At 44.2% G+C, this 57,395-nt stretch carries 60 protein-coding genes, 1 tRNA gene and 1 pseudogene (1 of these 62 running past the window's edge); 53 read left to right on the top strand and 9 right to left on the bottom strand.

What is annotated here, in order from left to right:
* Nucleotides 1–230, top strand: the 3' end of a protein-coding gene (locus Q4Q57_RS04850; protein WP_311890023.1) for a glycosyltransferase family 2 protein. 778 nt of this gene lie to the left of the window's left edge; the window shows 230 of its 1,008 coding nt (coding positions 779–1,008); its start codon lies off the left edge, out of view; its stop codon occupies nt 228–230.
* 13 nt (nt 231–243) lie between these two features.
* Here the strand turns inward: Q4Q57_RS04850 and Q4Q57_RS04845 are convergent, their stop codons facing one another.
* From Q4Q57_RS04845 to Q4Q57_RS04830, 4 genes are all read right to left on the bottom strand, one after another.
* The gene (locus Q4Q57_RS04845; RefSeq protein WP_263196067.1) at nt 244–498 is read right to left on the bottom strand and encodes a hypothetical protein; all 255 of its coding nucleotides are present in this window, start codon (nt 496–498) and stop codon (nt 244–246) included.
* Nucleotides 498–1,790 carry a 6-hydroxymethylpterin diphosphokinase MptE-like protein gene (locus Q4Q57_RS04840; protein ID WP_311890022.1) on the bottom strand — a complete coding sequence of 431 codons (1,293 nt, stop codon included), beginning with the start codon at nt 1,788–1,790 and terminating at the stop codon, nt 498–500. Before Q4Q57_RS04840 ends, Q4Q57_RS04845 begins: the two co-directional genes overlap by 1 nt.
* 51 nt (nt 1,791–1,841) lie before the next feature.
* Nucleotides 1,842–1,917, bottom strand: a tRNA-Arg gene (locus tag Q4Q57_RS04835).
* 55 nt (nt 1,918–1,972) lie between these two features.
* A complete protein-coding gene (locus tag Q4Q57_RS04830) occupies nt 1,973–3,139 on the bottom strand; it encodes a flagellar assembly protein FlgT (RefSeq protein ID WP_311890021.1) in 1,167 nt (388 codons plus the stop codon).
* Nucleotides 3,140–3,418: 279 nt separating this feature from the next.
* Here Q4Q57_RS04830 and Q4Q57_RS04825 point away from each other — a divergent pair, with 279 nt between their 5' ends.
* Entirely contained in the window at nt 3,419–4,051 is a 633-nt protein-coding gene (locus tag Q4Q57_RS04825) for a FlgO family outer membrane protein (protein ID WP_311890020.1), read from the top strand.
* Complete coding sequence (locus Q4Q57_RS04820) at nt 4,048–4,497, top strand: LPP20 family lipoprotein (RefSeq protein ID WP_106651095.1); 450 nt, start codon at nt 4,048–4,050, stop codon at nt 4,495–4,497. The genes Q4Q57_RS04825 and Q4Q57_RS04820 overlap by 4 nt, the downstream gene beginning before the upstream one ends.
* 135 nt (nt 4,498–4,632) lie before the next feature.
* Here Q4Q57_RS04820 and Q4Q57_RS04815 read toward each other — a convergent pair whose 3' ends face one another.
* From Q4Q57_RS04815 to flgA, 3 genes are all read right to left on the bottom strand, one after another.
* Nucleotides 4,633–5,058, bottom strand: coding sequence for a flagella synthesis protein FlgN (locus Q4Q57_RS04815; RefSeq protein WP_006082434.1), 426 nt, complete (start codon nt 5,056–5,058; stop codon nt 4,633–4,635).
* Between the two features lie 2 nt (nt 5,059–5,060).
* Nucleotides 5,061–5,384 (bottom strand): flagellar biosynthesis anti-sigma factor FlgM, encoded by a 324-nt coding sequence (gene flgM / locus Q4Q57_RS04810; RefSeq protein ID WP_107948432.1) that lies wholly within the window; start codon nt 5,382–5,384, stop codon nt 5,061–5,063.
* Nucleotides 5,385–5,459: 75 nt separating this feature from the next.
* Nucleotides 5,460–6,167: a flagellar basal body P-ring formation chaperone FlgA gene (gene flgA, locus Q4Q57_RS04805; RefSeq protein WP_311890019.1), complete on the bottom strand. Its 708-nt coding sequence runs from the start codon at nt 6,165–6,167 to the stop codon at nt 5,460–5,462.
* Between the two features lie 205 nt (nt 6,168–6,372).
* Here flgA and Q4Q57_RS04800 point away from each other — a divergent pair, with 205 nt between their 5' ends.
* The 50 genes from Q4Q57_RS04800 (at nt 6,373) to Q4Q57_RS04555 (ending at nt 55,702) form a co-directional block, all read left to right on the top strand.
* Entirely contained in the window at nt 6,373–7,293 is a 921-nt protein-coding gene (locus Q4Q57_RS04800; RefSeq protein WP_311890018.1) for a chemotaxis protein CheV, read from the top strand.
* 99 nt (nt 7,294–7,392) lie between these two features.
* Entirely contained in the window at nt 7,393–8,232 is an 840-nt protein-coding gene (locus tag Q4Q57_RS04795; RefSeq protein ID WP_006082430.1) for a CheR family methyltransferase, read from the top strand.
* 143 nt (nt 8,233–8,375) lie between these two features.
* Entirely contained in the window at nt 8,376–8,780 is a 405-nt protein-coding gene (gene flgB / locus Q4Q57_RS04790; RefSeq protein ID WP_006082429.1) for a flagellar basal body rod protein FlgB, read from the top strand.
* A 2-nt stretch (nt 8,781–8,782) separates the two neighbouring features.
* Complete coding sequence (gene flgC, locus Q4Q57_RS04785) at nt 8,783–9,199, top strand: flagellar basal body rod protein FlgC (protein WP_006085646.1); 417 nt, start codon at nt 8,783–8,785, stop codon at nt 9,197–9,199.
* A 24-nt stretch (nt 9,200–9,223) separates the two neighbouring features.
* The gene (gene flgD, locus Q4Q57_RS04780) at nt 9,224–9,994 is read left to right on the top strand and encodes a flagellar hook assembly protein FlgD (RefSeq protein WP_220590745.1); all 771 of its coding nucleotides are present in this window, start codon (nt 9,224–9,226) and stop codon (nt 9,992–9,994) included.
* 81 nt (nt 9,995–10,075) lie between these two features.
* Nucleotides 10,076–11,437, top strand: coding sequence for a flagellar hook protein FlgE (gene flgE, locus Q4Q57_RS04775; RefSeq protein ID WP_311890017.1), 1,362 nt, complete (start codon nt 10,076–10,078; stop codon nt 11,435–11,437).
* Nucleotides 11,438–11,609: 172 nt separating this feature from the next.
* Nucleotides 11,610–12,353 (top strand): flagellar basal-body rod protein FlgF, encoded by a 744-nt coding sequence (flgF, locus tag Q4Q57_RS04770; RefSeq protein WP_126491503.1) that lies wholly within the window; start codon nt 11,610–11,612, stop codon nt 12,351–12,353.
* Between the two features lie 10 nt (nt 12,354–12,363).
* Nucleotides 12,364–13,152, top strand: coding sequence for a flagellar basal-body rod protein FlgG (gene flgG / locus Q4Q57_RS04765; protein ID WP_006085642.1), 789 nt, complete (start codon nt 12,364–12,366; stop codon nt 13,150–13,152).
* A gap of 11 nt (nt 13,153–13,163) precedes the next feature.
* The gene (flgH, locus tag Q4Q57_RS04760; RefSeq protein ID WP_011847314.1) at nt 13,164–13,838 is read left to right on the top strand and encodes a flagellar basal body L-ring protein FlgH; all 675 of its coding nucleotides are present in this window, start codon (nt 13,164–13,166) and stop codon (nt 13,836–13,838) included.
* 11 nt (nt 13,839–13,849) lie between these two features.
* Entirely contained in the window at nt 13,850–14,941 is a 1,092-nt protein-coding gene (locus tag Q4Q57_RS04755) for a flagellar basal body P-ring protein FlgI (protein ID WP_006082420.1), read from the top strand.
* Nucleotides 14,942–14,958: 17 nt separating this feature from the next.
* Nucleotides 14,959–16,101, top strand: a complete 1,143-nt coding sequence (gene flgJ / locus Q4Q57_RS04750) for a flagellar assembly peptidoglycan hydrolase FlgJ (RefSeq protein WP_259579477.1) — start codon at nt 14,959–14,961, stop codon at nt 16,099–16,101.
* A gap of 40 nt (nt 16,102–16,141) precedes the next feature.
* On the top strand, nt 16,142–18,067 hold the full coding sequence (gene flgK / locus Q4Q57_RS04745) for a flagellar hook-associated protein FlgK (RefSeq protein WP_311890012.1): 1,926 nt from the start codon (nt 16,142–16,144) through the stop codon (nt 18,065–18,067).
* Between the two features lie 11 nt (nt 18,068–18,078).
* Nucleotides 18,079–19,290 (top strand): flagellar hook-associated protein FlgL, encoded by a 1,212-nt coding sequence (gene flgL / locus Q4Q57_RS04740; RefSeq protein WP_311890011.1) that lies wholly within the window; start codon nt 18,079–18,081, stop codon nt 19,288–19,290.
* Between the two features lie 94 nt (nt 19,291–19,384).
* Complete coding sequence (locus tag Q4Q57_RS04735) at nt 19,385–20,206, top strand: flagellin (protein WP_311890010.1); 822 nt, start codon at nt 19,385–19,387, stop codon at nt 20,204–20,206.
* A gap of 253 nt (nt 20,207–20,459) precedes the next feature.
* Nucleotides 20,460–21,278 carry a flagellin gene (locus tag Q4Q57_RS04730; protein WP_311890008.1) on the top strand — a complete coding sequence of 273 codons (819 nt, stop codon included), beginning with the start codon at nt 20,460–20,462 and terminating at the stop codon, nt 21,276–21,278.
* A gap of 144 nt (nt 21,279–21,422) precedes the next feature.
* Entirely contained in the window at nt 21,423–21,809 is a 387-nt protein-coding gene (locus Q4Q57_RS04725; RefSeq protein ID WP_311890007.1) for a flagellar protein FlaG, read from the top strand.
* Nucleotides 21,810–21,852: 43 nt separating this feature from the next.
* Nucleotides 21,853–23,223: a flagellar filament capping protein FliD gene (gene fliD / locus Q4Q57_RS04720; protein WP_311890006.1), complete on the top strand. Its 1,371-nt coding sequence runs from the start codon at nt 21,853–21,855 to the stop codon at nt 23,221–23,223.
* A gap of 28 nt (nt 23,224–23,251) precedes the next feature.
* On the top strand, nt 23,252–23,572 hold the full coding sequence (locus Q4Q57_RS04715; protein WP_311890005.1) for a flagella biosynthesis chaperone for FliD, FliT: 321 nt from the start codon (nt 23,252–23,254) through the stop codon (nt 23,570–23,572).
* A 6-nt stretch (nt 23,573–23,578) separates the two neighbouring features.
* Nucleotides 23,579–23,989 (top strand): flagellar export chaperone FliS, encoded by a 411-nt coding sequence (fliS, locus tag Q4Q57_RS04710; protein WP_006082411.1) that lies wholly within the window; start codon nt 23,579–23,581, stop codon nt 23,987–23,989.
* A 286-nt stretch (nt 23,990–24,275) separates the two neighbouring features.
* Nucleotides 24,276–25,709, top strand: coding sequence for a sigma-54 dependent transcriptional regulator (locus Q4Q57_RS04705; RefSeq protein ID WP_011847309.1), 1,434 nt, complete (start codon nt 24,276–24,278; stop codon nt 25,707–25,709).
* A 109-nt stretch (nt 25,710–25,818) separates the two neighbouring features.
* Nucleotides 25,819–26,901 (top strand): PAS domain-containing sensor histidine kinase, encoded by a 1,083-nt coding sequence (locus Q4Q57_RS04700; RefSeq protein WP_311890003.1) that lies wholly within the window; start codon nt 25,819–25,821, stop codon nt 26,899–26,901.
* Nucleotides 26,894–28,237: a sigma-54 dependent transcriptional regulator gene (locus tag Q4Q57_RS04695; RefSeq protein ID WP_311890002.1), complete on the top strand. Its 1,344-nt coding sequence runs from the start codon at nt 26,894–26,896 to the stop codon at nt 28,235–28,237. Before Q4Q57_RS04700 ends, Q4Q57_RS04695 begins: the two co-directional genes overlap by 8 nt.
* Before the next feature lie 230 nt (nt 28,238–28,467).
* Nucleotides 28,468–28,803, top strand: coding sequence for a flagellar hook-basal body complex protein FliE (fliE, locus tag Q4Q57_RS04690; protein WP_006082407.1), 336 nt, complete (start codon nt 28,468–28,470; stop codon nt 28,801–28,803).
* A 45-nt stretch (nt 28,804–28,848) separates the two neighbouring features.
* Nucleotides 28,849–30,531: a flagellar basal-body MS-ring/collar protein FliF gene (gene fliF, locus Q4Q57_RS04685; protein WP_311890096.1), complete on the top strand. Its 1,683-nt coding sequence runs from the start codon at nt 28,849–28,851 to the stop codon at nt 30,529–30,531.
* Entirely contained in the window at nt 30,524–31,576 is a 1,053-nt protein-coding gene (fliG, locus tag Q4Q57_RS04680) for a flagellar motor switch protein FliG (protein ID WP_028761189.1), read from the top strand. Before fliF ends, fliG begins: the two co-directional genes overlap by 8 nt.
* Nucleotides 31,563–32,579 (top strand): flagellar assembly protein FliH, encoded by a 1,017-nt coding sequence (gene fliH / locus Q4Q57_RS04675; RefSeq protein ID WP_311890001.1) that lies wholly within the window; start codon nt 31,563–31,565, stop codon nt 32,577–32,579. Before fliG ends, fliH begins: the two co-directional genes overlap by 14 nt.
* Nucleotides 32,548–33,885 carry a flagellar protein export ATPase FliI gene (gene fliI, locus Q4Q57_RS04670; RefSeq protein WP_220590729.1) on the top strand — a complete coding sequence of 446 codons (1,338 nt, stop codon included), beginning with the start codon at nt 32,548–32,550 and terminating at the stop codon, nt 33,883–33,885. Before fliH ends, fliI begins: the two co-directional genes overlap by 32 nt.
* 29 nt (nt 33,886–33,914) lie before the next feature.
* On the top strand, nt 33,915–34,361 hold the full coding sequence (gene fliJ / locus Q4Q57_RS04665) for a flagellar export protein FliJ (RefSeq protein WP_006082402.1): 447 nt from the start codon (nt 33,915–33,917) through the stop codon (nt 34,359–34,361).
* 261 nt (nt 34,362–34,622) lie between these two features.
* Nucleotides 34,623–36,812, top strand: a complete 2,190-nt coding sequence (locus tag Q4Q57_RS04660; RefSeq protein WP_311890000.1) for a flagellar hook-length control protein FliK — start codon at nt 34,623–34,625, stop codon at nt 36,810–36,812.
* 88 nt (nt 36,813–36,900) lie between these two features.
* A complete protein-coding gene (fliL, locus tag Q4Q57_RS04655; protein ID WP_063884841.1) occupies nt 36,901–37,428 on the top strand; it encodes a flagellar basal body-associated protein FliL in 528 nt (175 codons plus the stop codon).
* A 48-nt stretch (nt 37,429–37,476) separates the two neighbouring features.
* Nucleotides 37,477–38,508, top strand: coding sequence for a flagellar motor switch protein FliM (gene fliM, locus Q4Q57_RS04650; RefSeq protein WP_063884842.1), 1,032 nt, complete (start codon nt 37,477–37,479; stop codon nt 38,506–38,508).
* A gap of 11 nt (nt 38,509–38,519) precedes the next feature.
* Nucleotides 38,520–38,900, top strand: a complete 381-nt coding sequence (gene fliN, locus Q4Q57_RS04645) for a flagellar motor switch protein FliN (RefSeq protein WP_028761182.1) — start codon at nt 38,520–38,522, stop codon at nt 38,898–38,900.
* A 29-nt stretch (nt 38,901–38,929) separates the two neighbouring features.
* Nucleotides 38,930–39,358, top strand: a complete 429-nt coding sequence (gene fliO / locus Q4Q57_RS04640; RefSeq protein WP_063884843.1) for a flagellar biosynthetic protein FliO — start codon at nt 38,930–38,932, stop codon at nt 39,356–39,358.
* On the top strand, nt 39,355–40,101 hold the full coding sequence (gene fliP / locus Q4Q57_RS04635; protein ID WP_063884844.1) for a flagellar type III secretion system pore protein FliP: 747 nt from the start codon (nt 39,355–39,357) through the stop codon (nt 40,099–40,101). The genes fliO and fliP overlap by 4 nt, the downstream gene beginning before the upstream one ends.
* An 18-nt stretch (nt 40,102–40,119) precedes the next feature.
* The gene (gene fliQ / locus Q4Q57_RS04630; RefSeq protein WP_006082394.1) at nt 40,120–40,389 is read left to right on the top strand and encodes a flagellar biosynthesis protein FliQ; all 270 of its coding nucleotides are present in this window, start codon (nt 40,120–40,122) and stop codon (nt 40,387–40,389) included.
* Nucleotides 40,390–40,393: 4 nt separating this feature from the next.
* The gene (fliR, locus tag Q4Q57_RS04625) at nt 40,394–41,191 is read left to right on the top strand and encodes a flagellar biosynthetic protein FliR (protein WP_220590726.1); all 798 of its coding nucleotides are present in this window, start codon (nt 40,394–40,396) and stop codon (nt 41,189–41,191) included.
* Nucleotides 41,192–41,209: 18 nt separating this feature from the next.
* Nucleotides 41,210–42,340 carry a flagellar biosynthesis protein FlhB gene (gene flhB / locus Q4Q57_RS04620; RefSeq protein WP_311889999.1) on the top strand — a complete coding sequence of 377 codons (1,131 nt, stop codon included), beginning with the start codon at nt 41,210–41,212 and terminating at the stop codon, nt 42,338–42,340.
* 184 nt (nt 42,341–42,524) lie between these two features.
* Nucleotides 42,525–44,624, top strand: a complete 2,100-nt coding sequence (gene flhA, locus Q4Q57_RS04615; RefSeq protein WP_311889998.1) for a flagellar biosynthesis protein FlhA — start codon at nt 42,525–42,527, stop codon at nt 44,622–44,624.
* Nucleotides 44,625–44,635: 11 nt separating this feature from the next.
* A complete protein-coding gene (gene flhF, locus Q4Q57_RS04610) occupies nt 44,636–46,018 on the top strand; it encodes a flagellar biosynthesis protein FlhF (RefSeq protein ID WP_220590723.1) in 1,383 nt (460 codons plus the stop codon).
* Between the two features lie 4 nt (nt 46,019–46,022).
* Nucleotides 46,023–46,904: a MinD/ParA family protein gene (locus tag Q4Q57_RS04605; protein WP_006082389.1), complete on the top strand. Its 882-nt coding sequence runs from the start codon at nt 46,023–46,025 to the stop codon at nt 46,902–46,904.
* Nucleotides 46,897–47,610: an RNA polymerase sigma factor FliA gene (locus Q4Q57_RS04600; RefSeq protein WP_028761175.1), complete on the top strand. Its 714-nt coding sequence runs from the start codon at nt 46,897–46,899 to the stop codon at nt 47,608–47,610. The genes Q4Q57_RS04605 and Q4Q57_RS04600 overlap by 8 nt, the downstream gene beginning before the upstream one ends.
* 47 nt (nt 47,611–47,657) lie before the next feature.
* A complete protein-coding gene (cheY, locus tag Q4Q57_RS04595) occupies nt 47,658–48,041 on the top strand; it encodes a chemotaxis response regulator CheY (protein ID WP_007649667.1) in 384 nt (127 codons plus the stop codon).
* Nucleotides 48,042–48,054: 13 nt separating this feature from the next.
* Complete coding sequence (locus Q4Q57_RS04590; protein WP_106651064.1) at nt 48,055–48,792, top strand: protein phosphatase CheZ; 738 nt, start codon at nt 48,055–48,057, stop codon at nt 48,790–48,792.
* 15 nt (nt 48,793–48,807) lie between these two features.
* Nucleotides 48,808–51,039 (top strand): chemotaxis protein CheA, encoded by a 2,232-nt coding sequence (locus Q4Q57_RS04585; protein WP_311889991.1) that lies wholly within the window; start codon nt 48,808–48,810, stop codon nt 51,037–51,039.
* 20 nt (nt 51,040–51,059) lie between these two features.
* A complete protein-coding gene (locus Q4Q57_RS04580; protein WP_311889989.1) occupies nt 51,060–52,187 on the top strand; it encodes a chemotaxis response regulator protein-glutamate methylesterase in 1,128 nt (375 codons plus the stop codon).
* 13 nt (nt 52,188–52,200) lie between these two features.
* The gene (locus tag Q4Q57_RS04575; protein WP_311889988.1) at nt 52,201–52,722 is read left to right on the top strand and encodes a membrane anchored protein in chemotaxis locus; all 522 of its coding nucleotides are present in this window, start codon (nt 52,201–52,203) and stop codon (nt 52,720–52,722) included.
* 68 nt (nt 52,723–52,790) lie between these two features.
* Nucleotides 52,791–53,582, top strand: a complete 792-nt coding sequence (locus Q4Q57_RS04570) for a ParA family protein (protein ID WP_106651060.1) — start codon at nt 52,791–52,793, stop codon at nt 53,580–53,582.
* On the top strand, nt 53,566–54,573 hold the full coding sequence (locus Q4Q57_RS04565) for a chemotaxis protein CheW (RefSeq protein WP_311889987.1): 1,008 nt from the start codon (nt 53,566–53,568) through the stop codon (nt 54,571–54,573). The genes Q4Q57_RS04570 and Q4Q57_RS04565 overlap by 17 nt, the downstream gene beginning before the upstream one ends.
* A 7-nt stretch (nt 54,574–54,580) precedes the next feature.
* Nucleotides 54,581–55,075: a chemotaxis protein CheW gene (locus tag Q4Q57_RS04560; RefSeq protein WP_006082380.1), complete on the top strand. Its 495-nt coding sequence runs from the start codon at nt 54,581–54,583 to the stop codon at nt 55,073–55,075.
* 228 nt (nt 55,076–55,303) lie between these two features.
* Nucleotides 55,304–55,702 (top strand): DUF2802 domain-containing protein, encoded by a 399-nt coding sequence (locus Q4Q57_RS04555; protein ID WP_006082379.1) that lies wholly within the window; start codon nt 55,304–55,306, stop codon nt 55,700–55,702.
* Between the two features lie 79 nt (nt 55,703–55,781).
* On the opposite strand, the gene Q4Q57_RS04550 is transcribed toward Q4Q57_RS04555, so the two are convergent.
* Nucleotides 55,782–56,090 (bottom strand): EscU/YscU/HrcU family type III secretion system export apparatus switch protein, encoded by a 309-nt coding sequence (locus Q4Q57_RS04550; protein ID WP_106651058.1) that lies wholly within the window; start codon nt 56,088–56,090, stop codon nt 55,782–55,784.
* Between the two features lie 42 nt (nt 56,091–56,132).
* A pseudogene (locus Q4Q57_RS04545) lies at nt 56,133–57,395 on the bottom strand (flagellar hook-length control protein FliK); the annotation flags it as partial.

Here is a 57,395-nt window from a genome sequence, read left to right as displayed (position 1 = left end):
GCTGGAGAAGTTTGTTACACATTCGAGGGGCAAATGGGTTAAACTTTAAATTGTTGGGGGAAAATAAAAATAGTGTTTTAAAACTTTGCGGTAAAGTTATTTTTTGTTATATGTTTTTTTTGTGCTTAATTCCTTCAGTTATCTGCAAAGTTTTTGCAGGAGCGATTGAGTGGATTAGGCGAAAGAGGTATCAATTAATTAGGTTGATTAATCCAAAGTTAGATATATAAAAATAAAGTGATTTTAGTTGTTTAGAATATAAGCTAATTCATACTCTAAATAATCTGCAAGTCCAAGCCAGTCTTGTCGTTCTTGAGCGGCTAACATTAATGGTATTATGTTAGAAATGGCTGATGTATCCTTTAATTTTTTCAGTTCTGACTCAAGTAAATCTATGCAATTTCTTAATCTTTTAGAGGCTTCGGCCTCTTTTCCCAAACGGAATTGTTGCGCTGTATTAATTAGTTGAACGTCTAAGGCTTGATTATTATGCAGCATTATTTGCAATCCTTGAATTGAGTTCCTTTGATTTTCGCACCAGATAGGTTTGATTGATAAAACTTTATACGAGGTTTAGTTGCTATATAATGTTCCAAGTTTCTAAGGTAGGCTCTAAAGTTAAGATCAGTTGCAACTCGCTCGCCTCTACCATTGATTATCCAGTGTTTTGCATTCCCCGCCTTAGGCCCAATTTCACCATCCTTCCAAAATGCATGGGTTTTATTATTTGGATAGCTAAAATCACATCCGAATAATGTAATTTCCCAGATATTTAAGTGTACTGCAAGATCTATGGCTGGATGAATCACGCTGCCATTAGTAAATAAACGTAATTTTGGATATGTTTTATGAAGCTGATCGTAAATTTTCCCTTTTGAATACGCATTAAAACGAGGACCAGGCCAAGAACTAATTACTTTCGCGGGTATTCTAGGGAAATAGACTAGCGTTACTGTTTCAGGAATACTTTCTGGTAGATGCTCTTGTGTAATATTATGCTCGATACTAACGAGAATATCAGGAATAATACCTTGTCCCATTAATGCTTTGAACGATGTATCTACTGCTATCAGCAATGGCCTATCATTGCTAGGCCGCTCACGCTGTGATTTTAGATAACCGTAATGTTCCTCGAGTGTAGGGCCAGATCCTATGACAAAAGCTGTGTGCTGCTTGTGTATTAATTTTAACATTGCGGCATCAGGATCTAATTTGAGAAAAGAGAGATTCTCTGAGAATCTTGCTTTAATTACAGGGTCATCTAATTTATGTTTGCTATTCACAAATTCTATATTATTTTCGTAAACCAGCAAATCACGTAAACTGGCATTTTCATTTGAGACTAAACTTAAGTCTGGGGTGATGGCAATATAGACCGGATCAAGGCGATTTTGTTTTTGGGGCTCGAGTAGTTGAACTTTGGGATGACTAAGCCATTCTGATTGATCTGTATAGGTGATCAATAATGAGAATAGTGATGTATTAAGCAAGCAGACTTTAATCGTATTAATCGAGTTTTTTTCAATTAATAGTGTCGGAACATCTCCCATACCCACACCATAAACTGTCACACTATTTACATCTTTTGGAAGGGTATTGATGTACAGCTTGGCTTCTGCAATACGATCGTGTCGGCTGCTTAATTGAATACCATTAACACTGATTGTTTGATTACTTCCAATAACTAAGTGAGCTTTAAGGTGATCAAATGGACTTGATTTTATTGCAGCTGCTACGATAGGCCAACGCTTGACGATAATATTGAGATTAGACGCAAATAGCTCAGTCATTCCGTTTCTCCGGAAGATTTCTGGGAGTTTGATATCACCAAGGTCACTATCTGGTCTCTCCACAGGGACTCGAACCCCGATCGGCCGCTTAGGAGGCGGCTGCTCTATCCTGTTGAGCTATAGAGAGACGACAGTGATTATACTGGTTTTATCTCTGATTAAAAGGCTTATGATTTAGTTGCTTAAATCTTAAGCGCTATGTCGTTTATCTGCACATTGTAGGCCGCATTTTGGTCTACAAGTACTGCTGTTGAGCTTTCTTCACTCACTTGTTCAATTTTTACCGTGGCTCGACTTTTGGTTGCGACTGCGCGCATTTCATTGAGTCTATCCGGTAGGTTTTGCTGTAATACGACTTGGAATTTATCCCCAACACGAATGCCATGTTTACGGCCGAGATTTAAAATGATCCTGTCCGCTTGGCGGCTTACGACTTGGCCGAGTAAGGGTCTGCAATTGAGTGTGCTGTCTAAATCATGGGTAGCCTGTTGCATTAACTTAGTAATATTTTTGCCATAGGATGATCGCCAGAATCTGTCCGTATTCGGGGCAATAATGGCTTGTTCTTCAAATTCCCATGGCGCCGATGTGCTGTAGCTTTTACTCCAAACTTCTTCGCCACTGATCCCATGATAGAGGCTAAGTTTGAACTGGAATTGCCTGAGTGGAGCTTCATCCCAAAATCCTAGGAAGGTTGCCTGCACTGGCTCCATTGAGATATCCATAATTTGTGGTTGGAGGATATATTGGCTGTCGGTAATTTCACTGAGCCAGCTTGGGAGTCGATAACCGCGAATATCCACTAGGTCTTGTTTAATATCGAGCAGTTCTTTAGCGTGAGTGTGGCTAAAGCCTGTGGCGGAGTAATCGTCTATAACACTACCAAGTTTTTCTGAAATAACTTCTTCAAAACCTGAAAGCTGCCCATATCTGAGCTGAGTACGATCTTTGATTTGTGCTTGAGGGATTAGAATCGCGGCCTTTAATTGTCCATTTGGACACTGCTGCGTAGGATCATCATTTAGATCGAGTCGTAGGGACACATAAATTTTGTTTCCCTGGATTCGTTCGCTAACGAGTTGGATGCTGATAGCTTGGGCGTTGCGATTTATCGCAAAATTATTTTGTGTAAGGTTTCCGTTAGAGGTTTGTTGTTCACTGGATATTTGAATGCCTGTGCTTAATGTAGCATAGCTAACGGCTTGATTAATCGCTTCTTCCCTTGCTTGAGCCGTATTACCATTGATAATAGTCGCTTCACCACTGGCTTCTATCCATTCGGCCCGAGTAGGCAAAGACAGCAGTGCAAGGCTCAAAATGATGAGCGAAGCTGAACGTGGTATGTGCATCAATACAATCCTTATCGCTAAGCTATTGGCGAGCTTGCTAATCGAGCCAGTTTCCTGACACTTAATCTAATATACCGGCAAAGCAAATTTCATGCCTGAGTAACGAGAGTTTTCGATAAAGTTTCCATTGGCGCAGTCGATATACAGCGTATGAGCATAATATTGTCGGGCTGGAGCAATTTTGGTCTGAAGATTGCTGGCTTTTGTTACTCACAAAAATGAAACGCATAGAGTGTGAGTTATTTAATTGCCAGTACACCCACAAATGAGGTAAATCCAATGCTAAAGCGTGTAATTATTCCCTTAACATTGATTATGTTAGGTGGATGCGTGGCTAAATCGGTTACACCGCCCAAGCCGAGTTTAGTGGATGGCAATGGGTTGCCGCCAACGGCAGTGATCAACCATTTAGCACAGCGAATTGTGACAGAGCTCGTTAAGCAAAATGATGCTTTGCGTTCAGATCAGCCTATTGTGGTCACAACCCCTGTATTAGTGGGTGACATGAATGGCACAAATGCGTTGGCGCAGCAGTTACAGCAAGGATTAATGACGTCGCTCCATAGCTTTCAGTTTAATGTGGTTGATTTAAATTTAGCAGATGGCTTGAGAGTGACGGCTAATGGGGATTTTATTTTGACGCGAGATTGGCAACAATTGTCGAAAAATCTTCCCGTTGAGCATCTTGTCGTTTCGACTATGAGCCCAGTTACCAATGGTATGGCGATCAATACTCGGATTGTGAATATAAGTAACAATCGCGTGGTATCGGCCTCTCAAACGTTTGTGACTCAAAAAGAGTTGGCAAACTACATGCAGCCATCGGAGCAAATTGTGTCACAAAATGGCGTCTTATATCGTCAGACGAGTTCAGGCATGAATGAAGTGCGTGTTTTAGGAGATGGAAAATGAAACGCTACCTGTTATTTATTGCGGCGCTAATGCTAACTGGCTGCGCGGCTAAAGATAGATATGTGCAATGGGAAGATGTGCCGCCGCCGAGTTTTCCTAAGTTAACGGCCATAGGATATGCGCCTTTAGCGACTCAACCGGCTAAAGAGCAATCACAAAGAGTGTTGATGGCCATGCAAGCATCAAAAATTGTGGCCTACCGTGAATTAGCGGAACAAGTATATGGGCAGAAAATAACGGCAAACAGCAGTGTCAGTGATTGGATGTTGACGGACGATAATGTTAAAGCGTCGGTTTCTGGGGTGATCCGTGGGGCGCGGGTTGTAAAGAGTTATCCGGCTGGCGATCATTATGTCACTGAGTTAGAACTGGATTTTTCACGGGTATGGGCACTGTATCAACAACAGAGTCGTCCACAGCGAGTGAAAGAAGTCACGTATTTCTAGTCATTTCTACATGACTCTATTGAGCCGCTAACTATACGAGTAGTATGCGGCTTTTCTTTTTCTGCAAAGTATCAAAGTTTAATCTTTAATCAAAGTTTAGAGGCTGGAAATACAGAGTGGGAATTGATGCGCCTGTTAGGCTTTTAAATCATTACCTAAACTTGAGATAGTTGAGGTCTTGCCTTTATCGTTATACGTAAGGCTGGAGGCGTTTCTACTGGCTTGTAAAGCTTGAGCGAAGCGATTGAGACTGGCTAAATTCATCTCAATTAAACTGGCATTTTGATCGTTCAGTTCTTTGCATTCAGTTAATGCGTCTTTGACAACGGCCATTTTATGCACGAGTTCACTTTGCTGAGTGAGTTGAGACTTATCAGTGTGGTTTGCCAGAATATCGTCATTAGTCTTGAGTTCTTTCAGACATTGTGATTTTTCGTTAGCAAGAGAAAGCAGTAAATCGGCGTTTTGGTCAACCAAAGCGCCTTTTTCCTTGAGTATTATTTGCTTAAGAACAGCCAAATGGGCGTGTTGTAGATCTACCAGTTTAGCTATTTCAGTCATAGTTACTCTTTATTCAAGTCATTAAGTTCGGCTTCAAAACTTGCAATATTGGCAGCCAACTTTTCGGGGTCAATTTTGTAGCGGCCTTCGGCGATAGCTTGTTTAATTTCGGCCACTTTCTTTTGATCAACTTCAGGAAGGCTCGCCATTTTAGTCTGAGCTCCTTGCAGTTGTTGCGCTTGCGCTGTAATCACCACTGAGTCGCTTCTTTGTGGTGTTGTCGATTTTGTGGCAACTTGAGCAGATTGATCGCTGCTAGTTTTAGTTGCACCTGAACGAACTTGTGCGGTCGTTGCAGTGTTGAGTTTGCTAATATCAATTGCCATTTTCGGCTCCAGCGTCGTGTGTACGGGATTTCTTAACTGGGGTATCGGCAGCTTATAAAAAAGCTTTAGATTATTTTACATTCTTACTTCAACTTCGCCAATGCCCGTGACTATAGCATCTAGTTCTTTGTTTGAACTGCTATTTTTGACTCTGATCCGATCGCCTTTATTGCCATCTTGTAGGGCTTCGCCTACTGTTTTGAGTTCGAATGAGCTAGAACGAACATAGATAGATACCGAGTCGTTTTTACACACAAAGCATAAGTTGTTGCTTAATATGGGATTATCCTTTGAGACGCGTCGTTTGACTCGCACACCAGCTAATTTACTAGGGTCATTAAATTCAGCGCCCCGCAAACTATTTTGCTCAATGTAACGGATTTCAACTTGGCTAGGGGAGATGAGTTCGCCAGGCGCTAAGGTTTCAGTTGTGACCACAACGGGGAATAAAATATCCACTCTCACCGAGATATAAATTTGCCAAGGGTAAGCGAGCTCTTGCGTATCGCAGCTGACTTTTAGGGTGTTATTACGACTAATTTCCCTGTCACTCGCCAATTCAACCTTAATCGGCGACGAGCATTGTGACGGCAGCATTCTTGCGTCAACTAATTGCGGCGAAATATCGACTTTGGCATTAGTTGGCACAGATATTTTTTCTGAAATAAGCGCTTTAGCTAATTCTGAGATGGCCGATACGGTGGGAACCATAGGCTCTGCACTCGCAAAAGCGGGCATGAAGAGGGTGAAAACACTAAAAAAACAGACTAAATTTACTTTCATAATGAAGAGACTAGCTTGTAACGCCAGAATGCACCTATACTTTTATCAAGTTCGAAGCTGACCACTGTAATAATAATTTGCACCACTGTCAGAAGATTGACTCAGTTTCGACTATGTTTATCGATAGATAAGACGTAAGCAATTAATATGCCTATACTCAAACGAGTCATAGGGCCGTACATAAACAGAACAACAAGGCAGAGTTATGTCGAGTATTCTTGATTCAGTCAACAAACGAACCCAGCTCGTTGGTCAAAACCGTTTAGAATTGCTGCTTTTTAAGTTAAACGGTCGTCAACGGTTTGGGATTAACGTGTTTAAGGTGAAAGAAGTACTGCAGTGCCCACCACTGACCACTTTGCCTAAACTTAATCCTTTTGTAAAAGGTGTCGCGCATATTCGCGGTACGACTATTTCAGTTATTGATTTGAGTGCGGCAACAGGCGGTAGACCTTTAGCGAGTACTGAAAACTGCTTCATCATTATTTCTGAATATAACCGCAGCGTTCAAGGCTTCTTAGTCAGTTCGGTTGAGCGGATTATCAACATGAATTGGGAAGCGATTATGCCTCCTCCTCAAGGTGCGGGTCGTTATTCTTATCTGACGGCTGTAACTGAGATTGAAGGTGAATTGGTTGAAATTCTCGACGTTGAAAAAATCTTAGATGAGATTTCACCGGTTAAAACTGCCATCAGTGAAGAAGCCAATGAAAAGCTGACCCTCGACAGAACCCAGCATTATCATATTATGGTTATCGATGATTCTGCCGTGGCGCGTAAGCAGATTATTCGTTCACTCGAGTCATTGAACTTACAAATTGATACCGCAAAAGATGGCCGAGAAGCATTAGATAAGCTCAAAGAAATCGCCAAAGAAATGGACAATGTTGCCGATGAAATCCCTCTTATTATCTCAGACATTGAGATGCCTGAGATGGATGGTTATACCCTGACCGCGGAGATCCGAGATGATCCTAAGCTCAAGCATATTAAAGTGGTACTGCATACGTCGTTAAGTGGAGTATTCAATCAGGCAATGGTTCAAAAAGTGGGGGCCAATGACTTTATCGCTAAGTTTAATCCCGACGAACTGGCTGCTGCAGTGAATAAGCACTTAAGTTTGTAAGTTCAGTAGTTAGTACCTATATATGCTTTACGCTATAATCTCGACTTTGTAACATGATGGTTTCGCACTGATTTTGGTGCTTGCAATAGGATTTAGGATGTGAATGTGCCAAATAAATCACTCGCTGAGGCTGAATATAATCAATTTAGGTTGTTCTTAGAGCAACACAGCGGCATCGTACTGGGTGAAAATAAGCAATATCTGGTGCGCAGTCGTCTTGCTCCTTTAATGGGGAAATATAACCTGCCATCCTTATCCGATGTGGTTAAGCATTCGATGAAGCCAACGGAACGTGCGCTTCGGGCAGAAGTGATTGATGCTATGACGACCAATGAAACCCTGTGGTTCCGTGATCGTTATCCATTTGAGTTATTGCATAACGTTTTGTTACCTGAGTATAGTCGTTTAGGTCGTCCACTTAAGATTTGGTCGGCCGCGTGTTCGTCCGGGCAAGAACCCTATTCACTGGCGATGACGATTCTTGAGTATCAACAGAAGAAGCCTGGTGCGCTTGCGGGCAGTGCGTCAATTCAAGCTACGGATTTATCGCCTTCCATGTTGGAACGTTGCAAAAATGCTGAGTACGATAGCTTGGCATTAGCGCGCGGTTTATCCGAAGAGCGTAAGCGTCAGTTTTTTGATGCTTTACCTTCAGGCAATATGAAGTTAAAGGATAATGTTAAGCGTTTGGTGAACTTTAGGGCACATAACCTGCTTGAGAGTTATAGCTTACTTGGTAAGTTCGACATTATTTTTTGCCGCAATGTGCTGATTTATTTTGCGCCTGAGGCAAAGGCAAAAATTTTGCGGCAATTTGCTGCCGCTCTTAATCCCAAAGGGATCTTATTTCTTGGTGCTTCTGAATCTATAGCTGGTTTAACGGATGAGTTTGACATGGTCCGTTGTAATCCTGGGATTTATTACCAGAAAAAGACTTAAGTTTGCTTCTTTAAAGAAAATTACCGACATTTGTCGGTAATTTTTTACCCATCACTTGCTCATCCCCATTGTTATTCTCATTATTCCACTATGTTGGCACATGAATTGCTTTATTTCCGTGAGTAACACGAGGAGGCAATTTTATGGCGATCAATTTTGATAATGCACTGGGTGTGCATCAGTACACTCTCGGTATTAGAGCGCAGCGAGCTGAAGTCATTTCGAGCAATATCGCTAACGCCGATACGCCACATTATAAAGCCCGTGATGTTGATTTTTCTGCGGCAATGCAGGCCGCCCGTGGCCAACAACAGCAGCGTAATAGTCTTGAAATGCAAGAGTCAGACAAGCATTTTGGTCTTGCTGAGTTGACGGGTCAATTTGTTAAGTTCCGTGTGCCAAATCAACCCGATACCGGTGATGGCAATACCGTTGATATCCAACAGGAACAATCGGCATTCATGCAAAATGCCCTTGAATATCAAATGTCATTAGGCTTTTTAGACAGTAAGTTTAGTGGCATGAAGAAAGCGCTGAGAGGGGATTAATCATGAGTTTATTTAGCATATTTGATGTTGCTGGCTCTGGAATGTCGGCTCAATCGGTCAGGTTGAACACCACGGCGAGTAACATAGCTAACGCTGATTCCGTCTCGAGTAGCGTAGATAAGACCTATCGTTCCCGTCATCCTATTTTTGAAGCTGAAATGGCCAAAGCCCAAAGTCAGCAACAAGCCTCTCAAGGTGTTGCGGTAAAAGGCATTGTTGAAAGTGATAAACCACTACTAAAAGAATACTCGCCCGATCATCCAATGGCGGATGCGGACGGCTTTATTTATAAACCGAATGTTAATGTCATGGAAGAAATGGCAGATATGATTTCTGCTTCGCGCTCATATCAAATGAATGTACAGGTCGCTGAAGCAGCTAAGTCTATGCTGCAACAAACACTTGGGATGGGTAAATAACATGTGTTACTTAGGAGGTAAGCTGTGAGCCTCATTAATCAAATTAACCAAGCATCGACGCAGACGGCTCAAAATAAGAGTCAATCAAATGCTGTGACGACCAATTCATCAACCAGTTCAACGGGTAATCCGTTTCTTGATGGCATACGACTGCCAAAAGATTCGATAGTACCGGAAGCGAAAAGCCAACAGTTAACTCAAGATGACTTTTTCTCGTTATTAAGCCAACAGTTATCGATGCAGGACCCTTTTAAGCCCGTCGACAACGACCAAATGATTGCGCAGATGGCATCATTTTCGACAGTTGATGGTATCAGTAAGTTAAATGATGAAATAGTTAACTTAAACAGTGTTATGACGTCGAGCCAAGCACTGCAGGCATCGGGACTCGTTGGTCGCAAGGTGTTGATCCCAACTGATACTGGCAATATTTCAGCTGAAAGCCCAACGATGAAAGGTGTGGTCAGTACCCCTAATAAAATTCCAGAGATTACTGTGCGTGTTGAAGATGAGAAGGGCCAAGTTGTGACCACCTTTAAAGTCGATGGCAGTGACGGTGGTAACGTCGATGTGAACTGGGATGGTTTAGATAAAGATGGAAAACCTGTGACCGCAGGCAACTATACGATTAAGGCGAGTGGGTTAGTGGATGGAAAATCCCAAGAACTGCCTGTTTCAACTTATGCCCATGTGACCAGTGTCTCTCTTGGTACGGCCAGTACTGGCGCCATTCTCAACTTGAGAGGCGGTATGGGGATCAAGCTAACCGATGTGTTAGCTGTGTCTGAAACTTAAATTTATACAAGATAATTTTTTAGAATCCGAATTGGGCGTTAGTTGTCCGCAATTGAATAGAGTCAAAAGTAGAGGTGAATTATGTCGTTTAACATTGCATTGAGTGGCATTTCTGCCGCACAGAAAGATTTAAACACCACGGCGAACAACATTGCGAATGCGAATACCATTGGCTTTAAAGAGTCTCGTGCTGAATTTGCGGATGTTTACGCTAATTCTATCTTTTCAAATTCTAAAACTGCTGTCGGTGGTGGTGTTGCAACGAGTCAAGTCGCCCAGCAATTCCATCAAGGCAGCTTACAGTTGACAAGTAATTCACTCGATATGGCAATTAAAGGTGGTGGTTTTTTTGTCACTGCTTCTGAAATAGGCAGTCTTGACCATTCATTTACTCGAGCTGGGGCATTTAAAGTCGATTCAAATAACTACATGGTGGATTCTGCTGGTAATTTTTTGCAGACATTCCCTGTGGATAAAGATGGTAATTCGACATCGGTAAGTTTGACTACAGCGAAACCAGTGCAGATCCCTGATACTGCAGGTAGCCCAGTAAAAACTGAAAATGTCAGTTTACAAATGAATCTAAATGCTAAGGAAAGTACCCTTGACCCTGCTGCATTCGATCCTCTAGACCCTAAGACATACAATAACGTTACCTCAATGACTATGTATGACTCACTCGGTGAGCCACATATCATGACAACCTATTTTGTTAAGCCTAATGATGCCTCTTATAATGGAGAGAGCAATTGGGTGGCTTATTACGCTATTGATGGTAAACAAGTCGATCTAGCTGGTGCTGCTGGTACTTATCAAACGGATACTACGGGCGATGGTAACCCTGACTCAACCGGTACAGCGCAAACAACCGGCGGTTGGAAGGGCTCTGTACTTAAGTTCAATTCTGTTGGTGTCTATACCGGTAGTGATCCAGCGGTCGTTAAGACTGAGACTTTAGGTGTGGGTGGTGCAGGCGTTTTAGGTGCTGGAGCGGATGGAACTCAAGACTTAACAATTAAGTTTAATGCGCCAACGCAATATGCTGCTCCTTTTGCAGCAACAGAGTTAACACAAGACGGTACGACGGTTGGTCGTTTAACTAACGTTGAAATTGGTGCTGATGGTTTAATTACTGCAAGTTACTCGAACGGTTCAACTGTGCCTTTAGCACGAGTTGCCTTGGTTCGATTTGCTAACGAACAAGGTTTAACACAAGTAGGTAATACGTCGTGGAAAGCCAGTTTGAATTCTGGTCCAGCTCTTGCTGGTGAGGCAAACAGTGGTACTTTTGGTAGCATAAGTTCATCGGCGTTAGAGCAATCGAATATCGATTTGACCACTGAACTGGTCGATTTGATTTCGGCGCAGCGTAACTTCCAAGCGAACTCTCGTACCCTTGAAGTGAACAACACACTGCAACAAACCGTATTACAAATCCGCTAATCATTACATTGTTTGACTAAGTGTTGCCGCCAGTGGCAACACTTAGCCTTTATCCTGCTATCAATTCACTTCATTTCCTTATTCTTCAATTCTATCAGTAAATTAAACGTCAACTTTATTGGCACGATGCTTGCTTTGCTATTGTCATGTAGAAAATTTGACGGAGCAGTCTGTGGACAAATTCCTTTATGTCGCCATGAGTGGCGCCAAGCAAAATATGAATGAGCTGGCGCTCCGTGCGAACAACTTAGCCAATGCTAATACCGACGGTTTTAAATCCGATATGGCACAAGCTCGCTCAATGCAAGCCTTCGGTGAAGGGTTGCCTTCCAGGGTATTTGCGATGACAGAATCTCCGTCAGCTAATTTTCGCTCTGGTCCCATAAAAACCACTGGACGAGATCTCGATGTTGCCATTAAAGGCGACGGCTGGTTTGCCGTGCAGGCAAAAGATGGCAGTGAAGCCTATACCCGCTCAGGCAGTTTAAGTTTCGACTCTACGGGTTTACTACACAATGACAGGGGAAATCCTGTTATGGGAGATGCGGGCCCCATAGTGTTGCCGCTCCCTATTGAGAAGGTTTCAATTTCTCAGGATGGCATTATTTCTGTTCGACCTCAGGGCGCTACCGCTGAAGTGGTGGAAGAAGTTGGTCGCTTGAAACTCGTTAATCCCGGTAATGCGCAGATGATGCGTGGTGAAGATGGATTATTTCGACAAATGTCAGGAGAACCAGCACCAGCTGATCCTTTCGTCGCAGTTGAAAGTGGCGCAGTGGAAGGCAGTAACGTTAACCCTGTCGATGAAATGGTGTCTTTGATTGACCTTCAGCGTCAGTTTGAATTGCAAGTCAAGATGATGAAAACCGCGGAAGAGAATGATCGCGCTTCATCTTCATTAATGCGTATTAGTTAGGAGATAGATTATGCATCCGGCGTTATGGATTAGTAAAACTGGCTTAGACGCACAGCAAACTGACATTGCGGTGATCTCGAACAACGTGGCGAACGCCAGCACTGTGGGCTACAAGAAAAGTCGCGCAGTATTTGAAGATTTGCTTTACCAAACAGTTAACCAAGCGGGCGGTGTCAGCGCTTCTAACACTAAGTTACCTAATGGGTTAAACATAGGTGCGGGTACCAAAGTCGTCGCCACGCAGAAAATGTTTACCCAAGGCAACATGCTGACTACGGATAACTCATTGGATCTGATGATTGAAGGCCCCGGCTTTTTTGAAATCCAGCTACCCGATGGTACTGCGGCCTATACCCGAAACGGTCAGTTTACCTTAGACGATACGGGCCAGATTGTGACACCCGGTTCTGGCTACTTGCTGCAACCCGCGATCACTATTCCTGACAATGCGACCAGTATTACCGTTTCCGCGGAGGGTGAAGTTTCAGTGAAAACCCCAGGTACAGCAGAGAACCAAGTTGTGGGTCAGTTGACTATGACGGATTTTATTAATCCATCGGGTCTAGATCCCATGGGGCAAAACCTATACACGGAAACCGGTGCGAGTGGCACGCCAATTCAAGGTACCGCTTCGTTAGATGGCATGGGAGCGATTCGCCAAGGCGCCTTAGAAACCTCTAACGTTAACGTGACCGAAGAACTGGTGAACCTTATCGAAAGTCAGCGCATTTACGAGATGAACTCTAAAGTGATTTCAGCGGTAGATCAGATGCTGTCTTACGTGACTCAAAATTTATAGAGGCAAACATCATGGCTAGATATCTTGTGTTGGCCGTCGCGTTATTGCTTGCAGCTTGTAGCTCGACGCAAAAGAAACCCCTTGCGGATGATCCCTTTTATGCGCCGGTATACCCAGAGGCACCGCCGACAAAAATTGCCGCGACTGGTTCTATTTATCAAGACAGTCAAGCATCTAGCTTGTATTCGGATATACGTGCTCACAAAGTTGGCGACATTATCACTATCGTTTTGAAAGAGTCGACTCAAGCTAAGAAGAGTGCAGGCAATCAGATCAAAAAAGGTTCTGACATGAGCTTAGATCCTATCTTCGCCGGTGGCAGTAATATCTCCGTTGGCGGTGTGCCACTTGATTTACGTTATAAAGATAGCATGAACACTAAACGTGAATCGGATGCGGATCAGAGCAATAGTTTAGATGGCAGCATCTCGGCAAACGTGATGCAAGTGCTGAACAACGGCAGCTTAGTGATCCGCGGCGAAAAATGGATCTCAATCAACAACGGTGATGAGTTTATTCGCGTCACAGGTCTGGTTCGCTCGCAGGACATTAAACCCGATAACACTATCGATTCAACGCGAATGGCCAATGCCCGTATTCAATACAGTGGCACTGGCACTTTCGCAGATGCTCAAAAAGTGGGCTGGTTAAGCCAGTTCTTTATGAGCGACTGGTGGCCCTTCTAAGGAGTCGTATCATGAAATATAAACTGGTGTTAGCCGTTGCCGTGCTAGTGTTTTCTCTACCTAGTCAGGCTGAACGAATTAAAGATATTGCCAATGTGCAGGGCGTACGCAGTAACCAGTTGATCGGTTATGGCTTAGTGGTTGGTTTGCCGGGAACGGGTGAAAAAACCAGTTATACCGAACAGACCTTTATGACTATGCTGAAAAATTTCGGTATTAATCTTCCTGACAACGTCAAACCAAAGATTAAAAACGTCGCTGTGGTTGCCGTACACGCCGATATGCCAGCCTTTATAAAACCGGGTCAAGATCTTGACGTCACCGTATCTAGCTTAGGCGAAGCCAAAAGTTTACGCGGCGGCACCTTATTGCAAACCTTTTTGAAAGGCGTTGACGGTAATGTGTATGCCATAGCCCAAGGAAGCTTAGTGGTGAGTGGTTTTAGTGCCGATGGTTTAGATGGTTCAAAGGTGATCCAAAATACTCCAACTGTTGGCCGTATACCCAATGGCGCGATTGTCGAGCGCAGTGTGGCGACCCCATTTTCAACCGGCGATTATTTGACGTTTAACTTACGTCGTTCTGATTTTTCTACCGCACAACGGATGGCCGATGCGATTAATGAGCTATTAGGCCCTGATATGGCGCGTCCTTTAGACGCAACATCTGTGCAGGTCAGTGCTCCGCGTGATGTATCACAACGGGTGTCTTTTTTAGCAACGCTTGAAAACCTCGATGTTATCCCCGCAGAAGAATCTGCCAAAGTGATCGTTAACTCACGCACTGGAACCATAGTGGTTGGGCAAAACGTGCGCTTACTCCCAGCGGCGATTACCCATGGCGGCATGACCGTCACGATTGCTGAGGCAACCCAGGTTTCACAGCCAAACGCCTTGGCCAATGGTCAAACAACCGTCACGAGCAATAGTACGATTACAGCGACAGAAAGTGACCGCCGTATGTTTATGTTTAATCCTGGCACTACGCTGGATGAGCTGGTTAGAGCGGTTAACTTGGTCGGTGCAGCCCCCTCAGATGTGTTAGCAATACTTGAAGCGTTAAAAGTGGCAGGAGCTTTGCATGGTGAACTTATCATCATCTAATTTCTGTCGGGAAAATCATGGAAAAGCTTTCAAGTTCATCACATTTTCTTGACCTGGGCGGCTTAGATTCACTCCGCGCCCAGGCTCAGAAGGATGAGAAGGGCGCCTTGAAAAAGGTCGCCCAACAATTTGAAGGTATTTTCGTGCAAATGCTGATGAAAAGTATGCGCGATGCCAATGCGGTTTTTCAGTCTGATAGTCCTCTCAATAGCCAATACACTAAGTTTTACGAGCAGATGCGCGATCAGCAGTTATCGGTCGATTTATCTGACAAAGGGGTATTGGGCCTTGCCGATATGATGGTGCAGCAACTCTCCCCAGAAACCAGTCATTTCACGCCAGCATCGGTATTACGCGACGATGGCGGTATGAAAATGCTCCATGATGCTAAAGCCCTTAACGTGCCAATGCAGAGTGCAGTGGCGCCAGCGGTTGAACCCACAGTTGTTAACCATGGTGTTCCCGCTGCCATTGCTCGACCAGCATTTGAGCCCGATAGAGCCATGGATGCAAACTCATCAATGGACATTGATACGCCTAATCGTTTACTGGCAATTGATACACCTAAGCCAAGCTGGAGCGAACAGTCACTTTCTGTCGTCGACCCCGTGATTAGCGGCCAAGTTTTGCCGACGGCAGCTTTTAGGGAAACCCAGAAGATAGTCCGTTTCGGTAGTCGCGAAGAGTTTTTGGCGACCTTATACCCACACGCTGAAAAAGCCGCCAAAGCATTAGGTACTCAACCAGAAGTATTGTTGGCGCAATCGGCACTTGAAACTGGCTGGGGACAAAAAATTGTTCGCGGCAATAACGGCGCGCCAAGTCATAACCTATTCAATATTAAAGCTGATCGCCGTTGGCAGGGTGATAAAGCGAACGTCAGTACCTTAGAATTCGAACACGGTGTGGCTGTGCAGCAAAAAGCCGACTTCCGTGTTTACAGTGACTTTGAGCATAGCTTCAACGATTTTGTGTCCTTCATTGCAGAAGGCGATCGTTATCAAGATGCGAAGAAAGTGGCGGCTTCGCCAACTCAGTTTATTCGAGCTTTGCAGGATGCAGGTTATGCCACAGATCCTAGATATGCTGAAAAAGTCATTAAAGTGATGCAGTCCATCAGTGAAGAGCTGAAATCAATTCTGCCAGGAGAAGACAAATGATGAACCTTACAACCCTGTTTGTTCATAGGAGTGTCAACTAATGGCCGTTGATCTGCTGAATATTGCGCGAACTGGGGTGCTTGCCTCCCAGTCGCAACTGGGTGTCACCAGTAATAACATTGCTAACGCCAATACCGCGGGTTATCACAGACAAGTGGCAACTCAGTCGACTCTAGAATCACAGCGTTTAGGCAATAGCTTTTATGGCACTGGAACTTACGTTAATGACGTTAAGCGTATCTACAATGACTATGCCGCAAGAGAGTTGCGCATTGGCCAAACAACGCTCAGTGCCGCCGAAGCCAGCTACGGTAAATTGAGTGAACTCGATCAGCTATTTTCACAAATAGGCAAAGTTGCGCCACAAAGCTTAAATGACCTGTTTGCAGGTATGAATAGCGTGGCGGACTTACCCGCAGATTTGGGCATCCGCAGCTCAACCCTAACGAATGCGCAGCAAGTCGCCAGTAGCCTGAATCAGATGCAGTCTTATTTGAATGGTCAGCTCGATCAAACCAATGACCAGATAACCGGCATGACTAAGCGTATTAATGAGATCAGTACAGAACTTGCCAACTTAAACCTAGAGCTGATGAAGTCACCGAATCAAGATGCGCAGTTACTCGATAAGCAAGATGCACTCGTTCAAGAATTAAGCCAGTACGCCCAAGTGAATGTCATCCCGCAAGAAAATGGCGCAAAGAGTATCATGCTCGGTGGCTCTGTGATGCTGGTTTCCGGTGAGATTGCCATGAGTATGGGAACTCAAGCGGGTAACCCATTTCCTAAAGAGTTACAGCTTAACTCAAGTATTGGCTCGCAAAGCGTTACAGTTGACCCAAGTAAACTTGGCGGTCAGCTAGGAGCCATGTTTGATTATCGTGACCAGACGTTAATTCCCGCAGGTCATGAGCTTGACCAATTAGCGTTGGGCGTGGCGGATAACTTCAACAAAATGCAAGCGCAAGGCATTGACCTCAATGGGCAAGTCGGTGCCAATATCTTTAAAGATATCAACGATCCTATGATGTCCTTGGGTCGTGTAGCAGGTTTTTCTGATAATGCGGGTAATGCAACGTTAGGCGTTACCATAGATGACACCAGTTTATTAACTGGCGGTGCCTATGAACTGTCATTTACTGCGCCTGCAACTTATGAGCTGAGAGATTCGAAAACGGGGGCAATTACGCCACTGACGTTAACTGGCTCGACTTTATCGGGTGGTGCTGGATTTTCAATTGACATAAAAGCAGGCGCTATGGCGTCTGGCGATCGTTTTGCCATTCGCCCGACAGCGGGCGCCTCAAATGGCATTGAAGTGGTCATGAAAGACCCTAAAGGCATTGCCGCCGCATCCCCAAAGATTACCGCTGATGCCGCTAACTCGGGTAATACTCAAGTTAAGTTGACTCAAATTGGCAATCGCAATGCCGCAAATTTCCCTGTAACGGGCAGTGAGTTGACGATAAAGCTCGATACCACAGTTGTGCCTCCAACCTATGAAGCATTCGACGCCGCGGGAACATCCCTTGGGGCTGCAGCCCCTTATACGCCTCCGAGTATTAGCGCTTTTGGTTTTACCTTTGAAGTTGACAGCAAAGCGGCTGCAGGCAATGACAGATTTACCTTCGATTTATCCTTCGCAGCGGGGGATAACTCTAATGCTGTCGCTATGGCTAAGTTGAGCGAAAGTAATGTGATGAATGGGGGAAAGTCGACCCTAGCTGATGTGTTCGAGAACACTAAGCTCGAGGTAGGCAGTAAAACGAAAGCGGCTGAAGTGCGTGTTGGTTCGGCAGAGGCGGTGTATCAACAAGCTTATGCGCGAGTAGAGAGTGAGTCGGGCGTGAACTTAGATGAAGAAGCTGCAAATTTAATGCGTTTTCAGCAAGCCTATCAAGCCTCTGCGCGGATCATGACGACCGCACAGCAGATTTTTGACACTTTATTATCCTCAGTGCGTTAGGAGATTTAACTATGCGATTATCATCCGCGCAGATTTTTAATCAAAGCATTACCAGTGTGCTGCAAAAGCAAACAGCGACCAGCAAAATTCTTGACCAATTGAGTAGTGGTAAGAAAGTCAATACAGCGGGTGACGATCCGGTGGCGTCACAGGGTATCGATAATCTGAATCAAAAAAATGCACTCGTCGATCAGTTCATTAAGAACATTGATTATGCAACGAATCGTCTTGCTGTAACTGAAAGTAAACTCGGTAGTGCTGAAGATTTAACCGGCTCGATGCGTGAGCAAGTTATGCGCGCGATAAACGGCACACTATCTGAAACTGAGCGGCAAATGATTGCCGATGAGATGAAAGGCAGCTTGGAAGAGTTGCTTTCTATTGCGAATAGTAAGGATGAATCTGGCAATTATATGTTCTCCGGTTTCAGTACCGATAAAGAACCTTTTGCTTTTGATAACTCGACGCCGCCTAAAATTGTGTATAGCGGTGATTCTGGCGTCAGAAATAGTTTAGTGCAAACGGGTGTGGCCATGGGGACAAACATCCCTGGCGATAGCGCGTTTATGAAAGCCCCCAATGGACTTGGTGATTATAGCGTCAATTATTTGGCCAGCCAGCAGGGTGAGTTTAGCGTTAAAACGGCGAAAATTGCTGATGCAGCAACTTATGTGGCTGATACATATACGTTTAACTTCACTGATAATGGTGCCGGTGGTACTAATTTACAAGTGCTCGATTCTGCTAATAATCCTGTCGCAAACGTCGCTAATTTTGATGCGACCAATCCCGTTAGCTTTAATGGTATAGACGTTAAAATTGATGGAAAACCCAGCGCTGGCGATAGTTTCACCATGGAGCCGCAGGCCGAAGTCAGTATTTTCGATACGATCAGCAGTGCGATTGCATTAATTGAAGATCCTAATTCTGCCAACACTCCCCAAGGGCGAGCGCAGTTGGCACAGATATTGAATAACGTTGATAGTGGCGTCAATCAAATTAGTTCTGCCAGAAGTGTGGCGGGGAATAATCTGAAAGTTGTCGAAAGTTACACAGAGACTCATACCGAGGAGAAAGTGGTGAACACTTCAGCACTATCACTCTTGGAAGATCTCGATTATGCATCAGCGATTACGGAATTTGAAAAGCAGCAGCTTGCATTGAACGCAGTCTCTAACGTGTTTAGTAAGGTGGGTTCTGTTTCCCTGTTCGACTTTATTTAACAGAAAGCAAGTACCTATCCATCTGTAAGATAAATTGTTAAAAATTTAGCCAAGCTCCAAGCCTTGGCGGTATAACTAGGAAGAGGAACTCAACATGGCTATTACAGTTAATACCAACGTGACTTCGATGAAGGCACAAAAGAATTTAAATACTTCTAGTAGCGGTTTAGCGACCTCGATGGAACGTCTATCAAGTGGTTTGCGCATTAACAGCGCTAAAGACGACGCTGCGGGTCTAGCTATTTCTAACCGCTTGAACAGCCAAGTACGCGGTCTAGAAGTGGGGATGCGAAATGCAAATGATGCGATTTCAATTGCTCAAATCGCCGAAGGTGCGATGCAAGAACAAACGAACATGTTACAACGTATGCGTGATTTGACGATTCAGTCTGAAAATGGTGCAAACAGTTCAGCGGACTTAACAGCGTTGAAAGCTGAGATGGATCAGCTGGCGACAGAAATTGATGAAATTGGTAAAGCGACTGCTTTTGGTACCACGAAACTGTTAACAGGTTCTTTTTCAGCAGGCAAAACATTCCAAGTAGGCTCTCAAGATGGTGAAGATATTAAAGTTACTGTAAAAGCGAGTAATAAAACTTCATTGTCTGTAGCAAGTTTAACGAACGCAACATCTGCTAATCGAGCCTCATCCTTGGCTAAAATTGATGCCGCAATTAAAACTATTGATGCGCAACGTGCAGATTTGGGTGCTGTTCAAAACCGTTTAGCGCATAACATTAGTAATAGCGCAAATACTCAGGCAAACGTTGCTGACGCTAAGAGTCGTATCGTGGATGTTGATTTTGCGAAGGAAACCTCACAAATGACTAAGAATCAAGTATTACAACAAACGGGTTCTGCAATGCTTGCCCAAGCTAACCAGTTACCTCAAGTTGCACTATCTCTCCTTGGTTAATGCCATTGATGTGCAATGGTATTGAAGTGCTTTTGCCTACTTGTTCTAGAATCTTCTAGGAAAGTAGGCAAAGTTTTTATTAAAGATAGTTATCTATTTGAAAAAAATGATTATTTTTAAAAAGTTATTATTTTTTAAAAATAATCCTAAAGATAAAAAAGGTGCTGCCGTTAAATATACTGTAACCACTAAGACCCGCCTGGCTTAAGTAGACAGGCAAGTTCACAAGCCAGGTATAAAGAGGAAACGAATCATGGCCATTACAGTAAACACAAACGTCACATCATTAAAAGCTCAAAAGAATTTAAACACATCTGCAGGCGGTTTGGCCACTTCAATGGAACGTTTATCCAGTGGTCTACGTATTAACAGCGCAAAAGACGACGCTGCAGGTTTAGCAATTTCGAACCGTCTAAACAGCCAAGTGCGTGGTTTGGATGTAGGTATGCGCAACGCCAACGATGCAATTTCTATCGCCCAAATTTCTGAAGGTGCAATGCAAGAACAAACTAACATGTTACAACGCATGCGTGATTTAACGGTTCAGTCTGAAAACGGTGCAAACAGTTCTGCCGATTTAGATGCTCTTAAAAAAGAAATGGATCAGTTGGCTACTGAAATCGATGAGATTGGTAAAACAACTGCTTTTGGTACTACTAAACTATTAGCTGGTGGGTTTTCAGCCGGTAAGAGTTTCCAAGTGGGCGCACAAGACGGTGAAGACATTAAAGTTACTGTAAAAGCGAGTAATAAAACGTCATTATCAGTTGGTTCATTAACGAATGCTACTTCAGCTAACCGTGCATCTTCATTAGCAAAAATTGATGCAGCGATTAAGACTATTGACGCACAACGCGCTGATTTGGGTGCTATTCAAAACCGTTTAGCACATAACATTAGCAACAGCGCAAATACACAAGCAAACGTTGCCGATGCTAAGAGCCGTATCGTAGATGTTGACTTTGCGAAAGAAACATCGCAAATGACTAAGAATCAAGTGTTACAACAAACGGGTTCTGCAATGTTGGCACAAGCTAACCAATTACCTCAAGTGGCCTTATCACTACTGTAATATAAAGTAGTAAAGTTGATAAGTGATAAGGGAGGTTCGGCGACGGATCTCCCTTTGCCACATTAAAAGGTTAATCAAGCTTTATAGTGTATTTGTTTTGTTAAGTCTTATTAAAACAATTACTTAATTTGCTGAGGTATGGCTATGGATATCAATATAGCAAGTTCATCTTCTATGGTTCACAATAAGGTTGAATTAGCTCAAGTGCCGCTAAAAGCATCTGCTTCAGATGTGGAGTTAAAGCGGGATACTGCGGTGTCGGCTATTGAACAAACCGTAGAACAAGATGCGACTGATAATGAACAGAATCCGAGTAAGTTGACTCAGGTTGCCACAGAGTTGTCTGATATGATGTCTATGATGCGTAAGGGCTTAGCATTTAAAGTTGATGAAAATTCAGGGCAAGCTGTTGTTACTGTACTCGACCGAGATACTGGTGATGTTATTAGGCAAATGCCAAGTGAAGAAGCATTAGCTCTAGCTGAGAAATTATCTGAAGTCACTGGGCTTTTGATGAAAACAGAGGCCTAGATATACATTACTTGTAGTAATCGTTGAAGAGTGAGAGGTTTATATGGCATTAACTGCGACAGGCATGGGTTCTGGCCTTAAAATTAGTGAAATTGTGCAAGTTCTAGTCGATGCCGAAAAAACACCGAAAGAAGCGATGTTTAATAAAACAGAGGACAGCATCAAAGCAAAGGTTTCTGCTATGGGAACTTTAAAGAGTGCGTTGTCTACGTTTCAAGATGCCTTAAAAAAACTACAAACAGGCGATGCTCTTAATCAACGGAAAATCTCTGTTAGTAATGAAACTTATATAACTGCTACTGCGGACAAGACAGCTCAGGCTGGTAGCTATGGTATTAAAGTTGAGCAACTTGCGGTAAACCATAAAGTTGCAGGAACCAATGTTGCAGATCCTGCACTGCCAGTTGGTGAAGGAAGTTTAGATTTTGGCATTAATGGTAAGAGCTTTTCTGTTGATGTTTCTGCTACCGACTCACTTGCGGCTATTGCTAAAAAAGTTAATGAGTCATCAGATAATGTAGGTGTAACAGCAACTGTTATTACCAGTGATGCTGGCAGTCGATTGATTTTTAGCTCTAATAAGTCGGGTGAAGACAATCAAATCAGTATTACAGCTAATGACACGTCTGGAACTGGACTAAATGATATGTTTGGTGCGGGAAATATTTCCACGCTTCAAGATGCTAAAAATGCAATTGTTTATATAGATAATCAGCAAGTTACCTCACAATCTAATGAGGTAAAGAATGCCATTACAGGTGTGACGTTAAATTTAACTGATGCTGATGTTTCTAAAACGACTACGTTAAAAATTGAACAAGATGACGATGCGGTAAAGACAAATGTGAAAGCTTTTGTCGATGCTTACAATAGTTTAGCAACTGCAGTTGATAAAATGTCATCCTATGATAAAGAGAAAAAAACAGCTGCTGCATTACAGGGCGACTCTATGATTCGCTCGATAGAATCACAATTACGCAGTATTTCGAGTGAGCGAATTGACACTGATGGTGGTAATTCGATTGCCTTATATGACATAGGCATTAAAACAGATAGATATGGTAAGTTATCTATTGATGATACTAAACTTGATAAAGTGCTTTCAGAGGATATGTCTAGTGTTGAGGCGTTATTTTCAACGCCCGATAAAGGGCTTGCCAATCGTTTTTATGATCTTGCTGACAGCTATGTTAAGTCACGTGGACTAATTGACTCTCGTCAAACAGGATATACCAATCAGCAAAGCCAAATCACAGATCAAAGAGAAGCGTTTAAGCTTAAAATGGATCAGTTAACAGCGCGTTTAACTAAGCAATTTAATGCGATGGATCTTGTAATTGGCAAACTTAATCAACAGAGTAGTGGCCTCATTGATCGTATTAATTCACTTCCTGGTGCGGTTAAGAAAGGATAATAAACTTTAATGAGTAAGGGAGTTGTCAGTGCAACAACTTAATAAGCTTAATGCTATCTTGAGTGAAATCTTAAATAAATTGACTCAGATCCCTGCTGAAGAACCTCAAACTGATGAGTTGGTGTCGAACTTGCAGGTACTGGTTGGAGAGCGTCAACTTTTACTCGATGTATTAGTGGCTGATGCGAATATGACAGATGTTGAGTATCTTCAACGTCAACTTGACCTTACTCAAGAGTACACGAGTAAAGCAAGTGTTGTATTGGCTGATAGGCAAGCATTATTACATGCAGGTAGTAAAAATAAACGCCAGATTAGTGTTTATAAGACTATAGATTCAAATAGGTAGGTGTTTATGAGAGGTTCACTGCAATCATACCGTAAGGTTTCATTAGAAAGTGAAATTACCGTTGCTTCACCACATCGTATTATTCAGCTTATGTTCGCGGGAGCACTACAACGTCTGGCGCAGAGTCGTCTTGCGATTGAACAAAATGATCTGTCTAATAAAGGTATGTATATTGGCAAAGCCATTGGGATTATTACTGGGTTAAACAATAGCTTAGATATGGATGCTGGTGGACAGATAGCAAGAAATCTGAGCGATCTTTATGATTTCATGTTGCGTAAAATTTCTGAAGCTAACATCAATAATGATGTGAAAGCGATTGATGATGTATGTGAGGTTTTACGTACTATCAAAGAAGGCTGGGATGCGATTCCTGCAGATAAACATAATATTTCTGCGCATTCTGAAGCGGGTTAATATCTTATTTGGTGATTAAAAAAAGACGCACTGGTTGCGTCTTTTTTTTGGCTCAAAGTCAAATGTTTGACGTTTTTAACTAGAATCATGGCATAAATGAACTAAAATCAATTCAGTTTGGCATAAACCTCATCTGAGGCTTGCTTCTCGTCTGCTGATAATACAATATTCATCACAGTAGTGATGGTGGCACAGATTGTTACATTGAATTTGTTAAGCTTTTACAGCAACTAATCATAAATAATTAATGCGAATTAATACATATTAGAGCTTTACGGCCTACTGAATGATGCAAACAGATCAACGAATTTTACTTATCGGCCCCCCATCAGAGCGATTAAATCGCCTGTGTTGCATTTTTGATTTTTTAGGTGAGCAAATTGCACAAATTGACGCCGAAAAATTAAGTGCTAGCCTCCAAGATACTCGTTTTCGAGCTTTAGTTATCCTAACTGATGTTATGGATGCTGATGCGCTTAAAAACATCGCGGGTCAACATCCATGGCAACCTATGCTGTTGCTTGGCAACGTTGACGATCTGCAAGTGTCTAACATTCTTGGAAATATTGAGGAACCTTTAACCTATCCTCAACTCACCGAATTATTACACTTCTGCCAAGTATTTGGCCAAGTTAAACGCCCTCAAGTCCCCACAAGTGCAAATCAAACGAAGTTATTCCGAAGCTTGGTGGGGCGCAGTGATGGTATTGCCAATGTAAGGCACTTGATTAATCAAGTGGCGACATCTGAGGCGACTGTACTAGTACTGGGCCAATCCGGTACAGGTAAAGAAGTGGTCGCCCGTAATATCCATTATTTGTCTGAACGCCGTGATGGCCCTTTTATTCCAGTTAACTGTGGTGCTATACCGCCAGAGTTGTTAGAGAGTGAACTTTTTGGTCATGAGAAGGGATCATTTACTGGGGCAATTTGTTCTCGTAAGGGCCGTTTCGAATTGGCGGAAGGTGGCACACTATTTCTCGATGAAATTGGTGACATGCCATTGCAGATGCAAGTTAAATTGCTTCGTGTACTGCAAGAACGGGTATTTGAGCGTGTTGGTGGCACTAAGACCATCAATGCCGATGTGCGCGTTGTAGCAGCGACACATAGAGATTTAGAAACCATGATCAGCGTGAATGAGTTCCGCGAGGATCTCTATTACCGCCTAAACGTATTCCCGATCGAAATGCCCGCGTTGTGTGATCGCAAGGACGATGTGCCTTTGCTATTACAAGAGTTGGTGAGTCGAGTCTACAACGAAGGCCGTGGCAAGGTGCGCTTTACGCAGCGTGCGATTGAGTCTTTAAAAGAGCATGCTTGGTCGGGTAACGTGCGTGAGCTGTCTAATTTAGTCGAACGCCTCACCATTTTATATCCGGGTGGATTGGTTGATGTTAACGACTTACCCGTTAAGTATCGCCATATCGATGTGCCCGAATATTGTGTTGAGATGAGCGAAGAGCAACAGGAACGTGATGCTTTGGCTTCTATCTTTAGTGATGAAGAGCCGGTTGAAATCCCTGAGACGCGTTTCCCAAGTGAGCTACCACCTGAAGGCGTGAACCTTAAGGATTTATTAGCAGAACTGGAAATCGACATGATACGTCAGGCACTAGAGCTGCAAGATAACGTTGTTGCTCGCGCGGCTGAGATGCTAGGAATACGCCGTACAACGCTAGTAGAAAAAATGCGTAAGTACGGAATGACTAAAGATTAGTTTTCTATTTTATTGTTATATAAGTCGTTTTAACCTCTAAAGTTCAATTTCTAATTTGGCATAGATACTGCAGTCACTCCGTCATAAGCAATTTTTTGACGGAGTGACTATGTCAGCCAACCCACTAGCGCAAATTGAGTCATTCAAGCACACTAGCAAACAATGGAACCAACTGCGTGAGGCCGCTAATATGTCCAATCGAATGGAGCATATTTTACAGGCTATGCCATCCGGCGTGGTGATTATCAATGGCGACGGTATAGTCACGGATGCCAATCCGGTTGCAGTTGAATTACTTGAGCGCTCCTTGTGTGGCGTTCGCTGGATTGATGTGATCCACAGTGCCTTTGCGCCACAGGATGATGATGGCCACGAAGTGTCACTGCGTAATGGCCGCCGAGTTAAATTAGCCATTACGCCACTCACGCCAGAGCCTGGTCAATTAATTGTGTTAACTGATCTGACTGAAACTCGGTTATTACAGAAAAATATCTCCCATCTACAACGTTTATCTGCACTGGGCAAGATGGTAGCAACTTTGGCGCATCAGGTGCGCACGCCTTTATCTGCCGCATTGCTATATGCCTCTAATCTTGCGAGTCCTAAGTTATCCGATGCCGCTAAAGCGAAATTCCAGCAAAAACTTGTTGATAGACTCAATGAACTGGAGCGGCAGGTTAACGACATGCTATTGATGGCGAAAGGCCGTCAGGATGAACTGGGAGAGTTGATTACGCTTGCTGAGGTTATCGACAATGTTTTGGCAAATTGTGAGCCAATAGCGGCGAAGCAAGGTTGTGACTTGTCATTTGATGATGCATCAAGCAGTTTAATGTTAGCCAATTCCAATGCATTAAGCTCGGCAATCAACAATTTAGTGATGAACAGTATCGAAGCCGGCGCCACTGAGATTCGTATTCAGGCGAAAGAAGAGGGCGATCAGTTACTACTGGATGTCATCGACAATGGCAAAGGTTTAGATGCCAATATGCAGCAGAAGGTACTTGAACCTTTCTTTACGACTAAGTCGCAGGGAACTGGGCTCGGGTTAGCGGTTGTGCAATCTGTGGTGCGTAATCATGGAGGACAACTGCAATTAAGTTGCTTACCGAATAAAGGTTGCACTGTGTCTTTAGTCTTCCCAAGGGCTAAATCTGCGGTGATATTACCTTTGGAGATTACCCATGTCTGAAGCAAAGTTATTGCTCGTTGAAGATGATGCCTCATTGCGTGAAGCCTTGTTGGATACCTTAATGTTGGCTCAGTATGAGTGCATTGATGTTGCCTCGGGTGAAGACGCTATTTTAGCCTTGAAACAACATCAATTTGATTTAGTCATTAGTGATGTGCAGATGCAAGGCATTGGTGGGTTAGGATTATTAAACTTCCTACAGCAACATCATCCTAAGTTGCCAGTATTGTTGATGACAGCTTATGCCACGATTGATAGTGCGGTGGATGCCATTAAATTGGGCGCTGTCGATTACTTAGCGAAACCTTTTGCGCCAGAAGTCTTGCTCAATCAAGTTTCCCGCTATTTGCCGTTAAAACAAAATGTGGATCAGCCAGTAGTTGCCGATGAGAAGAGTTTAGCTTTATTGGCACTGGCTCAGCGGGTTGCTGCATCCGATGCTTCGGTCATGATCTTAGGCCCAAGCGGCTCGGGTAAAGAAGTCTTGGCCCGTTATATTCATCAACACAGTAGCCGTGCCGATCAAGCTTTTGTGGCCATTAACTGTGCTGCAATTCCCGAGAATATGCTTGAAGCTACCCTTTTTGGTTATGAAAAGGGCGCATTTACTGGCGCCTATCAAGCGTGTCCTGGGAAATTTGAGCAGGCTCAAGGTGGCACTTTGCTGCTAGATGAAATATCTGAGATGGATTTAGGCTTACAAGCTAAGTTATTGCGAGTATTGCAAGAGCGTGAAGTTGAGCGTTTAGGCGGCCGTAAAACTATTAAGCTCGATGTGCGCGTGCTTGCCACATCCAATCGAGACCTAAAAACCGTGGTGGCGGCAGGTGGCTTTAGGGAAGATCTCTACTATCGAATCAACGTGTTCCCATTAGCTTGGCCCGCATTAAGTCAACGTCCAGCGGATATTTTACCCCTTGCACGCCATTTATTGGTTAAGCATGCCAAGGCATTGAATGTCGCCGATGTGCCTGAGTTGGATGAAAATGCACGTCGACGTTTATTGAGTCATCGCTGGCCGGGGAACGTACGTGAACTCGATAATGTGATCCAGCGGGCTTTGATATTAAGAGCCGGTCAAGTGATCACCGCCAATGACATTATTATCGATACGCAGGATGTGGTTTTAGGCGGTGAAGACCTAGATCAATTTGCTGCCGAGCCAGACGGTTTAGGCGAAGAACTTAAAGCGCAGGAGCATGTGATTATTCTAGAAACTCTTAATCAATGCCAAGGAAGCCGCAAACTGGTCGCTGAAAAACTGGGGATAAGCGCCCGAACCCTAAGATACAAGATGGCAAGGATGCGTGATATGGGCATTCAATTACCAAATTAGTCTTTAAATTCAAGCTATGATATTGCAGCCTCCATATTGATTGTGAGGCTGCATTTTTTGAAATATACCAGCATAAAAGTGACCTATTTTATCCAGAATCCTTAGTTTTAACGTCTTCTTATCCCGTCAATTTATTATCAATCACGACCATTTGAAAACTTGGCCGTTATTTTGCATTGTCCCGTTATAGGTATTTTGATCGTCAAGAACTCGACGACTGGGAGCTCAGCATGCAAATAGGCGCAAATTCATTCCTGCAAGAAATGCAGAAACTCCAAGGCGAAATTACGCCGTCTTTTGGCGTTCAGCCAAATATCATGCAGCAAGTTAATAACACCAGTGGTGCGGACTTCGGTCAGTTACTCTCGCAAGCCGTCGGCAATGTCAGCGGCTTACAGTCGACATCATCAAACCTCGCGACGCGCTTAGAAATGGGAGATACTACCGTCACTTTGTCGGATACTGTTATTGCCCGTGAGAAAGCCAGCGTCGCCTTCGAGGCAACGGTACAAGTACGTAATAAGCTTGTCGAAGCCTATAAAGAAATAATGAGCATGCCTGTCTAGGCCAGTGAATAACCCAATTAGCAGGTACGAATCGTGAGCACAGAAATGATTGTCGGATCCAATTCCGACTTAGCTGACCAAGGTGTCCAGCAAGAACATAAGTCAGGAATGATGGGAAACCTTGGCGGTGTCGATATGATGCGTCAAGTAACTATGATTTTAGCCTTGGCGATTTGTTTGGCCTTAGCCGTATTTGTCATGCTGTGGGCACAGGAGCCTGAGTATCGTCCATTGGGAAAAATGGAAACTCAGGAAATGGTTCAAGTATTAGATGTGCTTGATAAAAATAAAGTTAAGTATCAAATCGATGTGGACGTGATTAAAGTTCCCGAAGATAAGTATCAAGAAGTCAAAATGATGTTGAGCCGCGCAGGCGTTGACAGCCCTGCGGCCAGTCAAGATTTCTTGAATCAAGACAGCGGCTTTGGTGTCAGCCAACGTATGGAGCAAGCCCGTCTTAAGCACAGCCAAGAAGAAAACCTAGCCCGTGCAATTGAGCAACTACAAAGTGTTAGCCGCGCCAAAGTGATCCTCGCGTTACCTAAAGAAAACGTCTTTGCCCGCAATGCTTCAAAACCAAGTGCAACTGTGGTTATCAATACCCGTCGTGGCGGTTTAGGCCAAGGTGAAGTCGATGCAATTGTCGATATCGTTGCCTCTGCTGTACAAGGTTTAGAGCCATCACGGGTGACGGTAACTGACTCGAATGGCCGCTTATTAAACTCAGGCAGCCAAGATGGCGCGTCTGCGACTGCCCGTCGCGAGCTTGAATTAGTACAGCAAAAAGAAGCCGAGTATCGCACTAAGATTGAATCGATTTTGGTACCTATCTTAGGTCCTGATAATTTCACCTCTCAAGTCGATGTTAGCATGGACTTTACTGCGGTCGAACAAACCTCTAAGCGTTACAACCCTGATTTACCAGCTCTGCGCAGCGAAATGACCGTTGAAAATAATACCACTGGCGGCTCTTCGGGTGGGATCCCTGGTGCGCTATCGAATCAGCCACCAATGGAGTCAAATATTCCAGAAGATGCGACTAAAGCGACTGAGTCTGTCACCGCAGGTAATTCGCACCGTGAAGCGACGCGTAATTTTGAGTTAGATACCACCATTAGCCATACCCGTCAGCAAGTTGGCGCCGTTCGCCGCATTAGTGTGTCGGTTGCGGTGGACTTTAAACCCGGTGCCGCTGGAGAAAATGGCCAAGTGGCGCGCGTTGCCCGTACTGAACAAGAACTGACCAACATTCGTCGTTTACTCGAAGGGGCAGTCGGTTTTAGCTCGCAACGGGGTGATGTGTTAGAAGTGGTCACGGTTCCCTTTATGGATCAATTGGTTGAAGACTTGCCTGCACTAGAACTGTGGGAGCAACCTTGGTTCTGGCGCGCAATTAAGCTCGGTATTGGCGCGTTAGTGATTTTGGTGCTGATTTTAGCTGTGGTACGTCCTATGCTGAAACGCTTAATCTATCCTGACAGTGTGAATATGCCTGAGGATGGCAGATTAGGTAACGAATTGGCCGAAATTGAGGACCAGTACGCGGCAGATACGCTAGGGATGCTCAATACCCAAGAGGCGGAATACAGTTATGCCGATGATGGTTCAATTCATATCCCTAATTTGCACAAAGATGATGATATGATTAAAGCTATCCGTGCGCTCGTGGCGAATGAGCCTGAGCTCTCTACTCAAGTCGTGAAAAACTGGTTACAAGACAATGGCTGAGAATAAAACGAAAGAAGTGGCTCCAGCGGCCGCACCTGCCTTTAACATTAAGGATATTAGCGGTGTCGAAAAGACCGCGATCTTACTCCTCAGTTTGAGTGAGGCCGATGCTGCATCCATTTTAAAACACTTAGAGCCGAAGCAAGTGCAAAAAGTGGGTATGGCGATGGCGGCAATGGATGAGTTTGGTCAAGAAAAAGTCATCGGGGTACATAAGCTGTTTCTCGATGACATTCAAAAGTATTCTTCTATTGGTTTCAACAGCGAAGAGTTCGTTCGTAAAGCCTTAACCGCCGCACTGGGTGAAGATAAAGCGGGTAATCTGATTGAACAGATTATCATGGGCAGTGGTGCTAAGGGGTTGGATTCGTTGAAATGGATGGATGCACGCCAAGTGGCGACCATTATTCAGAATGAACATCCTCAAATCCAAACGATTGTATTGTCCTATTTAGAACCTGATCAGGCAGCGGAAATCTTTGGTCAATTCCCTGAAAATACTCGCTTAGACTTGATGATGCGGATTGCGAATCTTGAAGAAGTACAGCCCGCTGCATTGCAAGAGCTGAATGACATTATGGAGAAACAGTTTGCTGGTCAAGGTGGTGCACAGGCCGCGAAAATGGGCGGCCTAAAAGCGGCTGCCAACATAATGAACTATTTAGATACGGGTATCGAAAGTCAGTTGATGGAAACTATGCGCGAGTCTGACGAAGAAATGGCGCAGCAAATCCAAGACTTGATGTTCGTATTTGAAAACTTAATCGATGTTGATGACCGTGGTATTCAAGCCTTGTTGCGTGAAGTGCAGCAAGATGTACTGATGAAGGCGCTCAAAGGCACAGATGATCAGCTGAAAGAAAAAATCTTGGGCAACATGTCAAAACGTGCCGCTGAATTGCTGCGTGACGATCTTGAGGCCATGGGCCCAATCCGTATCAGTGAAGTGGAAGTCGCCCAAAAAGAAATCCTGTCTATTGCCCGTCGCTTAAGTGACAGCGGCGAAATTATGTTAGGCGGCGGTGGTGGCGATGAGTTCCTCTAATCCGAGCGACAATAAACCGTCAAATAAGGTCTTGAGCGACGGTGATATTGAGTTTAGTCACTGGGCACTTCCAGATGTGACTGAAGCCGATGACGATTCTATCTCGAATTTGTTCGGCCATTCGAATCATCAAGCCGCTAAGCCGATGACGGTTGAGAGTGTTTCTCCGCCGACGATGGCCGAGATTGAGGACATTCGCGCCCAAGCTGAAGAAGAAGGTTTTGCCGAAGGTAAACAACAAGGTTACGAGCAAGGGCTAGAGAAAGGTCGCTTAGAAGGCTTAGAGCAAGGCCATACTGAAGGGCTCGCCCAAGGGCATGAGCAAGGATTAGAAACCGGTTTAGCTCAAGCCAAAGTTTTACTTTCGCGGTTTGAAGCCTTATTAACTCAATTTGAAAAGCCATTGCAATTACTCGATGGTGATATCGAGCTCTCCCTACTGAACTTGAGTATGACATTAGCTAAATCAGTCATAGGTCACGAATTAAAAACCCATCCAGAACAAGTGCTTTCGGCATTACGCTTAGGCATAGAGTCGCTACCGATTAAAGAGCAAGCGGTTACTATTCGGCTGCATCCTGACGATTTGATCCTTGTCGAACAACTTTATTCCACCGCCCAACTGACCCGCAGTAAATGGGAACTTGAAGTCGATCCGACGTTAAGTGCAGGCGATTGTATTCTGAGCAGTCATCGCTCATTAGTCGATTTAACGCTTTCATCGCGTATCGATACTGTGTTTGAGTCATTACGAAATCAACATGCGCATTTGAGTGATAAACAGCATCAACTGCAAGAGACGATTGAAGCTGCAGATACTGCCAAACAAGTTGCTGTGGCGCTTGAGTCTGAGCCTGATGCTCAAACGGCTGATGACCAAGCTGTCGATACGTTTAACCAAGACGCTGAGGATATGCAATCTGCCTCGAATACAGGTGAGCACTTAGATACCCAATCGGATGCCGGAACAGATGCAAAATCGCCAACACCAACTGCTGAATAGGCTGAATCACCATCAGGACAAAGTGCCGCCATTTCGCGCAGTGGCCAGTGGTCAACTCGTGCGTGTTGTTGGCTTAACCTTAGAGGCGAGCGGTTGCCGTGCGCCTGTGGGCAGCTTATGTTCCATCGAAACCATGGCGGGCGAGTTAATTGCCGAAGTCGTCGGCTTTGATGGCGAACTCCTGTATTTAATGCCTATCGAAGAATTACGTGGAGTATTACCCGGTGCCCGGGTGGTGCCTTTAGGAGAACAAACTGGACTCAATGTCGGCTTGTCCCTGTTAGGACGCGTGCTCGATGGCAACGGTGTGCCTTTAGATGGTTTAGGTGCGTTGCAGACAGATCAACAAGCGCCAAGACATAGCGCTGCCATTAATCCCTTATCTCGCCGTGCTATTACCGAGCCGCTGGACGTCGGTGTGCGCGCCATTAATGCCATGCTGACAGTGGGCAAAGGCCAACGTATGGGCTTGTTTGCTGGCTCAGGTGTGGGTAAGAGTGTGCTCTTAGGTATGATGACCCGCGGCACCACTGCCGACATTATTGTGGTTGGGCTGGTGGGCGAGCGTGGTCGTGAAGTAAAAGAGTTTATTGAAGAGATTCTTGGTGAAAAAGGTCGAGCGCGCTCTGTTGTTGTTGCCGCGCCTGCAGATACCTCGCCGCTGATGCGCCTGCGCGCCTGTGAAACCTCGACTCGTATTGCCGAATATTTCCGCGATTTAGGCTATAACGTCTTGTTATTAATGGATAGTTTAACGCGCTACGCCCAAGCGCAGCGTGAAATTGCTTTGGCTGTCGGTGAACCGCCTGCGACTAAAGGCTATCCGCCTTCAGTGTTTGCCAAGCTGCCGCGTTTAGTTGAGCGCGCCGGCAACGGTGGCCCTGGGCAAGGTTCAATTACGGCATTTTATACTGTGTTGACGGAAGGAGACGATCAACAGGATCCCATTGCCGATGCATCGCGGGCGATCCTCGATGGTCACATAGTCTTGTCACGTTCGCTTGCGGATTCGGGGCATTACCCTGCGATTGATATTGAAGCTTCTATTAGCCGAGTCGCGCCTATGGTGATCTCCAATGAACATTTGGAAGCCATGCGCCGCGTGAAACAAACCTATTCCTTGTATCAGCAGAATCGGGATTTGATTTCCATTGGCGCTTATGCCCAAGGCAGCGATCCTCGAATTGACAATGCAATACGACTGCAGCCAGCAATGAATGCTTTTTTACGCCAAACCATGCGTGATGCATTTAGCTTTGCCGATAGCCAAGTCATGCTTGGGCAACTTGCCGCTCAGTGCAAATAATGGCGTCATCGAATTAATCGAGGTCTAGTATGGCTAACGCCGATCCCTTGTTGTTAGTGTTAAAGCTCGCCAATGATGCCGAAGAACAAGCGGCATTACTGTTAAAGTCGGCGCAATTAGAGTGTCAAAAGCGGCTTAATCAACTCAGTGCGCTGAATAACTATCGCTTAGAATACATGAAGCAAATGCAATCCCAGCAAGGTCAAGCCATTAGTGCCAGTCACTATCACCAGTTTCATCGCTTTATTCGTCAGATTGATGACGCTATTACTCAGCAAAATCGCGTTGTGGCCGACGGTGAAAAACAAAAAGAATATCGACAACAGCATTGGTTGGAAAAACAGAAAAAACGTAAGGCAGTGGAATTACTGTTAGCGAGTAAAGAGAAGAAGCGCCAAGTCGTTGAACAAAAACGAGAGCAGAAAATGACCGATGAATTTGCTTCTCAACAGTTTTATCGCCGTCATCAGCGTTAGTGAAATAGCGCGTTAAATGCTCGATATCTTTGCTATTCACTAGCCCGATATGAGTTCAGTTTTCTGCTGCCGCTCTATGGCGCTGAACATTTGTTCGACTTCTTCCTTTGGGTTTTATTCTTTTCAATATTCTGTAGTAAAAAACTGAATTTTTGGCATCTTATTTGCTTTGATTTAGTCCATGACCCTGCAACCGCAGTGTTTAATTGACGTTTTTACCTAGCCATTTTCTCTTCTGCTGGGTGATGTTTGGGAGCACTTATGCAACAAATGACCAATATCCTGTTGAGTAAAACAGGCAACTCTGCGGCCAATTCCGCTAAGATATCTTCCCAAGATTCTAATAATGAAGACTTTTCATCTACACTTGCGTCTGTCTCCGCTAGCTCATTTTCTATTTCCGCGCCTAAAAAGGCTGTCGCGAATACTGACGATAAAGTGCAGATCGCCTCTACTGATAAAGTAAAAGATAAAGACATATCAACGGATGACGCTGACGTAAATCTTATCTTCGCCCAGATCAGTATGGCAAATGACATGAAGAAAACGGCATCAGAGGGAGAGAGTTTGCCGTTTGGCTCTTCCCAAGAGGACAATAATGAGTCTGGTGATACTTTGTTGGAAAGCGATGCTCTCAGTACCGTTGAGTTGACGGGTATACAAGCATCAATGAAAGCGATGAACACTGAGTTTCCTATTGTCGACATCACAGGCTCAGTACAAGGCAAATCAGATATTTTAGCGTCAAGTGAAGTAGACTTGGTAACTGAGAAGGGTGAGCGCAAGTCTTCAAACGGCGAACTATCTGGCCTACAAAAGATGTTAGATACTGACATTTCATTTTCCTCAGAACTCAAAAAGTTAACTGACCAGTTTCAACTAAATACTGCGTCATCAGATGAGACTGATAGCACTAATAATGTGTCTACGGATAAAGTATCAGTAGAGGTATTATCCAAAGAAAGATTGTTAGCGACTAAAATATCAGTAGAGACATTGCCAATTGAAAATATACGGGCTGACAAAGACGCAGCCGACGAATTATCTGTTGAAGCAATACAGGGGAAGAAAGTTTTACTTGATGAGGCGGTAGAGGCATTAAAATCACAGTCGTCTATGGATAAAAGCCTTGAATCACATTTCGCCTCTCTCAAGGCACAAGTTATTTCGCCGAACAGTAAAACATCTGAAAGTTTAGACTTATCAGAGCTTGAAAATACAGCAGAAACAGCACCATCAAAAATTTTAGAAAGCGTGATGTTGAAAGACGCTGATGTGACTGAACTTAAAGACGATAAATCATTTTCAACTGATAAATATGCGAATCAAGTTGCGAGTGTAAACGCTGAACTGCGGGGAGCAAGGTTGGATCTTAATTCTGAGGCACTGCGAACTTCTGACGACGTAGATGAATCAATGTTGAAGTTTAGCCCTGCGAGTCAAACTTTGCAGTCTGAAACCCTAGCATCATCGACTACTAAGAATGAAATGGCTGCAACATCTTTAATCGCTGATGAAATAGTTGATACATTGGACTTGGCAAGTTCCAAGCTGATTGATACTTCTAGCACGGACGAGGTCGATGCTGATACTGTTTCTGTAGAGAGTAATAAACCAACAGTTCGCAATGTTGAGATTACGATACCCCAGCAAGTAAGCCGAAATGCTAATGTCGATATTGCGGTTAGCAAAGTAGAAGTTCAGCCTATAGTTACAACACTGGATACACAGAATATCTTAGGTAACGCAGTTGATCCGAAGGATAGCGCAATGACTGATACCGAGATCAATGTTGATGTTTCAAAAGTAGCAATGGATGCGGGTACTTTGCTAAAGGATGCGAAATACAGTGTGACACTCGATGCTCAAAGAGACGTTAAGCCATTCATTATGGGAGATGAAGACAAGGTATCAACGACTGACATTAAGTCATTTTCTGCTTTAGCTCAGTCATCGACGCCACTACAAGTCAATCGTCAGGAAACGATGCAAGTTCAGTTGTCATTACGCCAAGGTGTCGAACAACAAAACCAAATGCAAGAGATGATCCAACGGTTTTCACCTGTGATGAAGCAACAGTTGATCACTATGGTGAGTCAAGGTATTCAACACGCTGAAATTAGGCTTGATCCCCCTGAGCTTGGACATATGCTGGTAAAAATTCAAGTGCATGGCGATCAGACCCAAGTACAGTTCCATGTCACTCAGACACAGACGCGTGATTTAGTTGAACAAGCTATGCCAAGATTACGCGAGTTACTGCAAGAGCAAGGGATGCAATTAGCGGATAGCCATGTGTCTCAAGGTGGCCAAGGTGAACGTCGAGAGGGAAGTTTTGGCGACGGTGGCGGTTCAAGTGGGGCTGATGTGGATGAAATCTCGGCAGAAGAGCTACATTTAGGTTTAAATCAAGCTTCTAGTGTAAATTCAGGTATAGATTATTACGCTTAAGTAGGTAACCTATAGCGATGACTTATATAGTTACGTTTTCATATTAATAAAACGTAAGAGTTTCTGCCTAAATTAAAGAGAATAGTGAATGGCTAAGGAAGAATCGTTAGAACTTGAGAACACCGAAGCTCCCAAAAGTAAAAAAAAGCTCTTTATTTTTATTGGAGTGGGGGTTTTAGTTGCACTGCTTATTGCCGGTGCCCTATGGTTTTTCCTTGGTAGTAGTTCTGAGGACGCCACGACGTCAACTGACGGAGCCGTACAAACAGAAACTCCTGCTGAAAGTGGTGCGCTGACTACCGCATCCTATGTGCCTATGCCACGTCCTTTTTTGTTTAACCTGCCTGGCCCTGATCGCGCTCGTTTAGTTGAGATTAAAGTACAGTTAATGGTACGTGGCACAGATGATGATGTGCTGACACAAAAACACATTCCGCTGATTGAAGATGCGCTTTTAACGACTTTCAGTGGCGCAGATGTGCAAAAACTCAGTACGCAAGCGGGTAAAGATGAATTACGCCAGTTAGCACTCTTAAGTGTGCAAAATACCCTGCAGTCGGTCACTGGCCGTAAAGTTGTCGAGAAAGTGCTGTTTACTGGTTTTGTGATGCAATAATCCTTTACTGATAGTGGGTAAGTAATCTAAAGAGGCGAAGGCAATATAGTGAGTGATTTATTAAGCCAAGACGAGATTGATGCACTCTTGCACGGGGTTGATGACGTCGATGATGATGACGAAATTGATTCCGCTGGTCATGATGCGCGTTCCTACGATTTCTCTTCCCAAGATCGCATCGTTCGTGGGCGTATGCCGACGCTGGAAATTGTGAATGAGCGTTTTGCACGTCATTTGCGGATCAGTATGTTTAATATGATGCGTCGCGCTGCTGAAGTGTCGATCAACGGTGTACAGATGCTCAAGTTTGGAGAGTATGTACATACGCTATTCGTTCCTACTAGTTTGAATATGGTACGTTTTAGTCCGCTCAAAGGTACAGCATTGATCACAATGGAAGCCAGATTGGTGTTCATCCTAGTGGATAACTTCTTTGGGGGAGATGGCCGTTTCCATGCCAAGATCGAAGGGCGGGAATTTACGCCTACTGAGAGACGTATCGTACAGCTATTGCTTAAAATAATTTTTGAAGATTATAAAGATGCGTGGGCACCGGTGATGGATGTGGAGTTCGATTATTTGGACTCAGAAGTCAATCCTGCAATGGCCAACATTGTCAGTCCTACTGAAGTTGTCGTGATTAACTCATTCCATATTGAAGTTGATGGTGGTGGCGGTGATTTCCATATCACTATGCCGTATTCCATGATTGAGCCTATTCGCGAGTTGCTCGATGCGGGTGTTCAAAGTGATAAGCAAGATACTGACATGCGTTGGTCGCAGGCATTGCATGATGAAATCATGGATGTGAAGGTCGGGTTCGATGCCAACATTGTGGAACATGAATTAACGCTCAAAGATGTGATGAATTTTAAAGCGGGCGATATTATTCCGATTGAGTTACCGGAATATATTATGATGAAAATCGAGGATTTACCGACATATCGTTGTAAAATGGGCCGTTCTAGAGATAACCTAGCACTTAAAATATATGAAAAGATCCCTCGGCCAGAAACCGTTAAATCCGAGCTACAATTAGTGACGCGCAAGGGTAAATCTCGCGATATATCAGAATTATAAGGTGAAGTAAGATGAGCACAGACGATACGGATGATTGGGCTGCAGCAATGGCAGAACAAGCTTTAGAAGAAGCTAACGCGATTGAGCTCGATGAATTAGTTGATGATTCGAGACCTATCTCTAAAGCAGAAGCGGCGAAATTAGACACTATTTTAGATATCCCCGTCACTATCTCTATGGAAGTGGGCCGTAGCTATATCAGTATTCGTAACTTGTTGCAGTTAAACCAAGGTTCTGTGGTTGAGCTCGACAGAGTTGCGGGTGAACCTTTAGATGTGATGGTTAACGGTACGCTGATTGCGCATGGTGAGGTTGTGGTTGTAAACGATAAATTCGGTATTCGTTTAACCGATGTGATCAGTCAAACCGAGCGAATTAAAAAGCTTAAATAATTGTCTCATCAACGAAAGTTGGAACCAGAATGACCATATCGGTAATACTCAGTTTAGCTGCAGTATCTCAAGCAAAAACTGAGAGTCTTGTAGGCGATAGTACTCAAGGCGTAACAGCTGTGACATCTTCGGCCGCAAAAATGGCTGAACCTTCTCAAGTCGCAACCCTAGCGAGTATGTTAGGTGGCTTAATTCTGGTTTTACTCTTAATTTTTGCGTTAGCTTATTTATTAAGACGGTTCAATTTAGTTCCTACGACCAACGGTGTTTTAAAAACCATAGCCGTGACTTCGCTCGGTCAGAAAGAGCGTTTAGTCTTAGTGCAGGTGGGGGAGCAGCAATATTTACTTGGCGTTAGCTCGCAGCAGGTGAGTTTGATTGATAAGTTAGTTGAACCTATTCATATAGAGTCTGATTCCTTTGCGAGTCGGCTACGTCAGGCGAAATTAAAACAATGACAACACGTATCCTCGCGTTAGTTGGCTTAGTTATTCTGTTATGCATGCCGTCGGCATGGGCCGCTGATGGTGTTTTGCCTGCAGTGACTGTAACAACAGGACCAGACGGCTCCACAGAATACTCAGTCACAATGCAGATTTTACTGCTGATGACATCGCTGAGTTTTTTACCTGCGATGCTCATCATGTTGACCTCTTTCACGCGGATCATCATTGTTCTGTCTATATTACGTCAAGCTATTGGCTTACAACAAACACCTTCCAATCAAGTATTAATTGGCATGAGTTTATTCATGACCTTTTTTATTATGGCGCCGGTATTTGACCGGATTTATGACGAAGGGGTTAAGCCTTACATTGAGGAGCAGTTAACCCTGCAGCAAGCGTTCGAAAAAGGTAAAGAACCAATAAGAAGCTTTATGTTAGGTCAAGTTAGGACCACAGACTTAAAAACTTTTATCGAAATTTCAGGCTACAAAAACATTAAGTCGCCCGAAGAAGCCCCGATGAGCGTGCTGATACCCGCCTTTATTACCAGCGAGCTAAAAACAGCTTTTCAAATTGGTTTTATGTTGTTCGTGCCCTTTTTAGTGTTAGATCTAGTGGTGGCCAGTATCTTAATGGCCATGGGTATGATGATGTTATCCCCTATGATAGTGTCGCTACCATTTAAGATCATGCTGTTTGTGCTCGTCGATGGTTGGAGCTTAGTCCTAGGGACATTAGCGAATAGTTTCGGGTAGCCAAGGGAGAATATGCAAATGAGTCCAGAGGCGCTAATTGATATTTTTCGTGAGGCTCTCGCTGTTATTGTCATGATGGTGTCTGCAATTGTATTACCTGGGCTGGGTATTGGTTTGATTGTCGCCGTGTTTCAAGCCGCGACTTCGATTAACGAGCAAACTTTAAGTTTTCTACCGCGATTGTTAGTGACACTTTTCGGTTTGATGTTCATGGGACATTGGTTAGTTGAAACCCTAATGGACTTTTTTGTCGAGATGGTTAATCGCATCCCGCAAGTAATAGGCTAATCCAATGGAGCTGCTGCTCGATACGTTAATGCAGACCATTGCCGCTTATATGTGGCCACTGTTTCGGGTTGCTAGCATGTTAATGGTGATGGTGGTATTTGGGGCCGCAACCACTCCAACTCGTGTGCGCTTACTATTAGCCATGGCGATTACCTTTGCGATAGCACCAGTCCTTCCTCCTGTTCAAAATGCCGATCTATTTTCACTCAGTGCAGTATTTATTACTGCGCAGCAAATCATTATTGGTGTTGCCATGGGGTTTGTGACTCAAATGGTGATGCAAGTTTTCGTATTAACCGGCCAGATTATTGGTATGCAAACCAGTCTCGGGTTTGCTTCTATGGTTGATCCTGGTTCGGGTCAGCAAACACCCGTTATTGGTAACTTTTTTCTATTATTGGCGACATTAATCTTCTTAGCCGTCGATGGACATCTATTGATGATCCGTATGTTGGTGGCGAGTTTTGAGACCCTACCCATTTCTAATCAAGGATTAACCCTCACTAGCTACCGTGCTTTAGCAGATTGGGGCTCGTATATGTTTGGTGCGGCATTAACTATGTCGATATCCGCGATTATTGCCTTGTTATTAGTGAACTTGTCCTTCGGTGTGATGACCCGCGCCGCGCCGCAATTAAATATTTTCTCTATTGGTTTTCCGATCACTATGATTGGCGGATTGTTTATTCTCTGGTTAACCTTAACACCTGTTATGGCCCATTTTGATGAAGTGTGGACTGCGGCTCAAGTGCTGCTTTGCGATATGTTAGCGCTTCAATGTAACGCCGATGGTTTGATATGACGGTATTAGGAGCAGCCCATGGCTGAAGAGTCAAGCGGTGAACGCAGTGAGGAACCCACTGGGAGACGTCTCGAACAGGCGCGGGAAAAAGGACAAATTGCGCGTTCGAAAGAACTCGGTACAGCAGCGGTATTAATTTCCGCTGCATGTGGCTTTTATATGTTAGGTCCAAGTCTAGCCACAAGTTTAACTCGGGTATTTGAGACTGTTTTCACCATGGACAGGGCGCAAATTTTTGATACTGAAGAAATGTTTAATGTATGGGGCGTTGTCGCGAGCGAAATCGCCTGGCCCATGGCAAAAATTATGCTGTTAATTGTGGTTGTCGCTTTCATTGGCAATATATCCCTTGGCGGGATGAATTTCTCTACCCAAGCCATGATGCCTAAGGCCAGTAAAATGAGCCCAGTCGCAGGTTTGAAGCGCATGTTCGGTGTGCAGGCGTTAGTTGAGCTGACGAAGGGGATTGCCAAGTTTTCTGTGGTGGCATTTTCTGCGTATTTATTACTGAGCTTTTACTTCAATGATATTATGTTGCTATCTAGTGATCATCTTCCTGGTAATATTTACCACGCATTAGATTTACTTGTGTGGATGTTTATCCTGTTGTGTTCCTCTATTTTATTGATTGTCGTCATCGACGTGCCGTTCCAAATTTGGAATCACAACAAGCAACTTAAGATGACCAAACAAGAAGTAAAGGATGAATATAAAGACACTGAAGGGAAGCCTGAAGTGAAATCGCGAGTAAGGCAGATGCAGCATGAGTTGGCTCAGCGCAGAATGATGGCTGAAGTACCCAATGCCGATGTCATCGTTGTTAACCCTGAGCATTTTGCAGTAGCGATTAAATACGATGTAAAGCGCTCCGCTGCACCCTTTGTCATAGCTAAAGGCGTTGATGACGTCGCATTTAAAATTCGTGAGATTGCCCGCGCCCATAATGTGACAATCGTCTCTGCTCCGCCATTAGCAAGAGCTATATACCATACGACTAAGTTGGATCAACAAATCCCCGAAGGATTGTTTACTGCTGTGGCACAGATTTTGGCCTATGTATTCCAGTTACGCCAATATCAGAAAGGACGCGGTCGTAAACCTATTCCAGTTCCGCTTAATCAGCCTATTCCTGATGAATTGAAATATTAAGTTTGCAGCATCTGACACTTGTGAGTGATACACCAGATGATGTCACTTTATATGAATGTTCCACTATTATTTCTTCTTTATATCAATGAATCATAGGTATAATTCTCCTTAATTAGTCTGGTTGATTTTGTTGGCGCGTTTTTTGCTTTTCGCTTATTACACGTCAAAATTTAGGTTATAGCGAATGGATGTTAAAGCGACTCTTGGTCAAGTAAAACAAATGCGGCTGAGCTCATTCAAAGGCATTGGTACGCCTATGGTTGTGCTTGCTGCATTGGCCATGATTGTTTTACCTATCCCTCCATTTCTATTAGACATACTTTTCTCATTCAACATTGCCTTAGCGCTCATCGTATTGTTAGTCGCTATTTATACCGATAGACCATTAGATTTCGCCGCTTTTCCAACTGTATTGCTGGTGGCGACATTACTACGACTTGCACTCAACGTTGCTTCAACTCGTGTGGTATTACTCGAGGGCCATAATGGTGGCGATGCAGCAGGTAAGGTGATTGAAGCCTTCGGTTCCGTGGTGATTGGCGGTAACTATGCCGTTGGCTTGGTTGTCTTTATCATTTTGATTATTATCAACTTTGCGGTAGTGACTAAAGGTGCTGGTCGTATTGCTGAAGTGAGTGCCCGCTTTACCTTAGATGCTATGCCTGGTAAGCAAATGGCAATTGATGCCGACCTAAATGCCGGTACTTTGAATCAAGAACAAGCAAGATTACGTCGAGCAGAAGTGACCCGTGAAGCGGATTTCTATGGTGCGATGGACGGTGCTTCAAAATTTGTAAAAGGTGATGCCGTTGCGGGTATCATGATTCTAGTGATCAACATCTTAGGTGGTTTCATCATAGGTATTGTTCAGCATGGCTTAAGTTTTTCTGAAGCGGTTGAAATTTATACCTTGCTGACTATCGGTGATGGTCTGGTGGCGCAGATCCCTGGGTTATTATTGTCAATCGCAGCAGCATTGATGGTGACCCGTCAAAATGAATCCGGTGATATGGGCCAAATGATGATGAGTCAGATGTTTGACAGTCATAAGTCATTGGGTATCGCTGCTGGAGTCCTATTTGTCATGGGAATCGTTCCTGGCATGCCGCATATGGCGTTCTTAAGTTTTGCTTTTATGACTGCAGGTGCCGCCTATTTTGTCTATAAGCGTAATGAATCAAAACGCATTAAAGCCCTAGAGCAAGTTAAGTCTGGCCCTGTAGAGAGGCAAGATAAGGAGCCTAAAGAGTTGGGCTGGGATGATGTGCATCATGTTGATACTATTGGGCTTGAGGTGGGATATCGTTTAATTCCGCTGGTCGATAAAGGTCAAGGTGGCGAGTTATTAAGCCGTATCAAAGGCGTACGTAAAAAGTTATCCCAAGAACTGGGCTTCTTAGTGCCAGCAGTGCATATTCGCGATAATTTAGATTTGTCGCCCAATGCCTATCGCATTTCATTAATGGGCGTAGTTGTTGGTGAGGCGGATATTCGTCACGACTGCGAATTGGCGATCAATCCTGGCCAAGTCTATGGCAAGCTCGATGGTATTGAAACGCGTGACCCAGCTTTTGGTCTGGAGGCGGTATGGATTGCTCCTGAATTACGTGAACACGCGCAAACATTAGGGTATACGGTTGTTGATGCCGCCACGGTTGTGGCAACCCATATTAGCCAATTGCTGACCAATAATGCTGCTAAGTTGTTAGGTTACGAAGAAGTGCAACAACTGATGGATATGCTTGCGAAACACTCGCCTAAACTGGTGGATGGCTTTATTCCTGATGTCATGCCACTCGGACATGTCGTAAAAGTGATGCAGAACCTGTTAAATGAAGGGGTTTCAGTCAGAGACTTGCGTACAATAGTGCAAACTTTGTTAGAATACGGCACTAAGAGTAATGACACTGAAGTTTTGACCGCCGCGGTGCGTATTGCATTGAAACGTATGATAGTCCAAGAGATCTCTGGTCCAGAGTTAGAAATCCCCGTCATTACATTGGCGCCAGAGTTGGAACAGATGTTGCATCAATCAATGCAGGCAACCGGTGGTGATGGTCCAAATATTGAACCCGGTCTTGCAGAACGCATGCAGCAGTCCCTTGCCGATGCGGCTCAGAAGCAAGAAATGGTCGGACAACCCGCCATATTGTTGACGTCAGGTATGTTACGCGCGACGCTGTCACGCTTTGTTAAACATACTATTCCTAATCTCAGAGTCATTTCGTATCAAGAAATACCTGATGAGAAGCAAATACGTATCGTATCTGCAGTCGGCCAGTAGAGGACGCATAAGTGAAGATTAAACGATTTTTTGCCAAAGACATGCGCGCCGCACTGGCCCAAGTGAAAGAAACACTCGGCTCAGATGCCGTCATTATGTCAAATAAGAAAGTGAATGGTGGCATCGAAATTGTCGCTGCCGTTGACTATGATGAGCCTAAAGCAAAAACCGCAGCTACTGCGCCAGCGCCAACCTTTATGGACGTGAGTGACGACCTCGTATCCCTAGGCGCTAAGCAGCCTATACGAGTAGAAACCCGTGCAAAGCCTGCGGCACCTGCTGACTCATTACAAGCCTTGTTAGAGAAGCAGCAAAGTCGTTTGAATCAACAGATGTCGCATCAGCAAGTTGATGCAGATTTACCTGCATGGGCTAAGGGCTTACAAGCGCCGGCTACTGCCAAAGTAGAGCGTCGCGAAGCGCCTGCCGCTTTTGATAAGAAGCCACAAACATCACAGAAACAAAATGCCGATATTGAGGCAATGCGTGATGAGCTAGCTTCATTGCGTAATTTGTTAACACATCAAGTGTCCTCTTTGATGACAGAACATAAAAAACGTATCGACCCTGTCGGAGCTATGCTCGAAGCCAAGTTACTTGAGGCAGAATTTTCCCCAGCGGTTGCCAATAAATTAGCGGCGCTGAGCCAACATTATACGCCTGCAGAATTAGTCAGAGCTTTACCTCAAAGTCTCGCTAACTTGCTTGATAATCAAGGTGATGACATTGTTAAGCAGGGCGGTGTGGTGGCCTTAGTTGGCCCAACCGGTGTCGGCAAAACCACGTCATTAGCTAAACTTGCGGCCCGTTTTGCAGCTCATCATGGTGCAGAGCATGTTGCTTTGATAACGACAGACCATTATCGCATCGGAGCCTATGAGCAATTAGCAACCTATGGCAAAATAATGGGCTGCCCTGTAAAGCAAGCTCATGATCTGAATGAATTAGAGCAAATTCTTTATCAGTTTAGAAATCGCAAGCTAGTATTGATAGATACGGCTGGCATGGGACAGCGAGATATGCGTCTTTACCAGCAACTTGATAATTTAACTGCAAATAGCAGGATACCTATCCGCAGTTATCTGGTACTGTCTGCGACAGGACAGCGCCGTGTATTGCAAGATGCAGTCAATCATTTTAAACGCATTCCCCTATCTGGTGTCGTTCTTACAAAACTCGATGAATCTGTGTCGTTAGCAGGGGCATTAAGTGTGTTGATCCAAAACGGATTACCGTTAAGTTATGTTACTGATGGGCAAAGAGTTCCTGAAGATATGAAAGTTGCGGATACCTTAGATTTAGCCCAACAGGCACTCGCAGCGTTAGATAGTACAGAACAACAATCATTACAAGACACAGCGTGGTCAGATAATATGGCCTGTGCATTTGAGTAGATTTATGACCCTGGATCAAGCAAGTGGTTTACGTATGATGAATCAACCCTATAACGAAAAAGTGAAAGTAATCGCGGTCACAGGTGGTAAAGGTGGCGTTGGCAAAACCAGCGTTTCCATTAATACAGCTGTGGCATTAGCCGAAAAAGGCAAGCGTGTCTTGGTACTTGATGCTGACCTTGGCTTAGCAAACGTCGATGTCATGCTGGGTATTCGTGCCGAGCGTAACCTCTCCCATGTTCTCTCTGGTGATGCAGAGCTTGACGATATTATCGTTCGCGGCCCTAAGGGAATTGGCATAGTGCCAGCCACTTCAGGGACGCAAGGGATGGTGGAATTAAGCCCAGCGCAGCATGCAGGGTTAATTCGCGCTTTCAGTGAGATGCGGACTCAGTTTGATATTCTAGTCGTAGATACTGCTGCTGGGATTTCAGATATGGTGCTCAGTTTCTCACGTGCATCGCAGGATGTGCTGGTCGTTGTTTGTGATGAACCCACATCGATAACTGATGCCTACGCCCTGATAAAAATCCTCAGCCGTGAGCATGGCGTGTTCCGTTTTAAAATAGTTGCCAATATGGTGCGTAGTTTACGCGAAGGTATGGAATTATTTGCTAAACTCAGTAAAGTGACCGACAGATTTTTAGATGTCGCCCTTGAATTAGTTGCAACTATTCCATTTGACGAAAACTTACGTAAATCAGTTCGTAAGCAAAAACTGGTAGTTGAAGCTTATCCTAAATCACCAGCGGCGATTGCGTATCAAGGATTGGCAAATAAAATTCTGAGCTGGCCTGTACCGCAGCAACCTGGTGGGCATTTGGAGTTTTTCGTTGAGCGTTTAGTGCAACGACCAGATTTTCAAGAGGAAAAAACGAGTGAATAAAGCCGCTGCGTATACTTGTTTAGACAATAAATCGTCGATCGTTGAACAGTATGCTCCGTTGGTTAAAAGAATTGCGCATCATTTACTCGCCAGACTACCTGCCTCAGTGCAGCTAGATGATTTACTCCAAGCTGGGATGATGGGTTTATTAGAAGCATCATCCAAGTTTGATGGTGGCAAGGGTGCGAAATTTGAAACCTTCGCCGGCATACGTATACGAGGGGCGATGTTAGATGAAATTCGCCGTGGTGATTGGGTGCCTCGTTCCGTTCATCGTAATAACCGCAAGGTTGCACATGCTATTGATGAGTTAGAGCAAGAACTGGGCCGTGATGCACGCGACACAGAAATTGCAGAAAAACTTGATATGACGCTCGATGAGTACCATCATATTCTTAACGATGTTTCTGTCGGAAAAATCATAGGGATAGAAGACTTAGGCGTATCTCAGGATATACTTACAGTGAGTGATCGGTCCGATGATGACTCATTTGAAGCATTAGCTGAGAACCAATTTCATTCTGCGCTGGTTGAGGCAATTAAATTATTGCCTGAAAGAGATGCATTAGTGTTATCCCTGTACTACGATGAAGCATTGAATTTAAAAGAGATTGGCGCCATTCTTGAGGTCAGTGAATCGCGTGTTAGCCAGATATTAAGTCAGGCAATGTTGCGATTGAAAGCTAAACTCAAGCACTGGACATAAGTATAATTATTAATCGAGCACAGAATGTCAGCTCACCGGAGGAAACCTTGGACAAGAATATGAAGATTCTCATTGTTGACGATTTTTCGACAATGAGGCGTATCATCAAGAACTTGTTGCGAGACTTGGGGTTTAACAATACCCAAGAAGCAGACGATGGCTCAACAGCCCTGCCGATGTTGCAAAAGGGGGATTTTGATTTTGTTGTTACAGATTGGAATATGCCCGGTATGCAAGGCATCGATCTGTTAAAAGCAATTCGCGCAGATGATTCGCTAAAGCATTTACCCGTATTAATGGTGACAGCTGAAGCAAAACGTGAACAGATTATCGCTGCCGCTCAAGCGGGAGTGAATGGATATGTGGTTAAGCCTTTTACCGCTGCAACGCTTAAAGAGAAGCTAGATAAAATATTCGAACGACTCGCTTGAGCAAGGATGAGCTATGAAGTCACAAACATCAGGGCTCATCACGCTCGAACAAGCTCAGCACTTGGTTGAATTATTAAGTGTCGGTGAGCAACGTCAGGCAGATGATTTATTTCGGGAGCTTGCTGCTCCACTGCAACGAGAATTATTTGAAGAGGTAGGGAAATTAACTCGGCAACTTCATAGCGCTTTAATGGATTTTCAAGTTGATAATCGTCTAGCTGAATTAGCCAATACAGAAATTCCCGATGCCAAACAACGTTTAAATTACGTTATTGACATGACTGAACAAGCGGCAAATAAAACCATGGATGCGGTAGAAGAATGTTTACCTTTGGCCAATGCCGTAACGGTAAATATTCAAAAAGTCATGCCATCTTGGGACAAATTAATGCGCCGGGAAATAGAACTCAGCGAGTTTAAGGTTCTTTGCCACGATGTCCAAGATCTTATGTCCCGTAGTTCAAATGACTCGACTCGACTGCGTGAATTGTTAAATCAAATATTGATGGCGCAAGATTTTCAAGACTTAACAGGACAAATGATACGTCGTGTTATTGATCTGGTTATGGAAGTAGAAAGTAATCTGGTTTCTATGCTGACGGTATTTGGTGAGCAGCCTATGATTGAAAGTCAGATTGCTCAGAAAAATAATATTGAAGCGGAAGGGCCGATAATGAATGCCGAGCTTCGTCAAGATGTAGTAACGGGTCAAGACGAAGTGGATGATCTTCTATCGAGTCTGGGTTTCTAACTGGGAGTCAATTTGATGGCCTTTGATGTAGATGAAGAGATACTCCAGGACTTTTTAATCGAAGCCGGTGAAATTTTAGAGCTTCTGCAAGAGCAACTCGTTGCGCTTGAAAATAATCCTGATGACACTAACTTGCTAAACGCCATTTTTAGAGGGTTCCACACCGTTAAAGGTGGCGCAGGCTTTCTTAGCTTAACTCCCATGGTCGATGTGTGTCATGAGGCTGAAAATACCTTCGATTTATTACGGACTGGTAAACGTAGCGTCAATGCAGAGCTGATGGATATTATTTTGCAGGCTGTTGATGCAATTAATACCATGTTTGCTCAAACGCAGCAGGGCGAGCAGCAAGATCCTGCCGATTCGGGTTTGTTGGCTAGGCTTAAAATGCTGAGTTCAGGTGCGCCATTGCCATCTGAAGTTGCGTCTGCAGAGGTGTTCGAAATTGTCGAACCTGAGCCTGTCGTTGAAACCATTGTTGAAACTCCCGTCCCACAAGACATCCCTATAGAGATAAGTCATAGCTCATCTTCAAGTATTGATGATATCAACGACGCTGAATTTGAAGCTTTATTAGATGCGCTTCATGGCTCAGGAAAAGGTCCTGCGGCGGCTACCGCCGTGGTCTCTGATCCTGTTGTCGCTAAGCCAGCTGCGCCAGTTAAAGCGTCTCCTGCATCGGGCGATGACATCACTGATGACGAGTTTGAAGCATTGCTTGATGAACTTCACGGTTCTGGCAAGTTTAAAGTCGAGGCAGAAGTGCCGGCTAAACCAAAGGTTGTCGCCGCACCTACGCCTCAACCTATAGTCGATGCCGATGAAATTACCGATGATGAGTTTGAAAGATTACTTGATGAACTCCATGGTAAAGGCGGAGCACCTGCGAAAGCTGACGTAAAAGCGTCGCCAGTCACGCCAGCTGTGGCAGCTGCACCTAAAGCCGCAGTGACTCCTGAGCCTGCGAAAGTTGCAGCGCCAGCCCCCGTTGTTGCCGCAAAACCGAAAGTAGACATCGCGGTTGTAGAGAAAGCACCTGCTAAAGCAAGTTCAGCAAATGTGCCTCAAGGTGAAACCACGGTTCGTGTTGATACTGCACGACTCGACCAAATCATGAATATGGTCGGTGAGTTAGTATTAGTGCGTAATCGATTAGTGAGCTTAGGCATCAGTCGTGATGATGAGGAAATGTCTAAAGCCCTTGCGAATTTAGATCTCGTGACAGCCGATTTACAGGGCGCTGTGATGAAAACCCGTATGCAACCGATCAAGAAAGTGTTTGGTCGTTTCCCTCGGGTAGTACGTGATCTTGCGCGTACGCTCAATAAAGAAATTGATTTGATCATGGTCGGTGAAGAAACCGACCTAGATAAAAACTTAGTTGAAGCGCTTGCCGATCCACTCGTCCACTTAGTGCGTAACTCTGTGGATCACGGTATTGAAATGCCAAACGAGCGTGAAGCCAATGGCAAGCCGAGAACGGGTACTATTACCTTATCTGCAAGTCAGGAAGGTGACCATATACTGCTGAAAATCGAAGACGATGGCGCAGGTATGGACCCTGAAAAACTGAAAAAAATCGCGATAACGCGCGGTGTGCTCGATGAAGATTCAGCTTCGCGAATGACTGACAGCGAAGCTTATAATTTGATTTTTGCGCCCGGTTTTTCGACTAAGGTCGAGATTTCAGATATTTCTGGTCGTGGCGTTGGGATGGACGTGGTAAAAACCCGTATCACTCAGCTTAACGGCACAGTGCATATTGATTCTATGAAAGGTAAGGGCACGATACTTGAGATTAAAGTACCGTTAACGCTGGCGATTATGCCGACCTTAATGGTTGATGTCGCTAAACAAGTGTTTGCATTACCTCTGTCTAGCGTGAACGAGATATTCCATCTCGATCTCACTAAGACCAATATCGTCGACGGACAACTCACCGTCATAGTGCGTAACAAGGCTGTGCCTTTGTTCTATTTGGAGCACTGGCTACATAGAAACAAAACCACCTTTAAACATGGCGATAAAAAGCATGGTCATGTGGTGATTGTACAATTAGGTATGATGCAAATTGGTTTTGTGGTCGATGCCCTAATAGGCCAAGAAGAGGTGGTGATTAAACCCCTTGGCGCTATGTTACATGGCACTCCTGGGATGGCTGGCGCGACGATTACATCGGATGGCGGTATCGCACTGATCTTAGATGTCCCTGGATTGTTAAAGCATTATGCGAAAAGTAAGAATTAGTTTCCAAGCTAAGGAATGGAATGGCCATTAAAGTATTAGTCGTTGATGACTCAAGTTTTTTCAGACGACGTGTTAGTGAAATAGTCAATCAAGATCCTGAACTGGAAGTTATCGCGACGGCCTCAAATGGGGCCGAAGCGGTGAAGATGGCTGCTGAGCTTAATCCTCAAGTTATCACTATGGATATTGAGATGCCCGTGATGGATGGTATTACTGCCGTCCGTGAAATCATGGCTAAATGTCCGACTCCGATCTTGATGTTTTCTTCTTTAACCCATGATGGCGCTAAAGCGACGTTAGACGCTTTAGATGCTGGTGCGTTAGATTTTCTACCTAAACGTTTTGAAGACATTGCTACCAATAAAGATGATGCTATTTTATTGTTGCAGCAGAGAGTTAAGGCATTGGGACGCCGCAGAATGTTTCGCCCTATTGCGCGTCCTGTCGTAGCTTCAACACCTAGCGTGCGCCCAACAAGTAGCGTTTTAGGGACAACGAGTATAGCGTCGCATACACCTGCCACTGCTCCTGTGAGGACCTCAACAGCAGCGTCGGTTCGTGCAAGTGGTAAGCAGTATAAAATACTGCTGATCGGCACATCTACTGGTGGTCCAGTTGCTTTGCAAAAAATTCTTACTCAATTCCCGGCAAACTATCCGCATCCGATTTTATTAATCCAGCATATGCCCGCAGCTTTTACGCCAGCATTTGCAAGTCGTTTGAATGGTTTATGTAAGATTGAAGTAAAAGAAGCCGCGAATGGCGATCTTCTTAAACCTGGCTGTGCGTATTTAGCGCCAGGCGGAATGCAAATGATGGTTGAGCGTACTGGCGCAAGTGGCCGATTAAAAGTCATCGCTGGCAGTGCGGACATGAACTACAAGCCTTGTGTTGATATCACCTTTGCTTCTGCATCCAAAGCCTTTAGCGGTGACGTGCTTGCTGTTGTATTAACCGGTATGGGCGCGGATGGCAGAGAAGGTGCCCGCATGTTGAAAGCGGTCGGTGCGACAATTTGGGCGCAGGATGAAGCCAGTTGTGTGGTTTATGGCATGCCGCAGGCTGTCGCTAGTGCTGGTATTGCCACTCAGTCGATTGCGTTAGACAACATGGCTGAATGCATTTTAAAAGAGTCTGTTCGTGTCTAAGAGTCAAAATCCGATGAGCACAAATAGTGTGCTCATCATCTTGCTGATGGCTATTGCCATTTTGTGTCTTGGCGCCTTGAGTCTCGATTATCGGCACAAAAATAGTTTGTTGCGAGAAGACATAAAGCGTTTGGAATCAACTCAGGTGCTGTTAATGGTCCCTGATGAACAAGCTGAGGCTATTGCAACTTGGTTAGCGTCTCACCCTGAGCAGACTAAAGCTATGCTGCAATTGGCTGCTCCTGGTGAGCAAAAGGCTGTTGCGATAGGTCCAGAATCTACGCAAATTAGTGTCCCGCCTTTGCTGGGTAAGCAAAGTGCAGCGATGGATACGGCGAAGGATAACGCTAATCAGCAACCTTTAGTACCGACACTGCTGCAGACGCCAGAAGCAGAAGTTAAGGCTGCTATTTCGCCAATTGAACCGAAAAATGCACAGATGCTACCTGTGGTGATTTCTGAAAATGCCGATGGTGTTAAAGTGATTAGTTTACCGAATGGTGGTATTCGAGTAACGACGAGAAAAGAGCAGTAACCTTTGGAATGTGTGGGCTCAATATTCTCATTCATTAGCATTTAATCAATTAATATGGGGGTCACTTCTTGAAAGTCTGGACCATAGCGAATCAAAAAGGTGGCGTAGGTAAAACCACAACGGTAGCGAGTTTAGCGGGAACATTGGCTAAGCGCGGCAAGCGTGTGCTTATGATAGACACCGATCCACACGCTTCGTTAGGTTATTACTTAGGCATTGATTCTGAAGAGGTTCCAGGCTCTTTATTTGATGTGTTTCTGGCCCATAAAAGCCTCTCTAAAGAACTCGTTTTATCCCATGTAGTACCAACCTTAGTCGATGGTCTCGACTTGTTGCCGGCCACTATGGCATTGGCAACATTAGACAGAGCCTTAGGTCATCAAGAGGGGATGGGGTTAGTTTTACGTAATTTATTAGCGTTAGTTGCTGATGAATATGATGTGGCTATCGTTGATTGTCCACCCGTACTTGGTGTTTTAATGGTCAATGCCCTTGCGGCAAGTCAGCATATTATTATTCCCGTGCAGACTGAGTTTCTTGCCATTAAAGGGCTAGAGCGGATGATAAAAACGATGGAGTTGATGGGGCGATCTAAAAAGACGCGTTACAGCTATACTGTCGTGCCAACCATGTACGATAAACGTACTAAGGCATCACCCGCTGCTTTGCAAGTGCTGGGCACAGAATACACTGAAACCCTATGGAAGGACGTGATTCCAGTCGATACTAAGTTTAGAGATGCCAGTTTGGCACATTTACCTGCATCGCATTATGCGAGTGGATGTCGTGGTGTAAAAGCCTATGAAAGATTATTAGATTTTTTATTAGTTGGGGAGTTTGGCCATGTCAAAATCGGTTGATGAAACTGTTTTTGATTTTTTCGCATTATTGCTGCAGGAAGACGACGCTCCAAGCCAGGCAGTTTCTCCTCAAAGCATAGTAAAAGCTGACTCAAATCAAAATGTTGCCACTAATCAGACGGAGGCGGCATTACTTGATGCAGCAATCTTGGCTGAAAATGGTTGTACGGCTGCATCACAAGCTCATGAGAGGGCGATAACGCCAACGGTACAGCTACAACCAAAAGCGACGCCAAGACAACATGAGTTTGTTGCACCTGTAAGTAAGATTGCTTCTCAAGTGGATAAGCAAGCGCTAGAAAAATTGCTGGCGCCTGTACTTAAGGCTAAAACAGTAGAACCGACACCATCTTTTGTCGAAGTTACGCCTGCTGTTGATGTTCAACCCGTGGTGGAAGTACCACAAGCACAGCCTGCTATTGAAGAGCCAGTTAATGATGAAATAATTGCTGAAGAAGTCGTTGAGCCAGTGGTTGTGCCAGAAACACAAGTCGGTATTACGCCTCCTAGTGTGACAAAAGATTTGCAAGAAGTGCTCGATGATGAGTTTCAGGTACTATTCTTTAAAGTAGCAGGGCTGACATTGGCTGTGCCTTTGGTCAGTTTAGGCGGAATAGTTAAAATTGAGCGGATAAACCATATCTTTGGCAGACCCGCATGGTTTCTCGGTGTACAAACGCATAGGGAAGAGCAATTAAATATTGTCGACACTTGTGCGTGGGTTATGCCAGAAAAATATTCAGATAAACTGGCGCAATCGGTAAATTATCAATATCTTGTACTACTAGAAGGCAGTAACTGGGGATTAACTTGTGAGTCCTTGGTCAATGCGGTAAAAATTAATAAATCGCAAGTCAACTGGCGTAGTCAAGCGGGTAAGCGCCCTTGGTTAGCGGGTGTAGTGAAAGAGCAGATGTGTGGCATTTTGCACGTACAAGCCTTAGTTGAAATGCTTAATGCGGGTTTAGGTTGTCAGGACTCAATTGGTTGAGGTAAACATGAAAGATACAAGAAATGTAGCAGCAGTCGCTGCAAGTAAAGATGATGCAGTATTACAATGGGTTACCTTTAAGTTAGACCATGAGACTTACGGTATCAACGTAATGCAAGTGCAGGAAGTATTGCGTTACACTGAAATAGCCCCCGTGCCCGGTGCACCTTATTACGTATTAGGCATCATTAACTTACGTGGTAACGTTGTCACAGTTATTGATACTCGCTCACGTTTTGGATTGCAGTCTGCCGAAGTTGATGACTCAACTCGAATCGTTATCATTGAAGCTGAAAAGCAAGTCATTGGCATCTTAGTGGATAGTGTTGCAGAAGTGGTTTATCTACGCCGCTCTGAAATCGACAATGCGCCTAATGTTGGAACGGAAGAGAGTGCTAAATTTATTCAAGGTGTGAGTAATCGCGATAATGAGTTACTGATCTTAGTCGATCTTGACAAGTTATTATCCGATGAAGAATGGGCCGAACTGACTCAGATTTAATCAATTAGCGAGATAAAGCTGAATGATATCAATTCATTCAGCTATTTTGTGTATTTGCGAATAAATCGATGATGCTAATACTTTACAATTTACGGATAGGCAAAGTATTTTATCGCGGCTTGAACAATGGCTAATGATATTAAGTCATTTAAGTGCAGCACTTTGGAATAGATAACTCAGTTGGAATGCCTACTAGTTTATGGCTATGAGTGAGTATAAGGATTTTTAATGGGCGATGAATTTTTGATCGCAGCGTTAGTCTATGTCATCGCATGCTTAGGATTAGTACTCTTTTTACAAAAACAATTGAGCAAACTAAGAAGCAAGGTCGAAGCCTTAACCGTTTTGGTCAAAGAAGGTGATCGTCAGCGAGAGTCGTTTAAGCGTGAGTTACAAGAGTTACGCAGTGGCACTATCGGAGTCGGTCGGCGCGTGATTGAGTTAGAAAAACGCCTACTTCAGCAGTCAGAGCGGATAGAAGAGACTACTCAACAGGACCCGCAGGCTAAACTTTATACTCGAGCCATGAAAATGGTGGCGCTTGGTGCTGGTGTGGATGAGTTGATTAAAGAATGCGAATTACCCAAAGCGGAAGCCGAGTTATTGATCCGACTTCATCGTAAATGATCGCATTGTATCGCAAATGATTGATATTGATACTCTGTTTAACTCTAAAAGCTAATTTGCCAAAATTAGCTTTTTTATTTTATGCCTTCTCAACAATTTTTTGATGCATATTATTCCATTGCTCGGGAAACTTACCGTCGAGCATATACACAAATGCGATCAGTTCGGCGATAAGCAGATAAAGCTCCTTAGGTATTTCATCCCCTAGTTCAAGCAACTGTAAAAAATGGCTTAGATGGGGATCTTGATGGATATAAACGCCGTTAGCCTTGGCTAAAGCAATAATCTCTTCTGCGATAAGCCCTTCACCTGTTGCAACAATTTTAGGCGCGTTATGACCATCATAGCTCAGCGCGACAGCTTGTTTAGGTTCTCTCTCTTCGCTCATTGGGTTATTCCTAAAGTATTCAAATTTAGTATCCTACCCTAGCTAAGCCTTCGTCTTGACGAGGAAATGATCACCAGGTAATAAGGTTGCTGGTACTTGCGCTATTTGTGTCGTGATCTCGCCTGGCGTAAACCCAAGCTGTGACAGTTTTTGGCTTAAGGGCGTTAAAAAGTTATTAACCTTATTGAGTAGCATTTGGCTATTGCCTTTAAACTGGATATCTAACTGTTGATTGTGCTGTTGAGCTGCAATCAGCAGTGGACCCTGTGCTAAATTAAACTTGAGCTGCAAACGCCATCCCGCTTTTTTCTCTGGATCATCTGAATCAACTTCTTGCTCAAATTTACCTTCCAATTGCTCGTGGCGTTGATTAATGCCGTAGGGCAGAGCGAAGAACCAGACTAAATTGCCCGCATTCTCATTGCTTGCCTGTTGGTACAAATGTAAGTTTGAGGCCAATTGCCCCATGCTATCAAGACCGCCAGCTTTGCTTAGTTGGCCAAGTTGTTTAGTGGAAAAGCCGACTTTGGCTTGCAGTTGCTCAAGATAATCGGCCAATTTCTTACTCATTGAATTCGAACTATTATTAGCCTTAAAGCCTAGTAGTAGTTGAAATAGTGAGGTAATCGCACTGGCATTCATGAACATTGAGGCTTGATTTGACAGAGGTGTGGCAAGGTTAAGACTCGTTAGCCCGAGGATATTGGCCTTGAGCTCATCTAAATCATTTAACTGACTGAGTGGCGGTAATCCTATATGCGGTAAGTGCTTTAACAACTCTGATGCTAAATTTGAGCTGTTGTTAGAACGGGACAACTCAATAGGAAGTGCCCCTGCTTTATTAAACGCTTTTTGCAAAACATCAGCCACCTTCATAGGGTTGTCGGTTTTTGTGTCATTGCCATGTAGATCATTTTTTTGCGTATTGAGCCCTAAAATATTTTTTTGACTCACAGCCGGCACTACTTCCACCGCTTCAGCACTTTGAGCACCAATATTACTACTAGTGATTACATTGGCAAGCGTAGGCGTTGGAGCCAAACTCTTAGGGTTTTGTATTATCTGGTTATTATTCGTTTTAGGGTCTTGATGCGAGGTATCAGCCGATTTCTTTACAAGTCCAGCATCCAATGAGGATGAATTCCTTGTTATTTGCTCGAAAGTCGCAGTCGAAGAGCTAGGTTGAATTGCTTGTGATGGCGATGAATGACTCAGAACGGATGGCGTAGCGAGTACCTGACTTGAATCTCGGGTGCTCAGTATCATTGACATTGTTACTTTGACAGGCATTGCATCAGTTGTTTT

It is taken from the genome of Shewanella sp. SP2S2-6 (genome assembly GCF_031931965.1).
GTDB lineage: Bacteria > Pseudomonadota > Gammaproteobacteria > Enterobacterales > Shewanellaceae > Shewanella > Shewanella baltica.
The sequence above is the reverse complement of the archived record's forward strand: the minus strand, read 5'-3'. Positions and strand labels throughout refer to the sequence as shown.

Bases quoted from the DNA above. Each gene is read 5' to 3' on its own strand.
- Q4Q57_RS04845 (WP_263196067.1), bottom strand. From the start codon at position 498: ATGCTGCATAATAATCAAGCCTTAGACGTTCAACTAATTAATACAGCG.
- Q4Q57_RS04840 (WP_311890022.1), bottom strand. From the start codon at position 1,790: ATGACTGAGCTATTTGCGTCTAATCTCAATATTATCGTCAAGCGTTGG.
- Q4Q57_RS04830 (WP_311890021.1), bottom strand. From the start codon at position 3,139: ATGCACATACCACGTTCAGCTTCGCTCATCATTTTGAGCCTTGCACTG.
- Q4Q57_RS04825 (WP_311890020.1), top strand. From the start codon at position 3,419: ATGCTAAAGCGTGTAATTATTCCCTTAACATTGATTATGTTAGGTGGA.
- Q4Q57_RS04820 (WP_106651095.1), top strand. From the start codon at position 4,048: ATGAAACGCTACCTGTTATTTATTGCGGCGCTAATGCTAACTGGCTGC.
- Q4Q57_RS04815 (WP_006082434.1), bottom strand. From the start codon at position 5,058: ATGACTGAAATAGCTAAACTGGTAGATCTACAACACGCCCATTTGGCT.
- flgM (WP_107948432.1), bottom strand. From the start codon at position 5,384: ATGGCAATTGATATTAGCAAACTCAACACTGCAACGACCGCACAAGTT.
- flgA (WP_311890019.1), bottom strand. From the start codon at position 6,167: ATGAAAGTAAATTTAGTCTGTTTTTTTAGTGTTTTCACCCTCTTCATG.
- Q4Q57_RS04800 (WP_311890018.1), top strand. From the start codon at position 6,373: ATGTCGAGTATTCTTGATTCAGTCAACAAACGAACCCAGCTCGTTGGT.
- flgB (WP_006082429.1), top strand. From the start codon at position 8,376: ATGGCGATCAATTTTGATAATGCACTGGGTGTGCATCAGTACACTCTC.
- flgC (WP_006085646.1), top strand. From the start codon at position 8,783: ATGAGTTTATTTAGCATATTTGATGTTGCTGGCTCTGGAATGTCGGCT.
- flgE (WP_311890017.1), top strand. From the start codon at position 10,076: ATGTCGTTTAACATTGCATTGAGTGGCATTTCTGCCGCACAGAAAGAT.
- flgG (WP_006085642.1), top strand. From the start codon at position 12,364: ATGCATCCGGCGTTATGGATTAGTAAAACTGGCTTAGACGCACAGCAA.
- flgH (WP_011847314.1), top strand. From the start codon at position 13,164: ATGGCTAGATATCTTGTGTTGGCCGTCGCGTTATTGCTTGCAGCTTGT.
- Q4Q57_RS04755 (WP_006082420.1), top strand. From the start codon at position 13,850: ATGAAATATAAACTGGTGTTAGCCGTTGCCGTGCTAGTGTTTTCTCTA.
- flgJ (WP_259579477.1), top strand. From the start codon at position 14,959: ATGGAAAAGCTTTCAAGTTCATCACATTTTCTTGACCTGGGCGGCTTA.
- flgK (WP_311890012.1), top strand. From the start codon at position 16,142: ATGGCCGTTGATCTGCTGAATATTGCGCGAACTGGGGTGCTTGCCTCC.
- flgL (WP_311890011.1), top strand. From the start codon at position 18,079: ATGCGATTATCATCCGCGCAGATTTTTAATCAAAGCATTACCAGTGTG.
- Q4Q57_RS04735 (WP_311890010.1), top strand. From the start codon at position 19,385: ATGGCTATTACAGTTAATACCAACGTGACTTCGATGAAGGCACAAAAG.
- Q4Q57_RS04730 (WP_311890008.1), top strand. From the start codon at position 20,460: ATGGCCATTACAGTAAACACAAACGTCACATCATTAAAAGCTCAAAAG.
- Q4Q57_RS04725 (WP_311890007.1), top strand. From the start codon at position 21,423: ATGGATATCAATATAGCAAGTTCATCTTCTATGGTTCACAATAAGGTT.
- fliD (WP_311890006.1), top strand. From the start codon at position 21,853: ATGGCATTAACTGCGACAGGCATGGGTTCTGGCCTTAAAATTAGTGAA.
- fliS (WP_006082411.1), top strand. From the start codon at position 23,579: ATGAGAGGTTCACTGCAATCATACCGTAAGGTTTCATTAGAAAGTGAA.
- Q4Q57_RS04705 (WP_011847309.1), top strand. From the start codon at position 24,276: ATGATGCAAACAGATCAACGAATTTTACTTATCGGCCCCCCATCAGAG.
- Q4Q57_RS04700 (WP_311890003.1), top strand. From the start codon at position 25,819: ATGTCAGCCAACCCACTAGCGCAAATTGAGTCATTCAAGCACACTAGC.
- Q4Q57_RS04695 (WP_311890002.1), top strand. From the start codon at position 26,894: ATGTCTGAAGCAAAGTTATTGCTCGTTGAAGATGATGCCTCATTGCGT.
- fliE (WP_006082407.1), top strand. From the start codon at position 28,468: ATGCAAATAGGCGCAAATTCATTCCTGCAAGAAATGCAGAAACTCCAA.
- fliF (WP_311890096.1), top strand. From the start codon at position 28,849: ATGATTGTCGGATCCAATTCCGACTTAGCTGACCAAGGTGTCCAGCAA.
- fliG (WP_028761189.1), top strand. From the start codon at position 30,524: ATGGCTGAGAATAAAACGAAAGAAGTGGCTCCAGCGGCCGCACCTGCC.
- fliH (WP_311890001.1), top strand. From the start codon at position 31,563: ATGAGTTCCTCTAATCCGAGCGACAATAAACCGTCAAATAAGGTCTTG.
- fliI (WP_220590729.1), top strand. From the start codon at position 32,548: ATGCAAAATCGCCAACACCAACTGCTGAATAGGCTGAATCACCATCAG.
- fliJ (WP_006082402.1), top strand. From the start codon at position 33,915: ATGGCTAACGCCGATCCCTTGTTGTTAGTGTTAAAGCTCGCCAATGAT.
- Q4Q57_RS04660 (WP_311890000.1), top strand. From the start codon at position 34,623: ATGCAACAAATGACCAATATCCTGTTGAGTAAAACAGGCAACTCTGCG.
- fliL (WP_063884841.1), top strand. From the start codon at position 36,901: ATGGCTAAGGAAGAATCGTTAGAACTTGAGAACACCGAAGCTCCCAAA.
- fliN (WP_028761182.1), top strand. From the start codon at position 38,520: ATGAGCACAGACGATACGGATGATTGGGCTGCAGCAATGGCAGAACAA.
- fliO (WP_063884843.1), top strand. From the start codon at position 38,930: ATGACCATATCGGTAATACTCAGTTTAGCTGCAGTATCTCAAGCAAAA.
- fliP (WP_063884844.1), top strand. From the start codon at position 39,355: ATGACAACACGTATCCTCGCGTTAGTTGGCTTAGTTATTCTGTTATGC.
- fliQ (WP_006082394.1), top strand. From the start codon at position 40,120: ATGAGTCCAGAGGCGCTAATTGATATTTTTCGTGAGGCTCTCGCTGTT.
- fliR (WP_220590726.1), top strand. From the start codon at position 40,394: ATGGAGCTGCTGCTCGATACGTTAATGCAGACCATTGCCGCTTATATG.
- flhB (WP_311889999.1), top strand. From the start codon at position 41,210: ATGGCTGAAGAGTCAAGCGGTGAACGCAGTGAGGAACCCACTGGGAGA.
- flhA (WP_311889998.1), top strand. From the start codon at position 42,525: ATGGATGTTAAAGCGACTCTTGGTCAAGTAAAACAAATGCGGCTGAGC.
- Q4Q57_RS04605 (WP_006082389.1), top strand. From the start codon at position 46,023: ATGACCCTGGATCAAGCAAGTGGTTTACGTATGATGAATCAACCCTAT.
- Q4Q57_RS04590 (WP_106651064.1), top strand. From the start codon at position 48,055: ATGAAGTCACAAACATCAGGGCTCATCACGCTCGAACAAGCTCAGCAC.
- Q4Q57_RS04585 (WP_311889991.1), top strand. From the start codon at position 48,808: ATGGCCTTTGATGTAGATGAAGAGATACTCCAGGACTTTTTAATCGAA.
- Q4Q57_RS04580 (WP_311889989.1), top strand. From the start codon at position 51,060: ATGGCCATTAAAGTATTAGTCGTTGATGACTCAAGTTTTTTCAGACGA.
- Q4Q57_RS04575 (WP_311889988.1), top strand. From the start codon at position 52,201: ATGAGCACAAATAGTGTGCTCATCATCTTGCTGATGGCTATTGCCATT.
- Q4Q57_RS04565 (WP_311889987.1), top strand. From the start codon at position 53,566: ATGTCAAAATCGGTTGATGAAACTGTTTTTGATTTTTTCGCATTATTG.
- Q4Q57_RS04560 (WP_006082380.1), top strand. From the start codon at position 54,581: ATGAAAGATACAAGAAATGTAGCAGCAGTCGCTGCAAGTAAAGATGAT.
- Q4Q57_RS04555 (WP_006082379.1), top strand. From the start codon at position 55,304: ATGGGCGATGAATTTTTGATCGCAGCGTTAGTCTATGTCATCGCATGC.
- Q4Q57_RS04550 (WP_106651058.1), bottom strand. From the start codon at position 56,090: ATGAGCGAAGAGAGAGAACCTAAACAAGCTGTCGCGCTGAGCTATGAT.